Source organism: Sphingomonas sp. LC-1 (genome assembly GCF_025371035.1).
In the GTDB taxonomy this organism is placed as follows: Bacteria; Pseudomonadota; Alphaproteobacteria; order Sphingomonadales; family Sphingomonadaceae; genus Sphingomonas; species Sphingomonas sanguinis_E.
In genome coordinates this window covers 114,394-170,822 of record NZ_JANZXB010000003.1, presented here as the reverse complement: position 1 = coordinate 170,822, position 56,429 = coordinate 114,394, and the positions used below count along the sequence as shown (strand labels likewise).

52 protein-coding genes (2 of these 52 only partly in view) are annotated in these 56,429 nt (G+C 66.6%); 21 read left to right on the top strand and 31 right to left on the bottom strand.

What is annotated here, in order from left to right:
* The 5 genes from NZL82_RS05690 to NZL82_RS05670 all read left to right on the top strand — a co-directional run.
* On the top strand, positions 1–757 hold the 3' portion of the coding sequence (locus NZL82_RS05690; RefSeq protein ID WP_261268809.1) for a sulfurtransferase. The gene continues 89 nt to the left of window position 1, outside the view; 757 of the gene's 846 nt are visible here — the last part of the coding sequence; the start codon falls outside the window, past its left edge; its stop codon occupies positions 755–757.
* 5 nt (positions 758–762) lie between these two features.
* Positions 763–1,959, top strand: a complete 1,197-nt coding sequence (gene metC, locus NZL82_RS05685) for a cystathionine beta-lyase (RefSeq protein WP_261268808.1) — start codon at positions 763–765, stop codon at positions 1,957–1,959.
* Positions 1,956–3,248: a mechanosensitive ion channel family protein gene (locus NZL82_RS05680; protein ID WP_261268807.1), complete on the top strand. Its 1,293-nt coding sequence runs from the start codon at positions 1,956–1,958 to the stop codon at positions 3,246–3,248. Before metC ends, NZL82_RS05680 begins: the two co-directional genes overlap by 4 nt.
* 196 nt (positions 3,249–3,444) lie before the next feature.
* Positions 3,445–4,281: a TorF family putative porin gene (locus NZL82_RS05675; RefSeq protein WP_261268806.1), complete on the top strand. Its 837-nt coding sequence runs from the start codon at positions 3,445–3,447 to the stop codon at positions 4,279–4,281.
* A gap of 168 nt (positions 4,282–4,449) precedes the next feature.
* Positions 4,450–5,598: an energy transducer TonB gene (locus NZL82_RS05670; RefSeq protein WP_261268805.1), complete on the top strand. Its 1,149-nt coding sequence runs from the start codon at positions 4,450–4,452 to the stop codon at positions 5,596–5,598.
* A 60-nt stretch (positions 5,599–5,658) separates the two neighbouring features.
* Here the strand turns inward: NZL82_RS05670 and NZL82_RS05665 are convergent, their stop codons facing one another.
* The 7 genes from NZL82_RS05665 to NZL82_RS05635 form a co-directional block, all read right to left on the bottom strand.
* On the bottom strand, positions 5,659–6,072 hold the full coding sequence (locus NZL82_RS05665) for a DUF3035 domain-containing protein (RefSeq protein WP_261268804.1): 414 nt from the start codon (positions 6,070–6,072) through the stop codon (positions 5,659–5,661).
* A complete protein-coding gene (lspA, locus tag NZL82_RS05660) occupies positions 6,065–6,571 on the bottom strand; it encodes a signal peptidase II (RefSeq protein ID WP_261268803.1) in 507 nt (168 codons plus the stop codon). The genes NZL82_RS05665 and lspA overlap by 8 nt, the downstream gene beginning before the upstream one ends.
* Complete coding sequence (gene ileS / locus NZL82_RS05655) at positions 6,564–9,395, bottom strand: isoleucine--tRNA ligase (RefSeq protein ID WP_261268802.1); 2,832 nt, start codon at positions 9,393–9,395, stop codon at positions 6,564–6,566. The genes lspA and ileS overlap by 8 nt, the downstream gene beginning before the upstream one ends.
* Positions 9,396–9,430: 35 nt before the next feature.
* Complete coding sequence (locus NZL82_RS05650) at positions 9,431–10,381, bottom strand: bifunctional riboflavin kinase/FAD synthetase (RefSeq protein ID WP_261268801.1); 951 nt, start codon at positions 10,379–10,381, stop codon at positions 9,431–9,433.
* A 33-nt stretch (positions 10,382–10,414) separates the two neighbouring features.
* The gene (locus NZL82_RS05645; RefSeq protein ID WP_261268800.1) at positions 10,415–11,449 is read right to left on the bottom strand and encodes a GGDEF domain-containing protein; all 1,035 of its coding nucleotides are present in this window, start codon (positions 11,447–11,449) and stop codon (positions 10,415–10,417) included.
* A 153-nt stretch (positions 11,450–11,602) separates the two neighbouring features.
* Complete coding sequence (locus NZL82_RS05640; RefSeq protein WP_261268799.1) at positions 11,603–12,070, bottom strand: dihydrofolate reductase; 468 nt, start codon at positions 12,068–12,070, stop codon at positions 11,603–11,605.
* Positions 12,067–12,861 (bottom strand): thymidylate synthase, encoded by a 795-nt coding sequence (locus NZL82_RS05635; RefSeq protein WP_261268798.1) that lies wholly within the window; start codon positions 12,859–12,861, stop codon positions 12,067–12,069. The genes NZL82_RS05640 and NZL82_RS05635 overlap by 4 nt, the downstream gene beginning before the upstream one ends.
* 96 nt (positions 12,862–12,957) lie before the next feature.
* On the opposite strand from NZL82_RS05635, the gene NZL82_RS05630 reads away from it, so the two are divergent.
* Positions 12,958–13,350 (top strand): JAB domain-containing protein, encoded by a 393-nt coding sequence (locus NZL82_RS05630; protein WP_261268797.1) that lies wholly within the window; start codon positions 12,958–12,960, stop codon positions 13,348–13,350.
* A 31-nt stretch (positions 13,351–13,381) separates the two neighbouring features.
* On the opposite strand, the gene NZL82_RS05625 is transcribed toward NZL82_RS05630, so the two are convergent.
* The 7 genes from NZL82_RS05625 to NZL82_RS05595 all read right to left on the bottom strand — a co-directional run bounded on the left by NZL82_RS05625 (position 13,382) and on the right by NZL82_RS05595 (position 21,538).
* Entirely contained in the window at positions 13,382–14,122 is a 741-nt protein-coding gene (locus NZL82_RS05625; RefSeq protein ID WP_261268796.1) for a TorF family putative porin, read from the bottom strand.
* 8 nt (positions 14,123–14,130) lie between these two features.
* Complete coding sequence (locus NZL82_RS05620; protein ID WP_261268795.1) at positions 14,131–14,577, bottom strand: hypothetical protein; 447 nt, start codon at positions 14,575–14,577, stop codon at positions 14,131–14,133.
* A gap of 123 nt (positions 14,578–14,700) precedes the next feature.
* Positions 14,701–15,429 carry a class I SAM-dependent methyltransferase gene (locus tag NZL82_RS05615; protein WP_261268794.1) on the bottom strand — a complete coding sequence of 243 codons (729 nt, stop codon included), beginning with the start codon at positions 15,427–15,429 and terminating at the stop codon, positions 14,701–14,703.
* Positions 15,430–15,451: 22 nt separating this feature from the next.
* Positions 15,452–16,579, bottom strand: a complete 1,128-nt coding sequence (gene prfB, locus NZL82_RS05610) for a peptide chain release factor 2 (protein WP_261268793.1) — start codon at positions 16,577–16,579, stop codon at positions 15,452–15,454.
* A 64-nt stretch (positions 16,580–16,643) separates the two neighbouring features.
* A complete protein-coding gene (locus tag NZL82_RS05605; RefSeq protein WP_261268792.1) occupies positions 16,644–19,139 on the bottom strand; it encodes a penicillin-binding protein 1A in 2,496 nt (831 codons plus the stop codon).
* Positions 19,140–19,204: 65 nt separating this feature from the next.
* Positions 19,205–20,158: a rhodanese-related sulfurtransferase gene (locus tag NZL82_RS05600; RefSeq protein ID WP_261268791.1), complete on the bottom strand. Its 954-nt coding sequence runs from the start codon at positions 20,156–20,158 to the stop codon at positions 19,205–19,207.
* Between the two features lie 144 nt (positions 20,159–20,302).
* Entirely contained in the window at positions 20,303–21,538 is a 1,236-nt protein-coding gene (locus tag NZL82_RS05595; RefSeq protein WP_261268790.1) for an N-acetylmuramoyl-L-alanine amidase, read from the bottom strand.
* Between the two features lie 490 nt (positions 21,539–22,028).
* Between NZL82_RS05595 and NZL82_RS05590 the strand changes: the two genes are divergently transcribed.
* Entirely contained in the window at positions 22,029–24,704 is a 2,676-nt protein-coding gene (locus NZL82_RS05590) for a ribonuclease E/G (protein ID WP_261268789.1), read from the top strand.
* 103 nt (positions 24,705–24,807) lie between these two features.
* Here the strand turns inward: NZL82_RS05590 and NZL82_RS05585 are convergent, their stop codons facing one another.
* Positions 24,808–25,221 carry a hypothetical protein gene (locus NZL82_RS05585; protein ID WP_261268788.1) on the bottom strand — a complete coding sequence of 138 codons (414 nt, stop codon included), beginning with the start codon at positions 25,219–25,221 and terminating at the stop codon, positions 24,808–24,810.
* Between the two features lie 114 nt (positions 25,222–25,335).
* Between NZL82_RS05585 and NZL82_RS05580 the strand changes: the two genes are divergently transcribed.
* Genes NZL82_RS05580 through NZL82_RS05565 form a run of 4 tightly spaced genes read left to right on the top strand, consistent with a single transcriptional unit; the run spans position 25,336 to position 29,113 of the window.
* Positions 25,336–26,682: a M48 family metalloprotease gene (locus NZL82_RS05580; RefSeq protein WP_261268787.1), complete on the top strand. Its 1,347-nt coding sequence runs from the start codon at positions 25,336–25,338 to the stop codon at positions 26,680–26,682.
* Positions 26,682–27,389: a DsbA family protein gene (locus NZL82_RS05575; RefSeq protein WP_261268786.1), complete on the top strand. Its 708-nt coding sequence runs from the start codon at positions 26,682–26,684 to the stop codon at positions 27,387–27,389. The genes NZL82_RS05580 and NZL82_RS05575 overlap by 1 nt, the downstream gene beginning before the upstream one ends.
* A gap of 33 nt (positions 27,390–27,422) precedes the next feature.
* Entirely contained in the window at positions 27,423–28,355 is a 933-nt protein-coding gene (locus tag NZL82_RS05570) for an ABC transporter ATP-binding protein (protein WP_261268785.1), read from the top strand.
* Complete coding sequence (locus NZL82_RS05565) at positions 28,352–29,113, top strand: ABC transporter permease (protein ID WP_261268784.1); 762 nt, start codon at positions 28,352–28,354, stop codon at positions 29,111–29,113. The genes NZL82_RS05570 and NZL82_RS05565 overlap by 4 nt, the downstream gene beginning before the upstream one ends.
* 59 nt (positions 29,114–29,172) lie before the next feature.
* Here NZL82_RS05565 and NZL82_RS05560 read toward each other — a convergent pair whose 3' ends face one another.
* Positions 29,173–29,889: a CPBP family intramembrane glutamic endopeptidase gene (locus tag NZL82_RS05560; RefSeq protein ID WP_261268783.1), complete on the bottom strand. Its 717-nt coding sequence runs from the start codon at positions 29,887–29,889 to the stop codon at positions 29,173–29,175.
* The gene (gene glpX / locus NZL82_RS05555) at positions 29,886–30,860 is read right to left on the bottom strand and encodes a class II fructose-bisphosphatase (RefSeq protein WP_261268782.1); all 975 of its coding nucleotides are present in this window, start codon (positions 30,858–30,860) and stop codon (positions 29,886–29,888) included. The genes NZL82_RS05560 and glpX overlap by 4 nt, the downstream gene beginning before the upstream one ends.
* Before the next feature lie 153 nt (positions 30,861–31,013).
* On the opposite strand from glpX, the gene NZL82_RS05550 reads away from it, so the two are divergent.
* Positions 31,014–31,769: an ATP-binding cassette domain-containing protein gene (locus NZL82_RS05550; RefSeq protein WP_261268781.1), complete on the top strand. Its 756-nt coding sequence runs from the start codon at positions 31,014–31,016 to the stop codon at positions 31,767–31,769.
* Positions 31,766–33,307, top strand: coding sequence for a glycine betaine ABC transporter substrate-binding protein (locus NZL82_RS05545; RefSeq protein ID WP_261268780.1), 1,542 nt, complete (start codon positions 31,766–31,768; stop codon positions 33,305–33,307). Before NZL82_RS05550 ends, NZL82_RS05545 begins: the two co-directional genes overlap by 4 nt.
* A 256-nt stretch (positions 33,308–33,563) precedes the next feature.
* Here the strand turns inward: NZL82_RS05545 and dapD are convergent, their stop codons facing one another.
* Positions 33,564–34,391: a 2,3,4,5-tetrahydropyridine-2,6-dicarboxylate N-succinyltransferase gene (dapD, locus tag NZL82_RS05540; protein WP_261268779.1), complete on the bottom strand. Its 828-nt coding sequence runs from the start codon at positions 34,389–34,391 to the stop codon at positions 33,564–33,566.
* Positions 34,392–34,393: 2 nt separating this feature from the next.
* Complete coding sequence (locus NZL82_RS05535) at positions 34,394–35,056, bottom strand: pyrimidine 5'-nucleotidase (protein ID WP_261268778.1); 663 nt, start codon at positions 35,054–35,056, stop codon at positions 34,394–34,396.
* Positions 35,057–35,275: 219 nt separating this feature from the next.
* On the opposite strand from NZL82_RS05535, the gene NZL82_RS05530 reads away from it, so the two are divergent.
* Positions 35,276–37,522: a S8 family peptidase gene (locus NZL82_RS05530; RefSeq protein ID WP_261268777.1), complete on the top strand. Its 2,247-nt coding sequence runs from the start codon at positions 35,276–35,278 to the stop codon at positions 37,520–37,522.
* A gap of 49 nt (positions 37,523–37,571) precedes the next feature.
* Positions 37,572–38,573, top strand: coding sequence for an LLM class flavin-dependent oxidoreductase (locus tag NZL82_RS05525; RefSeq protein ID WP_261268776.1), 1,002 nt, complete (start codon positions 37,572–37,574; stop codon positions 38,571–38,573).
* A gap of 200 nt (positions 38,574–38,773) precedes the next feature.
* Here NZL82_RS05525 and NZL82_RS05520 read toward each other — a convergent pair whose 3' ends face one another.
* From NZL82_RS05520 to NZL82_RS05510, 3 genes are all read right to left on the bottom strand, one after another.
* Complete coding sequence (locus NZL82_RS05520) at positions 38,774–40,084, bottom strand: HAMP domain-containing sensor histidine kinase (protein WP_261269046.1); 1,311 nt, start codon at positions 40,082–40,084, stop codon at positions 38,774–38,776.
* Positions 40,085–40,154: 70 nt separating this feature from the next.
* Positions 40,155–40,844: a response regulator transcription factor gene (locus NZL82_RS05515; protein ID WP_261268775.1), complete on the bottom strand. Its 690-nt coding sequence runs from the start codon at positions 40,842–40,844 to the stop codon at positions 40,155–40,157.
* Between the two features lie 42 nt (positions 40,845–40,886).
* Positions 40,887–41,198 (bottom strand): hypothetical protein, encoded by a 312-nt coding sequence (locus NZL82_RS05510; RefSeq protein WP_314732872.1) that lies wholly within the window; start codon positions 41,196–41,198, stop codon positions 40,887–40,889.
* A gap of 119 nt (positions 41,199–41,317) precedes the next feature.
* On the opposite strand from NZL82_RS05510, the gene NZL82_RS05505 reads away from it, so the two are divergent.
* Positions 41,318–43,102 carry an ABC-F family ATP-binding cassette domain-containing protein gene (locus tag NZL82_RS05505; protein ID WP_261268773.1) on the top strand — a complete coding sequence of 595 codons (1,785 nt, stop codon included), beginning with the start codon at positions 41,318–41,320 and terminating at the stop codon, positions 43,100–43,102.
* Between the two features lie 18 nt (positions 43,103–43,120).
* On the opposite strand, the gene NZL82_RS05500 is transcribed toward NZL82_RS05505, so the two are convergent.
* The 4 genes from NZL82_RS05500 to NZL82_RS05485 form a co-directional block, all read right to left on the bottom strand.
* Positions 43,121–44,446 (bottom strand): TadE/TadG family type IV pilus assembly protein, encoded by a 1,326-nt coding sequence (locus NZL82_RS05500; RefSeq protein WP_261268772.1) that lies wholly within the window; start codon positions 44,444–44,446, stop codon positions 43,121–43,123.
* A gap of 2 nt (positions 44,447–44,448) precedes the next feature.
* Positions 44,449–44,997: a TadE/TadG family type IV pilus assembly protein gene (locus NZL82_RS05495; protein ID WP_261268771.1), complete on the bottom strand. Its 549-nt coding sequence runs from the start codon at positions 44,995–44,997 to the stop codon at positions 44,449–44,451.
* A complete protein-coding gene (locus NZL82_RS05490) occupies positions 44,994–45,575 on the bottom strand; it encodes a TadE/TadG family type IV pilus assembly protein (RefSeq protein ID WP_261268770.1) in 582 nt (193 codons plus the stop codon). The genes NZL82_RS05495 and NZL82_RS05490 overlap by 4 nt, the downstream gene beginning before the upstream one ends.
* A gap of 108 nt (positions 45,576–45,683) precedes the next feature.
* Positions 45,684–46,427 carry a dienelactone hydrolase family protein gene (locus tag NZL82_RS05485; protein WP_261268769.1) on the bottom strand — a complete coding sequence of 248 codons (744 nt, stop codon included), beginning with the start codon at positions 46,425–46,427 and terminating at the stop codon, positions 45,684–45,686.
* A 105-nt stretch (positions 46,428–46,532) separates the two neighbouring features.
* On the opposite strand from NZL82_RS05485, the gene NZL82_RS05480 reads away from it, so the two are divergent.
* The 3 genes from NZL82_RS05480 (at position 46,533) to NZL82_RS05470 (ending at position 49,367) form a co-directional block, all read left to right on the top strand.
* Complete coding sequence (locus tag NZL82_RS05480; RefSeq protein ID WP_261268768.1) at positions 46,533–47,165, top strand: DUF2238 domain-containing protein; 633 nt, start codon at positions 46,533–46,535, stop codon at positions 47,163–47,165.
* 139 nt (positions 47,166–47,304) lie between these two features.
* Positions 47,305–48,084, top strand: a complete 780-nt coding sequence (locus NZL82_RS05475; protein WP_261268767.1) for an SDR family oxidoreductase — start codon at positions 47,305–47,307, stop codon at positions 48,082–48,084.
* A 59-nt stretch (positions 48,085–48,143) separates the two neighbouring features.
* Positions 48,144–49,367 (top strand): threonine synthase, encoded by a 1,224-nt coding sequence (locus NZL82_RS05470; protein WP_261268766.1) that lies wholly within the window; start codon positions 48,144–48,146, stop codon positions 49,365–49,367.
* A gap of 38 nt (positions 49,368–49,405) precedes the next feature.
* On the opposite strand, the gene NZL82_RS05465 is transcribed toward NZL82_RS05470, so the two are convergent.
* A complete protein-coding gene (locus NZL82_RS05465; RefSeq protein WP_261269045.1) occupies positions 49,406–50,656 on the bottom strand; it encodes an arsenic transporter in 1,251 nt (416 codons plus the stop codon).
* A gap of 390 nt (positions 50,657–51,046) precedes the next feature.
* Positions 51,047–53,182 carry a TonB-dependent receptor gene (locus tag NZL82_RS05460; RefSeq protein WP_261268765.1) on the bottom strand — a complete coding sequence of 712 codons (2,136 nt, stop codon included), beginning with the start codon at positions 53,180–53,182 and terminating at the stop codon, positions 51,047–51,049.
* Positions 53,183–53,340: 158 nt separating this feature from the next.
* Between NZL82_RS05460 and NZL82_RS05455 the strand changes: the two genes are divergently transcribed.
* Positions 53,341–53,520, top strand: coding sequence for a hypothetical protein (locus NZL82_RS05455; protein ID WP_007403839.1), 180 nt, complete (start codon positions 53,341–53,343; stop codon positions 53,518–53,520).
* Positions 53,521–53,547: 27 nt separating this feature from the next.
* Here NZL82_RS05455 and NZL82_RS05450 read toward each other — a convergent pair whose 3' ends face one another.
* Positions 53,548–53,898, bottom strand: a complete 351-nt coding sequence (locus NZL82_RS05450) for a VOC family protein (protein ID WP_261268764.1) — start codon at positions 53,896–53,898, stop codon at positions 53,548–53,550.
* A 62-nt stretch (positions 53,899–53,960) separates the two neighbouring features.
* On the bottom strand, positions 53,961–54,815 hold the full coding sequence (locus NZL82_RS05445) for an MBL fold metallo-hydrolase (protein WP_261268763.1): 855 nt from the start codon (positions 54,813–54,815) through the stop codon (positions 53,961–53,963).
* A gap of 137 nt (positions 54,816–54,952) precedes the next feature.
* Here NZL82_RS05445 and NZL82_RS05440 point away from each other — a divergent pair, with 137 nt between their 5' ends.
* The gene (locus NZL82_RS05440) at positions 54,953–55,075 is read left to right on the top strand and encodes a hypothetical protein (RefSeq protein ID WP_261268762.1); all 123 of its coding nucleotides are present in this window, start codon (positions 54,953–54,955) and stop codon (positions 55,073–55,075) included.
* A gap of 36 nt (positions 55,076–55,111) precedes the next feature.
* On the opposite strand, the gene NZL82_RS05435 is transcribed toward NZL82_RS05440, so the two are convergent.
* Positions 55,112–56,429 carry the 3' portion of a PAS domain-containing protein gene (locus tag NZL82_RS05435; RefSeq protein ID WP_261268761.1) on the bottom strand. It continues 1,139 nt past the right edge of the window, so only the last 1,318 of its 2,457 coding nucleotides appear in the window; the start codon falls outside the window, past its right edge — the gene reads right to left on this strand; its stop codon occupies positions 55,112–55,114.

Genomic DNA, 56,429 nt, shown 5'->3' with positions numbered 1-56,429 from the left:
TCCCGGCGACGCGAAGGCACGGCGCGGGTTCGAGGACGGGCATATTCCCGGCGCGCGCTTCCTGGCGCTGGGGGGGCTGGCCGATCCCGACAGCGACCTGCCGATGACCCTGCCCATGGCCGAGCATTTCGCCCATGCGATGAGCGAGGCGGGCGTCGGCCATGCCGACCGGATCGTCCTCTACGACCGCTCCCCGCTGCACAGCGCGGCGCGGGCCTGGTGGATGCTGACGCTGTTCGGCGCGAAGTCGGTCGCCCTGCTCGATGGCGGGCTGGAGGCTTGGACCGCCGCGGGGCATCCGGTCATGACGGGCCCGGCAAGCGCGGTCGATACGCCCGGCCTGTTCGTCGCCCATGCCGATCTGGCCCGGCTGCGCACGCTCCGCGAAGTCCATGCCCATGTCGATGCCGGGGACGCCCAGATCGTCGATGCCCGCTCGCCCGGCCGCTTCGCCGGTGCCGAACCCGAACCCCGCCCCGGTGTCGAGCCGGGCCATATTCCGACCGCGCTGAACCTGCCCTATTCGCGCCTGTTCGAGGCGGATGGCCGGTGGAAGTCGCCTGACGCCATCGCGGCCGAATTCGCCGCCGTCGGGGTCGATCCGACCAGGCCGATGGTCGCCACCTGCGGCTCCGGCATCACCGCCTGCGTCCTCGCCTTCGGCGCCGAGCGGATCGGCGGGATGATGCCAGTCTATGACGGCAGCTGGACCGAATGGGGCTCCGACCCCAGCACCCCCAAAGCGAAAGACGCGTGACGCCGATGACCGACGACGACCTGCCCATCAAGCCCGCCACCCGTCTCGTCCAGGCGGGCCGCCGCGCGGAATGGACGAAGGGCGTGGTCAACGTCCCCGTCTGGCGCGGGTCGACCGTACTGTACGATAACGTCGCGCATATGCGCAGCGTGGGGGCGGGCAACCTGCATGAAAAGCTGTTCTATGGCCGCAAGGGCCTGCCCACCCAATGGTCGCTCGCCGATGCACTGACCAGCCTGGAGCCCGGCGCGGAGGCGACCTTCCTCTATCCCTCGGGTGTGGCGGCGATCGCGGCGGCGTTGCTGTCGGTCCTGTCGCCGGGCGACGAGCTGCTGCTGGTCGACAGCGCTTATGACCCGACGCGCGGGCTCGCCACCGGATTGCTGGCGCGGATGGGGATCACCACGCGCTTCTACGACCCGCTGGTCGGGGCGGGCATTGCCGAGCTGATCGGTCCGGCGACCCGCGCGATCTTCCTCGAAAGCCCCGGCTCGCTCAGCTTCGAGGTACAGGACATTCCCGCCATCGTCGCGGTCGCCAAGGAACGCGGGATCACCACGATCCTCGACAATACCTGGGCGACGCCGCTCTTCTTCCCGGCGATCGAAAAGGGCATTGACCTGACAGTGCTGGCCTGCACCAAATATGTCGTCGGCCATTCGGACGCGATGCTGGGCTCGGTGACGGCGGCCCCGTCGCACTGGACCGCACTTCGCGATGCCAGCTTCCAGCTGGGGCAGGTCGCCAGTCCCGACGACGCCTATCTGGGCAGCCGGGGCTTACGCACCATGGGGGTGCGGCTGGCGCAGCACCAGCAAAGCGCGCTGACCATCGCGAAATGGCTCGCCGAACAGCCGGGGGTCGCCCAGGTGCTGCACCCCGCGCTCCCCTCCTGCCCCGGCCATGGGATATTCGCGCGCGATTTCCTGGGGTCGAGCGGGCTGTTCGCCTTCGTCCTCGACGGCGGCAACGATGCGGCGCGCACCGCGATGCTCGACGGGCTGGCGCATTTCGGACTGGGGTTCAGCTGGGGCGGTTATGAAAGCCTGGCCATCCCCGCCGATCCGCACCGCTATCGCAGCGTCACCAAACGCGAATTCGCCGGGCCTTTGATCCGGTTGCAGATCGGGCTGGAGGACACCGACGACCTGATCGCCGACCTCGACCGGGGGCTGGCCCGCTTCCGGGCCGCACGCGGATGACGCTGATCGAATGGCTCCAGGCGAGCGGCATCGAACTGCCGACCCGCATGGAGGCCATGGAAGCCGGAATCGCCTCCGCCCTGACGCTGGCGATGCTGGCTGGCGGGGTGATTGCGGGACGCAGGATCGGCCCGCACGTCGCCGGGCTGGTCCAACGCTTTGCGGTCGCACATGGCGAGCCGTTGCACGCGCGCATCTGTGCGATCACCCGGCATCTGACTGCCGCGTTCCTGCTGATGACGCTGGGCGCGATCTGGCCCTGGGAATCGCTGGCGGGGGTTCCGATCGGTCTGGCGCTGGGCGCGTCGGTGGCGCGGGCGGGGTTCCAGTTGCTGCGCGGGCTGAACCTGCCGCGCTGGCTGGCCTGGGTCTTCGCGATCGTCTGTTTCGTGGCGCTGTTCAGTCGCGAGATCGGCGGGCTGGAGCCGGTCACCCGGCTGGCCGAACAGATCGGCTTCACCGTGGGCTCGCGGCGATTCTCGGTCATGCTGCTGGTGACGATGCTGGTCACCGTGGTCACGATCCTGGCCGTGACCCGCGCAGTCACCCGAATCACCGAGCAATGGATCGGCCATGCGCGCGGGCTCGACCCCACGCAGAAACTCCTGGCGCAGAAGCTCGCCAGCATCGCGATCGTCGTCATCGCCTTTTTCTTCGCGATGGATCTGCTGGAGATCGACCTGACCAGCTTGGCGCTCTTCTCGGGCGGGTTCGGTCTGGCGATCGGCTTCGGCTTGCAGAAGACGATCGGCAATCTGATCGCGGGGATCATCCTGTTGATGGATCGCTCGATCAAGCCGGGCGACGTCATCGCGCTGCAAAGCGAGATCGGCTGGGTCAACAAGATCGGCGTGCGCGCCGTTTCGATCATCACCCGCGACGGCAAGGAGCATCTGATTCCCAACGAGAATCTGATGACGCAGGAGGTGGAGAACTGGTCCTATTCCGACCGCAACGTCCGCGTCCGCATTCCCGTATCCATCGCCTATGACAATGACCTGAAGCTGGCCCAGGAACTGATGCTGCGCGCCGCCCGCGAATCACCGCGCGTGCTCAAAAGCCCCAAGCCGACCGTCTGGCTGATGAGCTTCGGCGACCATGCGCTCCAGCACGAGATATTGGCATGGATCAGCGACCCCGAGAGCGGCGTCGGCAATGTCCGTTCCGATGTGCTCAACCGCTTGTGGTTCCTGTTCAAGGAGCATGGCATCGGCCTGCCCTATCCGCAGCGGGACATCCATATCCGCTCGCTGCCGGGCGGGGTGCGGCATGAAAATTTAGGCGGATAACCTGTGTTATTCGCGCAACATCCCGTCACATGAAAGCCATTTGGCGTTAGATTATACTTGTGCGGCGCATCATGCCCTGCCAATCCTTCGGTCCTCGCAACGGATGACGGCTCGCCGGGCTCGCCCCGACATATAGAAGCCGCACCGACGCGGGGTTGCAGGTGAGAACATCGAATTTCCGTCTGAAAGGGAAACGATGCGCTTCTCCACGATCCTCCTTGGCGGCCTCTCGCTGGTCGCCGCGACGCCCGCCTTTGCGCAGGACAGCGGCACCGAAACCGCACCGCCCTCACCCATCACGGTCAGCGGCAGCGCCGCGATCCTGACCGATTATCGTCTGCGCGGCGTGTCGCAGACCAACAAGAACGCCGCCGTCCAGGCCGCGCTGACCATCGCGCATGAAAGCGGCTTCTACATCGGCACCTTCGCGTCGAACCTGGCCGGCTGGGGCACGTTCGGCGGCGCGAACATGGAGCTGGACGGCATTGCCGGGTACAAGCACACCTATGGCACCGCGACCGCTGATGTCGGCGTCACCTGGTACACCTATCCGGGCGGCGCGTCGGAAACCGATGTGGTCGAATTCTTCGGTCGCCTGTCGGGCACCGCCGGTCCCGCCACGCTGACTGCCGGCGCCTATTATGCGCCCAAGCAGACCTCGCTGGGTAACTTCTCCAACACCTCGTACAGCCGGGGCCAGCGTTGGGATAACATCTATCTGACCGGCGACGGCGCGGTCGGCATTCCCAGCACGCCGATCACCGCCAAGGCGCATATCGGCTATTCGAAGGGCAATCCGGGCCTGGGCCCGAACGGCACCAGCCTGTCGCCGACCGGCAGCTATTGGGACTGGTCGCTGGGCGCCGATGTTGCGGCGTACAAGAACCTGACCTTCAACGTGTCGTACATCGACACCGACATCACCAAGTCGAAGGCGGCCTATATCCAGCCGAACTTCTCGCAATATCAGACGCCGGGGGGCGCCTCGATCTCGGATGCGACGGTGGTGTTCTCGTTGACGGCCGCATTCTAAACGACATGGCTTTTCGGGGGTGAAGGGGCGGTGCCGGGAACGGCGCCGCCCTTTTCCATTTATGCCCTGGCTTCCGCGGGATGGCCTCCATAGACTGGCCGCGCCGATCCGGGTTCGGGCGTGCCGCAGGCGCGGATCGTGGATCGTCCATCGAGTGGAGCGTCCGTCATGCCGCGTGCCTTACGCCTGATCGCCTTTATCTCCCCCATCGTGGCCACCTTCGGCGCAGGGCTGTCGGCTTTTCCCGGCCAGGCATCGGTTCCGGCTCCACCCACCGATCGCTCGCTGGTCGGCTGGACGCCCGGTGCGGTCCGCTGCGGGACCAGCATCGTCCCGGGGCAGCCCATCCGACGCCCGTGGAACGCGCTGGCCTGGGGCACGCCGCCATCGTCGGACAGCATCACCTATCGCTTCGACATCGACGCCAGCGGACGCCCGGTGTCGATCACGCGCGAGGCCCCGCGATTCATTCCTTTTGCTGAGGATGTCGGCCCCGCCTTGGCCGTCAGCCGGTTCGCCCCCGGCGCGCCGCAGCAGGGCTGCACCGTGACCTTCACCAAATGGAGCAGCACGCTGGCGCAGGCGGACGTGATCGAACTCATGTCCTATACGGTCCATCCCGACGCGGGCGTGCTGCCCAAGCCGGGCTGGGATCGCATCCGCAGCGTGGCGGGCAGCTGTTTCGACACGCCCTATCCCCAGCCGCTGGTGCGCCGCTTTCCCGATTTTGCGGCGCTCCCCGCAACTCCGGGCGTGCCGAGCTGGTCGATGATCGCCTATGACCTGAATGCGGGCGGTAAGCCGTTGCGGCCCCGCGTTTTCGCTGGCACCGGCAATGCCGCGCTCGACAAGGCATCGCTTGCCGCGATCCGCGGGTCGCGCTTCACCAGAGGCGCACGGACGGGCTGTTTCTATCCCTTCCGCCGGGCCCCCGCCAAGCTCGAAGCCCCGGCCATGCCGCAGGCGACTCACGACGCAAAAGTGGAGGGCGGCACCTGTCCCGACGAGCATGGCTGGGCCAGCCCGCCGCAATTGCGCTTCTCCGAACCGTGGCGCCGCCGCTCGATCGAGGGCTGGGCGGTGATCAGCTATGACGTCGCCACCTGGGGCGAGTTGGGCAATATGAAGGTCATCGCCGCCCAACCATCCAGCGAATTCGGCGAGCAGGCGATGAACGTCCTGCGCACCGCCCGCTTCGCCCCCTCGGCGCAGGGCTATGTCGGTTGTGTCGACCGGGTGAAGTTCGTGATGGGGCCGGAGAATAAGTCCGCCATCAATGACGACGGCGAAGGCACACCGCTGCCGCCTGCCTATTGAGCATGGAAAAGGGGCCGGGAAGCATCCGCCTCCGGCCCCTTTTCACCACATCCATCGGGATCAGTTGGTGGCGGCGCGCGCGTCCTGACCGTCGCCTTCGGGTGCGGCGACGATGTCGCGGGTGGTCGCGCCCTTGTCGACCACATTGGTCGCCGGATCGCCGACCGACGAGCGGATGCCCGGATCGGCGCTGTCGGCCCCGGCATTCTGCACCAGACCATATTCCGACTGGCTGCGCGCCGCCTGACCACCGAACAGCGCGTCCAGCGTCTGCTGCTGGCCGCTGCGGGCCTGGACCGGCGCGGCGCCCGGCTGCGGCGGAACCAGCGCGAAATCGGGCGGGATGATCAGCGAGGGCTGACGCGCGACGGCGAATTCGTCGGGACGCGCCCGGTCGAGGCCGCGCCCGGCCCCACATCCCGTCAGCAACGCGGCGCAGGACAGACCTGCGATGACGGGCACCAACTTACGCATTGCTCTTCTCCACAGGAGCGGGCCGGTCGCGCACGAGAAGCGCGCGCGCCAGCAGAACCAGAACGCCTATCGTAATCGCCGCATCGGCGACATTGAAGACCAAAAAGGGGCGCCACTCGCCGAAGTGCAGATCGGCGAAGTCGACGACATAGCCGAGGCGCACCCGGTCGAGGATATTGCCCAGCGCCCCGCCCAGCACGCACCCCAGCGCGACCTGGTCGACCGGGTTGCGTTCGCGGGTCATCCAGAAGGCCACCGCCAGCGCGATCGCGCCGGTCATCGCGACCAGCGCCCAACGCGAGGCGTTGCTGTCGGCGGTCAGCAACCCCAGCGAAATGCCGAAATTGGGTACGAAGCGCAGGTTGAAGATCGGCGCGATCTCACGCACGTCGCCGAGCGACCGCAGGCCCATCGGCCCGGTGATCGCCCATTTGATGACCTGATCGAGCAGGAACAGCGCGACCGCCGTCACCAGCCCCAGCCGGGGGAACTTAGCCATGCGCGACCACCTCGGCGCAACGGCCGCACAGATCGCCATCGACCGCCACATCGGGCAGATGCCGCCAGCAGCGGCCGCATTTGTGCTTCGTGGTGCGTGTTACCGTCACCGCATCGGCCAGCGCCACATCGGCGACGATGAACGCCTCCGCCAGCGCCTGGGACTCGAGCGGCAGCGACGGCACCGTCACCTCGGCCTCATTGGACGACCGTACCGTCTTTTCGCGGCGCAGCGGTTCGATCGCCTCCGTCACCTGCGCGCGAAGCCCGCGAGTCTCGGTCCAGCGCGCTATCAACGCCTCGTCCTCGCCCAGTTCGGGCAGCACCGGCCATTCGAGCAGATGGACCGAACCATCTTCCGACGGGAAGCGCGACTGCCACACTTCCTCCGCGGTAAAGCACAGGATCGGCGCGGCATAGCGGACCAGCGCATGGAACAGGATGTCGAGCACGGTGCGATAGCTGCGCCGCTTCGGATCGGTCGCGGCATCGCAATAGAGCGAGTCCTTGCGGATATCGAAGAAGAAGGCCGACAGGTCCTCATTCGCGAAATCGGTCAGCGCGCGCAGATAGCGGTTGAACTCATAGGCGTCGGCCGCACGACGCAGCTCGATGTCGAGGGCGGTCAGGCGGGCGAGGACGTACCGCTCCAGCTCGGGCATCGCGTCGAACGAGATGCGCTCTTCTTCCGTGAATCCGTCGAGCGCGCCGAGCAGATAGCGGAAGGTGTTGCGCAGCTTGCGATAGCTGTCCGAGGCGGTGGCGAGCACCTCCTTGCCGATGCGCACATCCTCGAAATAATCGGTCGAGGCCGTCCAAATGCGCAGGATGTCGGCGCCCGACTCGCCGATGATCTTCAACGGATCGACGACATTGCCCAGCGACTTGGACATTTTACGGCCCTGCCCGTCGAGCGCGAAGCCGTGGGTCAGCACCGCGTCGTAAGGCGCACGACCGCGCGTTCCGCACGACTCGAGCAGCGACGACTGGAACCAGCCGCGATGCTGGTCCGAGCCCTCAAGATACAGGTTCGCGCGCGTACCCTCGCCATAGCGCGCCTCGATGACGAAGGCATGGGTCGAGCCGGAGTCGAACCACACGTCGAGAATGTCGTTGACGGGCTCGTAATCGGCCAGGGCGTAATCGGCCCCGAGCAGTGACTGATGGTCGGCGGTGAACCAGGCGTCCGCCCCGCCCTCGCGGAAGGCGGCGATGATGCGGGCGTTGACCGACTTGTCGTTCAGATATTCGCCGGTCTGGCGGTTCACATAAAGCGCGATCGGCACGCCCCAGGCACGCTGGCGGCTGATGACCCAGTCGGGACGCCCCTCCACCATCGACCGGATGCGGTTGCGGCTGCGCTCGGGCACCCAGCGGGTCCGCTCGATCGCGTCGAGCGCGGTTTCGCGCAGCGTCGCACCGTTGCTCGCCGGCAGGGTGAGGAGCGGCGTCACGCCCGAGATCGGATCGACATTCGCCATCGCCACCGTGGGATCGAACGTCGCCTCGGCCCGGTCCATCGGGATGAACCATTGCGGCGTCGCGCGGAAAATCACCTTGGCCTTGGAACGCCAGCTATGCGGATAGCTGTGCTGGAAATCGTCCGACGCCGACAGCAGCGCGCCGACTTCGCGCAGGTCCGAACAGATCGGCCCTTCGGCGGAGACGAACTTCTTGTTGATGACGCTGCCCTGGCCGCCCAGCCAGGCCCAGTCGGGGCGATAGGTGCCGTCGCCCTGCACGGCGAAGACCGGGTCGATGCCATGCGCCTTGCAAAGCAGGAAGTCGTCCTCGCCGTGATCGGGGGCCATGTGGACCAGGCCCGTACCTGCGTCGGTGGTGACGAACTCGCCCGCCAGGAACGGGCGGGGCTTGGCGAAGAAGCCGCCCAGCGCGTGCATCGGGTGCTTGGCCGTCGCGCCTTCCAGCACCGGCCCCTTCACCAGACCGATAAAGCCCTTCATCGTGATGCCGGTGCGCTTGATGAAGGCGGGCAGCAGCGGCTCGGCAACCAGATAGCGGCGGCCATCGCATTCGAAGTGCAGATAGTCGATCGCCTCGCCATAGCTCAGCGCCTGGTTGACCGGGATCGTCCAGGGGGTCGTCGTCCAGATGACCGCCAGCGCGCCGACCAGATCGGGATATTCGGGGCAGGATGCGACCTCGAACCCGACATCGATCTGGGTCGATACGATGTCTTCATATTCGACCTCGGCCTCGGCCAGCGCGGTCTTTTCGACCGGCGACCACATCACCGGCTTGGCGCCGCGATAGAGCTGGCCCGATTCGGCGAACTTCAACAGCTCGCCCGCGATCACCGCCTCGGCGTCATAGGTCATGGTCAGATAGGGGTTGGCCCAGTCGCCCATGATGCCCAGTCGCTCGAACTGCGCCTTTTGCGTGCCGACCCAACTGTCCGCATAGGCGCGGCACTCGGCGCGGAACTGCGCGACGGGCACCTCGTCCTTGTTCAGCTTCTTGGCGCGATACGCCTCTTCGACCTTCCACTCGATCGGCAGGCCGTGGCAGTCCCATCCGGGGACGTAAGGCGCGTCCTTGCCCATCAGGCTCTGCGAGCGGACGATGATGTCCTTCAGCACCTTGTTGAGCGCATGGCCCATGTGAATGTCGCCATTCGCATAGGGCGGACCGTCATGCAGGATGAACCGCTCGCGCCCCACCCGCTCGCGGCGAAGGCGGTCGTACAGCCCCATTCTGGCCCAGCGATCCAGAATCGCCGGTTCCTTGGCGGCAAGCCCCGCCTTCATGGGGAAATCGGTCTTCGGCAGGAAGACGGTGTCGCGATAATCGGGCGCGTCGGTCATAAGGGACACGCCCTTAGCGGGTTTAGGTTAACACGTCATGCCGGATTATGCGATGCCGGTATATGGGCCAACAGGGCGCGGGCCCGCGCGCAATCCGCGTCCATCTGCGCCACCAGGGCGTCCAGCGTATCGAACTTCGCCTCGGGCCGCAGATATTCGATCAACTCGACCGACAGCGCCTGGCCGTACAGACCCTCGGCAAAGTCGAAGAAATAGGGCTCCAGCAATTCCTTGGGCGGGTCGAAGCTGGGCCGGATGCCCAGATTGGCTGCGCCGTTCAGCACCCGTCCATCGGCCAGATGCCCGCGCACCGCATAGATGCCATAGGCGGGTCGCAGATATTGCCCCATGTCGAGATTGGCGGTCGGATAGCCGATCGTCCGGCCCAGCTTGTCGCCATGCTGTACCCTGCCCTCGATCGTGAAGGGCCGAGTCAGCAGCCGCGCCGCCGTGCGTGGATCGCCCGCAACTAACGCGGTGCGGATTCGACTCGAGGAGATCGTCTCGCCATCCAGCGACACCGGCGCGACCGCATCGGTGGAAAAGCCAAGCACCCGCCCCCATTCGCGCAAGGTGGCGATGTCACCGCTGCGTCCGCGACCGAAGGTGAAGTCTTCGCCCGTCACCACGCCGCCGACCCGCAACCGGCCGAGCAGGCGCTCCTCGACAAAGGCTCGTGCCGACAAGGCCGCCAGTTCGGCATCGAAGCGGAACACCAGCATCGCATCGGCCCCGGCCGCCGCGAACAGCCGCTCGCGCTGGTCGAGCGTGGTCAGCCGAAAGGGCGCGGCATCGGGTTTGAAATAGCGGATCGGATGCGGATCGAAGGTCGCGACCAGGGCGGGCCGTCCCTCCGCGCGGGCGCGCGCCACCGCGGCACCGACCACCGCCTGATGACCGAGATGGAATCCGTCGAAATTGCCCAGCGCGACGATACCGCCCGCCAGATGCGCCGGGATCGATTCCGCGCCGTCAACTCGCTGCATGGGCGCGCGCTATAGCAGGCCGGACCGAATTGGCTAGGCGCGCGACAGGACGCGGTTGCCGATCCCCTCGCCCGCCAGCATGCGCAGCCTTTCGGCACGGTCGAACGTCTCCTGCATCGGCACGCCGATCCCCACCGCGACCCCGGCGGACATGGTGACGACGCCGATCGGCTCGCCCGATCCGCGAAGCCGCAGCGTCCGGCGTTGCATCGCCGCGCGCGCCTCCTCCATCATCCCCGCCGCCATCGACAGGGGGCGACCACGCAGCACGAGGACGAACAAATTGCCCTGCCAGCGGATGATCTCCGCCCCTTCGCTCACCTGGCGCAGCGTGGCGACGAAGGCCCGCAGGACATTGTCGGCGACGGGACGACCATAGCGCTCGTTGATCCCCTCCAGATCGTCCAGGCTACAGGCCGCGATCACATAGCCATGCGGATCGGCCGCCAATCCCTCGATCAGCGCCCGCGCGCCCGTCCGGCTCATCACCCCGGTCAGCAGGTCGATGTCGTCACTGGGGGGCACCGATTCGATTCGGGTGCGCAGATGCGCGATGCTGCCCGACAATTCCTCCAGATCGCGCTCGGTCTTGGAAATGCGCGCGATCAACTGTTCCAGCAGCAGCGCGATCGCCGTCGAATCGGGGCCCAGATCATTGTCGCGGCGATGGGCGTGCGACAGGGCGGCGACGTCGCTGGTAAAATGGCCGGTGATCTGGCGCGCCTCGCTGGTCAGCGAGTCCAGCGCCTCGGCATGATCGCTGAGGTCCCGGTCGAGTTGCGCGCGGTCGGGCAACGGCTCGATCGCTTCATGCGCGCGGACCATCGGCATGAGCTTGCCGACATCCTCCTCGGTCAGACGGATACCGCCATCGGTACGGCGCGCGACCTCCTGTCCCAATGGGCCATAGGGATGGAGGACGGCCTGGAGCGCCAAGGCATAGCTGTTCGTCGTGCGGGCCAGTCGATGCTGATCGAGGAACAGCAACGCCTCGCGACTGGCGTCGAACAATCCCGGCGGATCGATGTTCAGCCCATTTCGGCCGTCGCCCTCCCAATCCATGATCATCATGCGGCATCCGCCCTAAAGATGATTGTCGGCCAAAGCCGCAATCTTTTCTCCTTATTCGATATTTACGATCGTTCAGGCCGCAATTGAAGACGGATGGCTAAAAAATTCAGGGAACGTCATTAACCGATCTTTACCATTGTCGGGGCCCCGTTACCTCGTCAGCGTCACAAAGGCATAGGCGGGACGGCCGTCCGAGGCAGGACAATGCTTTCTGTCAACTTCGCGCCAACCGATGAACGGGGGGACGACGGTATCCCCCTCCGCATCCATGTCGATCTCGGTCAGCTCGACCCGGTCGGCCTGCTCGCGAAACAGCGCAAAAATCTCCGCCCCGCCGATCACGGATATGGCGCCGTCCCCCGCCAGCGCCAGCGCGCCTGCGACATCATGTGCCACCTCTGCCCCCGGCGCGGACCAGCCACGGTCGCGGGTCAGGACGATGTGCCGCCGCCCCGGCAGCGGCGCGGGAAAGCTGTCAAAGGTCTTGCGGCCCATGATCATCGCCTGCCCCATGGTCAGCGCCTTGAAGTGTTTCAGATCGGCAGGCAGGTGCCAGGGCAATTGACCGTCGCGCCCGATCACGCCGTTGCGCGCGCGCGCCAGGACCAGCGTGATCATATCGCCACCGCCGCCTTGATATGGGGTTGCGCGACATAATCGTGCAGCACGAAATCCTCGGGCTCATACCCGTCGATCGCATCCGGGCGGCGCAGGATTTCCAGCCGTGGCAGTTCGCCTGGCTCTCGCGCCAACTGCGTCTGCGCCTGGTCCAGATGGTTCAGATAGAGGTGGCAATCGCCACCCGTCCAGATGAACTCGCCGACCTCCAGATCGCATTGCTGGGCCAGCATATGGGTCAGCAGGGCATAAGAGGCGATGTTGAATGGCACCCCCAGGAAGATATCCGCCGACCGCTGATAGAGTTGCAGCGACAGCCGGCCATTCGCGACATGGGTCTGGAACAGGCAGTGGCACGGTGCCAGCGCCATGGCATGGAGGTCGCCCGGGTTCCAGGCGGATACGATCTGGCGCCGCGACGCGGGTTGGGTACGGATTTGCTCTATCAGTTCAGCGATCTGGTCGATATGGCGACCGCCCGCCGTCGCCCAGTCGCGCCATTGTTTGCCATAAACCGGGCCGAGATTCCCCTGTTCATCCGCCCATTCATCCCAGATGCTGACCTTTCGCTCCTGCAACCAGCGGATATTGGTGTCCCCGCGCAGGAACCACAGCAGTTCGACGATGATCGAGCGCAGATGGAGTTTCTTGGTGGTCAGCACCGGGAAACCCCGGGCCAGGTCGAAACGCATTTGATGGCCGAAAACCGAAAGGGTGCCCGTACCGGTCCGGTCCATCTGCTGGACGCCGTGGGTCAGCACCCGGTCCATGAGGTCGAGATATTGCCGCATGACCTGGGCCTAGCGCCGTGCGGCGCGAACGCCAAGCCGCGCCGGAACGGAGCGGGACGAAGATGCCCGGACGCGCGGCGCGAGGCAGAGCGTGAAATGTCGCTTTCCCGCCCCAGCCCACGCCAGATCAAAACCCGCGATGACGCGTTTCGACTGTTCGCGGGGCTGGCACGCGGACGGCAAGAGGCGTTCGGCGTCGCCTTTTTAAGTCGGGAACGGACCATATTGGGATTGCGCCACGCCTGGGGGCGTGAGGATTCGGTGGTGGTCCCCCTCGTCCGGATCGCGCGGGACGCGCTGCTGCTCGCCGCGCGCGCGGTGCTGATCGCGCATAGCCACCCCGATGGCGACACCTGCCCCAGCGTCGCCGACCTGGCCTTGACCCGGCGGCTGTCGCAGGGGCTGGGCGCCCTCGACGTGGTGCTGCTCGATCACCTGATCGTGACCAGTGCCAAGATCGTCAGCCTGCGCGAACAGGGGCTGCTCTAGGGCGGCCCCTGACGGCCCTGGACGGGTCGCGTCAAAAGCCGAACCGCACCCGCCCGACGATCCGGTCCCCCGAATGCCGCGCATCGGCCAGCAGGAAGGCGGAGGCGTCCCGCTCCGACACGTCGGTCCCGACATAGTCCAGCCCCAGCGTCACCGGCCCGGTCACATGCTCCACGCCCAGCCGCCAGTCGCTATAGTCGCCGCCGGGACGAAGCCGGGCAGAACGAAAGGCGTTGTCGACCTGCCCCGAGGAATGGCCGACGCCCGCCGACAGGGTCCAGGGCGTGCCGGGAATGCCCGCCTGCGCCCCGGCATGAATATAGAGATTGTCGCCGCCGATCGCATCCTGCGACGGCGCATAGTCCGCGCCCGCATCGACCTGTACTGGGCCCAGCGTATAGGCCGCCAAGCCGCCCAGTTCGACATAATCGGCGTCGAAGGCCGCACCGCCGAACACATGGCCCGTCACCCGCCCCCGCACGGTGACGGAGCCCAGCCTGGTGCCCGCGCCCAGCGTCAGGTCGCCGACCACGCCCGCCCCGCCATGCCGATCCGATTCGCGCAAGGCGACGACACGCCCGCTCGCCTCGAACGGCCCGCTGGTCACGAAAATATCGGCGGAGGGCGATACCCGCCCCCCGCTCCAGCTCAGGCCACGGCGATTCTCGTCGCTATTCAGCTCCACCCCGATCACGGGGCCCTGCTGCGCGCCGGCAGGCATGGCGGCCAGCATCGGAGCCACCGTGACGATGGCGGCCCACATGGTCTTCATATTGATCTTCATCCAGCGCGCGTCTCGGCATGAAGGCGGTCCATCTCGGCGCGCAGCAAGCCATGGTCCTCCTGTGCGACCGCCTGTAGATGGTCGCGGACCGAGTCCTGCCGCCGGGCAACCTCCTGCGCAATCGCGGTGCGGTTGGCGCTGCACCAGCCGGGACGACTGCCCTCGATCACCCCGTCACGGCTCGCGCTTCGCAACAGGGTCGCGCCGGTGCCGGCTTTCGCCTCGCGATGGACGGTGACGTTGGCGCTCCACTGGCACCGCAGCGTCGAGGGCCGACCGCCGGTGGCCACTGCGCCGATCTGCTTGTGGGTTACGCCGACATCGGCGCTGTAACGGACCGCGACCGGGCCGGAATGATGGTCCATCTGCATCCGATGTTCCAACGCCCCATCGGACGCCGCCATCGATCCCAGCATCAGCCCGGCCACCAAAAGCATGTTCATCATCGTCTCCATCTGCGGGGCCCCGACCCATGCTGGTCGGTGGCCTGTCGGCACCGATCAGCGCCGATAGCGGACAATGTATGACAAAATTTTCATGATTCAATCTGTCGCCGCAGCGGTGACTTAGTTTTCCTTCGCTCGGCAGGGGCGGATGGCGGCCGGTTCGGGACGCGGCCGGGTCGCCCGGAACGCGGCCAGATACCCGCCGGCCGAGGGCATGTTCTCGAACGAGACCTGGGTGAAGCCCACCGCCTCGAACTCGCATTTCAGCAGCGCGGGGGGCGTACCATGGGCACGGATGCGGCGATTGGCGTCGACCACCACGACCAGCCCGTCGGGCTTCAACGCCGGATAGAGCCGCCAGAGGAACTCATAAGGCTGCTCGATCTCATGATACATATGCACCATCAGCACCCGGTCGAAACTGTTCGGCGGCAGCTTGGGATCGGCGGGCTCGCCCAGCCGGACGCTGACATTGTCCAGCCGCTCGCGCGAGACCCGCTCGGCCAGCCGGTCGCGCCAGGCGGCGACGATGTCCTCGGCCAGGACGCGGCCGGTCTTGCCGACCCGCTGCGCCAGGCGGACGGTGTAATAGCCTTCGCCCGCGCCGATGTCGGCGACGGTCATGCCGGGATCGATCCGCGCCCGGTCCATCACCTGATCCGCCTCGCGCAGCCGGTCGCGCGCATCCTCGCTCGACCAGCGTGACGAGACGACATCGGCGACCGGCCGGTCCGCCGCCGGAAAGGGGCCGACCTTGTCGTCATCGTCGTCGCGCTGCTGGATCAGCGGTTTCGAGCCGTCGCACCCCGCCACCGCGCCCCCCAGCGCGATGATTAGTGCCGCCGCCATGATGGGCCCCCGCCGCCCCATCTTAATCGACGTCTTCCACGGCGACAGCCTCGCCGGTCACCCGCTGCGACAGCGCCGCTGCCATGAACGGGTCGAGATCGCCGTCCAGCACGTCGCCCGGCGCGGTCGAGGTGATGCCGGTGCGCAGGTCCTTCACCAGCTGATAGGGCTGGAGGACATAGGAACGGATCTGGTGACCCCAGCCGATATCGGTCTTGGTCGCGTTCTGCGCATTCGCCGCCGCCTCGCGCTCGGCCAGTTCGCGCTCGTACAGGCGGGCGCGAAGCTGGTTATACGCCTCCGCCTTGTTCTTGTGCTGCGACCGCTGATTCTGGCACTGAACCACGATCCCGGTGGGCAAGTGCGTGATACGCACCGCCGAGTCGGTGGTGTTGATGTGCTGACCACCCGCACCCGATGCGCGATAGGTGTCGATGCGCAGCTCGCTCTCGTTGATCTCGACTTCGATATTGTCGTCGATCACCGGATAGACCCAGACCGACGAGAAGCTGGTGTGCCGCCGCGCCGAGGAGTCATAGGGGCTGATGCGGACCAGCCGGTGGACGCCCGACTCCGTCTTGGCATAGCCATAGGCGTTCTCGCCTTTGACCAGCAGGGTCGCCGACTTGATGCCCGCCTGTTCGCCCGCATGATAGTCGATCAGCTCGACCTTCATGCCGTGCCGCTCCGCCCAGCGCGTATACATGCGCTGGAGCATTTCGGCCCAGTCCTGGCTCTCGGTGCCGCCCGCGCCCGAGTTGATCTCGATATAGGTGTCGTTGGCGTCGGCTTCGCCGGCCAGCAGCGCCTTGACCTTGTCCGCCTCTGCCCGCTTGGCGAGTTCGGCCAGGCTGGCGACGGCTTCCTTCTCCAGCTCCTCGTCGCCCTCCATCTCGGCCAGTTCGATCAGCTCGACCGTGCCCGACAGCTCGTTCTCGATCGCGCGGGTGGCGGTGATGGCTTCGTCCAGACGGCGACGCTCGCGCATCACCTCCTGCGCCTGTTTGGGGTCGTTCCACAGCGCCTGGTCCTCGACGCGCGCGTTCAACTCGTCCAGGCGGCGCAACGCGCGGTCCCAGTCGAGGAAGCGGCGCAGCAGCTCCAAAGCGTCCTTGATCGTATCGACATGAGCCTGCGCTTCAGCGCGCATGAATATTCTCCGAATCGGTCGTGCGTCCGCCCGGCGGGCGAACATGATCTATATGGGAAGCGGGCTAGTAGATTCCGCCTTCCCTTTGCAAGAAATCGCTGTCGCGCGGCGGCGCGGGCGTCGCCGGGCCGGTGGGGGTCGGCGGCGTTTCGACGGTCGCCTGGGTCCGGCGGGCGCGACGGCGCGGTTCGCTTTCGGGCTTGAAGGCTTCCCATATGACCGCGGGCTTGGGATCGTCGCCGGTCGGGAAGGTGCCATAGACCAGCCGTCCGCTCGACCGGTCGATCCGCACCATGCGAATGCCCGGCGGCGCGCGGAAGGGCAGCTTGTCGAGTCCCTCATAGGCCTTTTCGGCGAACTGACGGAAGATCGGCACCGCGATCGTCCCGCCCTGCGCATAGCCGCCCAGCGAACGCGGGTGGTCGTAACCGAGATACAAGCCGCCGACGAATTGCGGCGTGCCGCCGACGAACCAGACATCGGTCGGTCCATTGTTGGTGCCCGTCTTGCCGAACATCGGGCGGCCCAGATCGCGCAAGCCCGTCGCGGTGCCGCGCTGGATCACGCCCTCGGTGATATGGACCATCTGATAGGCGGTCATCGCGTCCAGCACCTGACGCTGACGAGAAATCGGGCGCGGCATTGGCTTGCCGTCATAATCGGCGGCGTTGCACCGATCGCAGGCATGCCAATTTTCCGGCCAGATCACCTTGCCGTGCCGGTCCTGGACGAAGTCGATCAGCGAGGGATCGCCGCCGCGCCCGTTATTGGCGAGGATCGCATAGGCGTTGACCATCTGCCCCACCGTCGTCTCGCCCGCGCCCAGCGCATAGGCGAGATAGGGCGGGAAGTCGCCGATCCCCATCTGCTTGATCATCGCGACGACATTCTTCATGCCCACGGTCGCGGCCGTCCGAACGGTCATCAGGTTGCGCGACTGCTCGATGCCCCAACGCATGGTATGCGGCCCGGCCCCGGCCGAATTGCCAAAGTTGCGGAAGCATTTCGTACCGAGATTCGCCCCCTGATCGACGCAGAAGGGGCCGTCGACGATGATCGAGGCGGGCGTCATCCCATGGTCGAGCGCGGCGGAATAGACGATCGGCTTGATCGTCGAGCCCGGCTGGCGCTGCGCCTGGGTGGCGCGGTTGAACGCCTGGAGCCGCGCGTCGAAGCCGCCCTGCATCGCCAGCACCCGGCCGCTGGCAGGTTCCTCGACCACGAAGCCGCCCGAGATGCGCGGGATCGAGCGCAGGCCGAACACGCTGCTCTCCGGCGCGACCGCAACGATGTCGCCGACCTTCAGCGCGCTGAACGCGGTCGCCGCCGTGCCCCGGCGCGGCATCTGCGCTAGGCTGCGCGGCAGCGTGCCGGTGCGGCCATTGGCGAAACCGATCGTCGCCTGCCCCGAATCCTTGGCGGTGACGATCCCGGCCCGCCAGTCGCGATAATCGAGACCGATATTGGTGTTCAGCAGCACCTGCTGCCAGTTGCCGTCCTCCACCTCTTCGTGGCGGATCGGCCCGGGCCAGCCACGCCCGGCGTCGAACCGGACGAGTCCGTCGCGCAGCGCCTCGGCCGCCAGATCCTGAAGCCGCGTATCGAGCGAAGTGCGCACCCACAGCCCGCCGTCATAGACGCTGTTCGGCCCGCTTTCGGCCTTTTCGCCATAGCGCTTGATCAACTGTCGGCGGACTTCCTCGACGAAATAGCCGCCGACCTGCGCATATTTGGGGGTCCGGCGCAGCACCGTGCCCAACGGCTCATCCATCGCCGCCTGATACTGCGCACGGGTGATGAAGTCGTTGCGCAACATCTCGCCCAGCACATAGGCGCGGCGCTCCAGCGCGCGGTCGGGGTGGCGGACGGGATCGTAATTGGATGGCCCCTTGGGCAGCAGCGCCAGATAGGCCATCTGCCCCAGCGTCAGCTCATCCAGTTCCTTGTCGAAATAAGCATGCGCCGCCGCCTCGACGCCAAAGGCGTTCCGCCCCAGCGCGATCTGGTTCAGATAGAGTTCCAGGATCTGCTGCTTGGTCAGCGCATTCTCGATCTTATAGGCGAGGATCGCCTCGCGGATCTTGCGCGTCGGGGAATAGGCGTTGCCGATCAGCAGATTCTTGGCGACCTGCTGGGTGATGGTCGATCCGCCGCGCGCGCGCCGGCCGGTGCCGAACTTCTTGGCATAATCGAGCACCGCACCCGCCAGCCCCGGATAATCGACGCCGCCATGCTCGAAGAAGCTCTTGTCCTCCGCCGCCAGAAAGGCGCGGATCAGCAGCGGCGGATATTCGCGGAACGACAATTCGACCCGGCGCTCGCGCGCATAGGACTGGATCGGCGCGCCGTCGATGCCACGGACATGGGTGGGCAGCGGCGGCTCATAGGCCTTGAGCGCATCGACCGAGGGCAGGTCGCGCATAAACAGGAACCAGAACACCCCCGCCCCGATCGCCAGGAGCAGCGCGAGCGCGGCGAGCAGCCGAACCCACCACCGCTTCCACAGGGGACGACGCGACGTTTCAGGGGTTGCGGGCGGGGAAGAAGGTTCGACGGCCATGGCTTTGCGCGGGACCGTGTAGCAGGTTCGCCCCCGCTTGCCACCCGCTTGACTTTACTTGGGCATCAGCAGCCGGGCGGTTCGTCGCGCGGCTCGCCCGGATCGGGATAGCGCGCGCCGACATGCGCCTCGCCTCGCGCCGCCGCCAGCCGTTCCTGCCGATGCCGCTCGGCATAGGCGGCCAGCCGCTCCGCATCGCGCGTGCCGTGGCAGGCGGGGCAGCTCACCCCCTCGACATAAAGCGGCGAGGCGAGGTCCTCCGGCCCAACGGGCATCCGGCACCCATGGCACAGCACGTGGCTTCCCTGCGCCAGCCCATGTCCGACCGCCACCCTGGCATCGAACACGAAGCATTCGCCCTGCCAGCGGCTCTGCGCCTCGGGCATGGTCTCCAGATATTTCAGGATGCCGCCATCGAGGTGGAAGACGTCCTCCACCCCTTCCGCCTTCAGGAAGGCGGTCGCCTTTTCGCAGCGTATGCCGCCGGTGCAGAACATCGCGACCCTGGACTTGCCCGCCATCAGCTCGTCGCGATTCTCGCGGAACCAGCGGGGGAAGTCGCGAAAGCTCTTCGTGCCGGGATCGACCGCACCGTCGAACGTGCCGATCGCCACCTCGTAATCGTTGCGCGTATCGATCAGGACGATCTGCGGATCGGCGATCAGCGCGTTCCACTCCTCGCCCGCGACATAGGTGCCGACCTCGCGCGTCGGGTCGATACCCTCGACACCCATCGACACGATCTCACGCTTCAACCGCACCTTCATCCGGTGGAACGGCATGGTCTCGGCGGTCGAGTCCTTATAATCCAGATCGGCACAGCCGGGCAGCGTGCAGATATGCGCAAGCAGCGCCTCGATGGCGTCGTGGGTGCCCGCGACAGTCCCGTTGATCCCCTCGTTCGCGAGCAGCAGCGTACCGCGAATCCCGTTGGCCTCGGCGACGGCGAGCAACGGTGCGCGCAGCGCGGCGGGGTCGGGGAAGCTGGCAAAACGATACAGGGCACAGACGCGGATCATGGCAGGGCCCTTACGCCGATCCGACGAGCGCGGCCAGATGCCTGCCCGGTGGGCCGTCATGAGACGAGGCCCTCTTTACCCGGCTTTACTCAGAATATCACCGGTCGAAGAGGCGGCTGGCGGCGTCGACTACAATGTCGCCCCCTACCGCGCCGCCATCCGCCGCGCGAAGTGAACCTCCACCGCCTGCAACACCGCCTGCGCGATCCGCTCCCGGCCATCCTTGCTGTCGAGAAAGGCCGCGTCCTGCATGTTGGAGATATAGCCCGTCTCGAACAGGATCGACGGCATGTCCGGCGCCTTGAGCACCATCAGCGAGGCCATGCGGTGGAAGGTCGGCTTGACCGGGATCAGCGGCTGCGCCTCGCGGCCCAGCAGGCGTGCGAAGCTGGCCGAGGCATTCATCGTCTCGCGCTGGGTCAGGTCGATCAGGATCGAGGAGACGTCGCTGTTCCCGCCCAGATCAACCCCCGCGATCACGTCCGCCTTGTTCTCGCGCGCCGCCAGCCGTGCGGCTTCCTTGTCCGAGGCGACGTCGGACAGGGTATAGGCGGTCGCGCCGCGCGCCTCGCCCGCGCCCGCACTGTCGCAGTGGATCGAGATGAACAGATCGGCATGCAGCCGCCGCGCAATGCCATAGCGCTCGCGGTGGAGGATATAACGGTCGTCCTCCCGCGTCAGGGCCGCGCGCACCCGCCCCGACGCGACCAGCGTATCGCGAATCGCCTTGGCGATGGCGAGCGTCACGTCCTTTTCGCGAAGCCCCGTCTGCGGATTGATCGCACCGGGATCGACCCCGCCATGGCCCGCATCGATCACCACCAGCGGGCGATTGTCCGCCCCCCGAACGCGCGGCAGGGGCAGTGTGCGCGAGGGGCTCGGCACGGGGACGGTCAGGGTGTAGTTCGGCTTGCGCTGAAAATGGAACGGGAAGAAGTCGAGCGCACCGGCAAAGCTCGCCTGGGTGTAGCCCTTGTTCACTGGCTTGAGGGTCAGCGACAATTGCCGCGCTTCGTCATCGAACCCGCCGTCGAAGATCGCCGCGTCCTGGGCCAGGGCGAAGGTCAGCCGGGTGACGCCCGGCCTGACCAAACTCTGAGTTAGCCCGCGTACCGCGCCCTCGCTGGCCGGAATCCTGCCCGGCGAAGCCCCGGTCACGTCGATCGCCACCCGGCGCGGCTCGTTCAGCATGACGCTGCGCGCACGCTTGACCGGCGAATCGAACCGGATAAGCAACTGCGCCCCCCGCACCACGACCTTCTGCACCGTGGCCGCGAACGCGCTGACGGGCGTGAGCAGCCCGAACAGAAAAGCAAACAGCATCAACACGACCCGGCAACCATGCCGCGCCCGCCCGCCGCTGGTCCAGCGAAAAGCCATTACCGCACACCCTTTTTGGCGACCTCATAGGTCGACAGTCGGGCATAATGGACCGTGGCTGACGCGGGACTTTCCACAATTGGTTAACCGGCAATTCGGCATTTTGGTCGCGGCAAAAACGGCAGATTCCCGCCTGTTGCGCAAACGTTCCGATGATGCTAGCAATCCGGTGGACCCCGGCCTCGATCACCTCTCCCAAACGATCGGGACGGGGCCATCTCCAAAAAGGACCGGGACGGCGATCCGATTCGCGCCCGGACCAATCAGGTTGACGCTCGCATGACGCATATGATCCACCCCGCTGACCGACCGGCCTTTGCCGGCGGGATCGCGGTGTCGTGGGTCCGCACCGGCCCCGTTGCCGGCGCTGTGGCTGCGGCCGACACGCATTCCGTTTTTTCCAGCGGACCGGCGCCCCGCGCCGCCGCCCACCTTATTTACCGCGCGCGACGGCTGCCACTGGGCCCGACGCGCGCGTGGAGACTTCATAATGACCACGCGTATGCTGATCGACGCACGCCACCGGGAAGAAACCCGCGTGGCCGTCGTCAAGGGTAACCGGATCGAGGAATTCGACTTCGAATCGGCCGAGCGCAAGCAGCTCAAGGGCAATATCTACCTCGCCAAGGTGACCCGCGTCGAACCGTCGCTGCAGGCGGCGTTCGTCGATTACGGCGGCAACCGTCACGGCTTCCTGGCCTTTTCGGAAATCCACCCCGACTATTACCAGATCCCCAAGGAAGATCGCGAAGCCCTGCTCCGCGAAGAGGCCGAGCATGCCGCCGAAGAGGCCGCGCTGCGCGCCGAACTCGACGCCGAGGATGAGGAGGATCTGGACGGCGAAGGCGAGGACGATCACGCCGACGACCATCACGACGACGAGGATGGTGACGCCGCCCCGCGCCCCAAAAAGTCGACCGTCAACGACGATCAGGTCGAGGCGCTGCGCCAGCGTCGCCAGAATCTGCGCCGCCGCTACAAGATCCAGGACGTCATCCATCGCCGCCAGGTGCTGCTGGTCCAGATCGTCAAGGAAGAGCGCGGCAACAAGGGCGCGGCGCTGACCACCTATCTGTCGCTGGCGGGCCGTTACTGCGTGCTGATGCCCAACACGTCGCATGGCGGCGGGATCAGCCGCAAGATTTCGAACGCGGCCGATCGCAAGCGGCTGAAGTCGATCATGGCGGACATGGCGCTGCCCTCGACCATGGGCTGCATCGTCCGCACCGCCGGGCTCCAGCGCACCAAGACCGAGATCAAGCGCGACTTCGACTATCTGGCGCGGCTGTGGGACGGCATCCGCGAAAAGACGCTGCATTCGTCGGCGCCCGCGCTGATCTATGGCGACAGCGACCTGATCAAGCGCGCGATCCGCGACATCTACAACCGCGAGATCGAGGAAGTGATCGTCGAGGGCGAGGAAGGCTATCGCCAGGCGAAGGACTTCATGCGCCTGCTGATGCCCGCCCATGCCCGCCGGGTGAAGCAATATGCCGACGCCGTGCCGCTGTTCCAGCGCGCGCATGTCGAGGATCAGCTCGCCGCGATGTACAATCCGGTCGTGCAGCTGAAATCGGGCGGCTATCTGGTCATCAACCCGACCGAGGCGCTGGTCTCGATCGACATCAACTCCGGCCGTTCGACCCGCGAACATAATATCGAGCAGACCGCAACCGCGACCAACCTGGAAGCCGCGCAGGAAATCGCGCGCCAGTTGCGTCTGCGAGACATGGCGGGCCTCGTCGTCATCGACTTCATCGACATGGACAACAACTCCAATGTCCGGAAGGTCGAGAAGGCGATGAAGGAGGCGCTGAAGAATGATCGCGCCCGTATCCAGGTCGGCCGCATCTCGTCGTTCGGCCTGATGGAGATGAGTCGCCAGCGGCTGCGCACCGGCGTGCTGGAAGCCTCGACCCGCCCCTGCCCGCATTGCGAGGGCACTGGCCTGGTCCGCACCGCGTCGTCGTCGGGTCTGTCGGCGCTGCGCCTGATCGAGGACGAGGCCGCACGCGGCCGCGGCTCGATCCTGACGCTGCGCGCCAGCCAGGAAGCCGCCGTCTATGTGCTGAACCGCAAGCGCGCGGACATCGCCGAGATCGAGGATCGCTACGGCGTGACCGTCGAGATCATCCCCGACCGCGAGGAAGAGGGCGCGCGCATGACGGTCGAGGCATCGGGCCCGCCGCCGGCCTATGCGCCCAAGATCGACATGCTCCTGCCCGTCGAGGAGGATGAGGACGATCTGATCGACGAGATCGAGGAGGAAGAAGAGGAAGAGGTCGAGGAAGAAGCGACCGAAGCCCCTGCGCCTCGCGAATCGCGTGAGGACGGTGAAGGCGGTGGCCGCAAGCGCCGTCGCCGTCGTCGCGGACGTCGCAATCGCGGCGGGGCGGAAGACGCCGTGCAGGGCGAAGAGGCCGATAATGGCGAGCACACCGAACTCGAAGAAACCGACGAGGTCGAGGACGAGACGGTCGAGGCGAACGACGTCGAGGCTGGTGAGGCCGAGACTGGCGAGACCGAAGCGGGCGAAGCGCGCGAAGGTGGCCGCCGCCGCCGGGGTCGTCGCGGTCGTCGCGGTGGCCGTCGCCAGGACAATGGCGCGACGGAGGCCGGTGAGGCTTCGACCGAAACCGCTGGCGAAAACGACGTCGCCGAAGCGCCGCTGTCCGTCGAAGAGCCGATCGAGGCGGGCGATGCCGCACCGGTGACGACGCCGCTCGCGGTGGCCGAGGCGGAGGCGACTGAAGCCCCCAAGACCCGCCGTCGCCCGCGCGCTCGCAAGGCCGCTCCGGCGGTGACCGAGACGGTCGAGACGCCGGTGGCGGAAGCCCCGATCGCCGAGCCGGTCGTCGAGGAAGCTCCTGCGGTCGCAGCGGAGGCGGAAGCCCCCGCCAAGCCCAAGCGCGTCCGCAAGAAGGCTGCCCCCAAGGTCGCCGCCGAGCCGGTCGTTGAAGAGGCCCCCGCCCCCGAAGCGGAAGTCCCCGCCAAGCCCAAGCGCGTCCGCAAGAAGGCCGCTCCGAAGGTCGCCGCCGAGCCGGTGGCCGAGGAAGCGCCTGCGGTCGAAGCCGAACCCGCTCCGGCGGCCGAACCGGCGGAAGCCGATGCGACCTCGTCCGAGACGCCGCGTCGCGGCTGGTGGCAGCGCACCTTCGGCGCCTGATCCCCGCCACTCTCAAACGCGAAACGCCCTCCTTCCCCGCGGAAGGGGGGCGTTTTGTTTGGGGAGGCCGCTCCTCGCGCCAATCGATCCGGCCCGAAGCCTATCACCGCTCCCCGATCGCCCGCGACGCGGTGCATAGCTTCGCCCGGCCTCCAAGCGGCATCGGCACCGGCGCGCTTGCCCCATGCGGGCCATCGCGAAACGCCAGCAGGCGAAAGACATGCGCGATGCCGCCCTGCTCGACCCAGACCAGCCACAGGTCGCGCACGCGATAGGCGCGCAGGAATCGCGTTCGCGGCGGTGAGCCGGGCGACACGATGTCGGATCCGTTGAACGGCGAACCCGCCTCTGCGACGGGGTCCCCTATCGCATGACGCAGAGCCTGCCGGACCGAAGGGGGAAGGTCGGCCATCCGCCGCATCTCGGGTCCCGCCCCCTTGATCGGGCAGCCTGGCAGGTCGGGCATGGGCGCGACCCATGGCCTGACCGGTCGATCGGCGATCATCGCCATCATCATCGTGCCACCCCTTTCGTTCGCCGGGCGTTCAGTCGCCCGATGCCAAGGCTGACCGGTCCCGCCCCAATTGCAAAGCCGGTTGTGTCCGCAGGCCGACCCGCCGATAGAGGAAGCATGAAGCGTCTGATCGCCGCCTTCGCCGCCACGATCCTGCTCTGGGCGCAACCCGCCGCCGCGCAGTCCATCTTGCGCGATGCCGAAACCGAATCGCTGTTCGCCGACATGTCCGCGCCGATGATCAAGGCGGCCGGGCTGTCCCCGCGTGACGTGAAGATCGTCCTGATCAACGACGATTCGATCAACGCCTTCGTCGCGGGCGGGCAGATCGTCTATGTCCATTCCGGCCTGCTCCAGGCGGCGGACAATGTGAACGAGGTCCAGGGCGTCGTCGCGCACGAGCTGGGCCATATCGCCGACGGCCATGTCATCCTCAGCGAGCAGGCGATGAAGCCCGCCATGAAGATGCAATTGCTGTCGATGGTGCTGGGCCTCGCCACCATCGCCATGGGCGGCGGTGCGGCGGGCATGGGCGTGCTCGCGGCGGGGCAGCAGGCGGCGATGGGCCAGGTACTGGCCTTCACCCGCAATCAGGAATCGGCCGCCGACGCGGCGGGCGCGCGCTACCTGACGACCGCGGGTGTGACCGGCAAGGGAATGCTGAGCTTCTTCAAGAAGTTGCAGAACCAGCAATATCGCTATGGCTATGTCAATATCGATCCGTTCGCCCAGACCCACCCGCTTTCTTCGACGCGTATCCAGGCGCTGACCGCCGATCTTCAGGCCTCACCCGCCTGGAACAAGCCGATCGACCCCAAATTGCAGGAACGCTTTCTGCGGGTGAAGGCCAAGCTGTACGGCTATATCTCGCCGCCCGAGACGACGTTGCAGAAATTCCCCGACAGCGACCAGTCGGTCTATGCGCATTATGCCCGCGCCTATGCCTATCACAAGGCCGCCTATCCCGACAAAGCCGATGCCGAGGCGAGCGCGCTGATCGCCAAGGATCCCAACGATCCCTATTTCCAGGAAATCCAGGGCCAGATCCTGCTGGAGGCGGGCAAGCCGCAGGACGCGCTGGCCCCCTTGCGCGCCGCGACCATGGGATCGGGCCAGAATGCGCTGATCGCCACCACCTTCGGCCATGCGCTGATCGCGACCGAGGACAAGCGCAACCTGCCCGAAGCGGTGAAGGTGCTGAAGGTCGCGGTCCAGCGGGACGAGGACAATCCGTTCGCCTGGGTCCAGCTCGGCACCGCCTATGAGCAGCTGGGCGACACGCCGCGCGCCGCGCTGGCCACCGCCGAGCGGGCCAGCATGATGGGCGACACGCGCACCGCCATCCAGAGCGCACGCTACGCGCTCGCCAACCTCACCCCCAACACGTCCGAATGGATTCGGGCGCAGGATATTGCCATGACCTCTGCCGACGCCGCCGCCAGTTCGAAGAAGAAGCGCCGCTAATGGGCGTGAAGACATTGGCCGCGGTGGCGGTCGTCGGTGGCCTGGTCGGCGGCGGCACCGCACTGGCGCTGGCCCCGCTGGTCGCGCCCGGCGGCGCATCGGGCGACAGCGTGCGCGCCTATCTGCTGGACCATCCCGAAATCATTCCGGAAGCGATGCAGCGGCTTCAGGATCGCGAACAGAGCAAGGCGGTGGCCGCCATCGGTGGCGACCTGACCAAGCCCTTCGGCAGCGCCTATACCGGCAATCCCAAGGGCGATGTGACGCTGGTCGAGTTCTACGACTATAATTGCGGCTATTGCCGGGCCAGCCTGCCGCTGCTCAAGCAATTGACGGACGCTGATCCCAAGCTCCGCATCGTCTATCGCGAATTGCCGATCCTCGCGCCGTCGAGCAAGGCCGCGGCGCGCGCCAGCCTGCTCGCCGCGGCGCAAGGCAAGTTCGCCGCATTCCATGACGCGCTCTACGCCGGGGGGCCGGTCAGCGACGCGACCATCGCGGCGGCGGCGGCCAAGGCGGGCGTCGACATGAGCAAGATGGCCGCCTTCCAGCCCCAGGCCGATGCCGAAATCCGGCGCAATCTCGAGGCTGCGGGACGATTGGGTCTGACCGGCACGCCGAGCTGGATCGTCGGCAACCGCATCCTGTCGGGTGCGCTGCCGCTCGAGGAATTGCAAAAGGCCATCGCCGCCGCGCGAAACGGTTGATAAAGCGGCGATCTTCCAACGGGGGACTGCCGCATGACCGACCCGATCCTGTCCGTCGAGGGCGTGACCAAGACCTATAAGAGCGGGGTGACCGCGCTCCAGCCGGTCGACCTGACCATCCGGCGCGGCGAGATTTTCGCGCTGCTCGGCCCCAATGGCGCGGGCAAGACGACGCTGATCTCGATCGTGTGCGGCATCGTCACCCCCTCTGCGGGCGCGATCCGCGTCGACGGGCATGACGCCCTGCGCGATTATAAGGGTGCGCGGCGGAAAATCGGGCTGGTGCCGCAGGAACTGTCGGTCGACATGTTCGAGCGGGTCATCGACACGGTCAATTTCAGCCGGGGCCTGTTCGGCAGGGCACCCAACCCCGCTTATGTCGAGCAGGTGCTGCGCGACCTGTCGCTGTGGGACAAGCGCCATGCCAAGCTGATGGAGTTGTCCGGCGGTATGAAGCGCCGGGTGCTGATCGCCAAGGCGCTGTCGCACGAACCCGACCTGCTGTTCCTCGACGAACCCACCGCGGGCGTCGATGTCGAGCTGCGCCGCGACATGTGGAAGCTGGTCCACCGTCTGCGCGAGCGCGGCGTCACCATCATCCTGACCACCCATTATATCGAGGAGGCCGAGGAAATGGCCGACCGGGTGGGCGTGATCGCCAAGGGCCGCCTGCTCCTGGTCGAGGAAAAGGCCGAGATGATGAAGAAGCTCGGCAAGCGCGAAATGGTGCTGACGCTGGCCGAGCCGATGGCGGCGATCCCGCCCGCGCTGGCCGAATGGCACCTGGCGCTGGAGGATGACGGCAAGCGGCTTCGCTACATCTTCGATGCGCGGGCCGAGCATACGGGCATCCCCTCGCTGTTGCGGATGCTGGGCGAACTGGGAATCGGGTTCGTCGATCTGGAAACCTACAAATCCTCGCTGGAGGATATTTTCGTCGATCTGGTCGAGGGGACGCGCGCATGAACCTGCATGGCATATGGGCGATCTATCGCTTCGAGATGGCGCGGTTCCGGCGGACCGTGTGGACCAGCCTGATGGTGCCGGTCATCACCACGACGCTGTACTTCGTGGTGTTCGGCACCGCGATCGGATCGGCAATGAACCAGGTGTCGGGCGTTCCTTATGGCGCGTTCATCGTGCCGGGGCTGATGCTGCTCTCCATCTTCTCGGAAAGCATCCTGAATGCGAGCCTGGGCATCTACATGCCCAAATTCACCGGTACCATGTACGAGATATTGTCCGCGCCGCTGTCACCGATCGAAACGGTGCTGGGCTATGTCGGCGCGGCGGCGAGCAAGTCGATGGTGATCGGGCTGGTCATCCTCGCCACCGCCTATCTGTTCGTCGACCTGTCGATCCTCCACCCGATCGCGATGATCTTCTATCTTCTGCTGGTGGCAGTGACCTTTTCGCTGTTCGGCTTCGCGATCGGCATCTGGGCGCGCGGGTTCGAGCAGTTGCAGGTCATTCCGCTGCTGATCGTCACGCCGCTGACCTTTCTGGGCGGTGCCTTCTACTCGGTGACGATCCTGCCCGAGCCATGGCGGACGGTGACGCTGTTCAACCCGGTCGTCTATCTGATCAACGGCTTCCGCTGGACCTTCTTCGGCACGTCGGACGTGACGCCGGGGGTCAGCCTGGGCGTGACGGGGCTGTTTCTGCTGGCATGTCTGGCGTGGATCGGCTGGATCTTCCGCACCGGCTGGCGGCTGAAGAACTGATCCTCTCGAACGTCGCCCCAGCGCAGGCTGGGGCCTCTGGCAAGCACACCGTTCCGCCTTCAACGGCGTAGCGTCCCGCTCAGCAATGGCGTGACGACGAGGCCGTTCAGGTCCACCAACACATGGACCAGCATCACCACCCACAAGGCCCCGGTCATCAGGTACAGCCCGGTCATCACCGCCCCCAGGGCGGTGGTGGCGATGATCCCGGCCCACCCCTGATAGCGATGCATCGCCCCGAACAGCAGGAGCGACGCCAGGAAACCGACCCCCGCCTGCCCCGTCACCATTGCGATCAACAGCGGTAGATAGAGGCGGAAAAACGCCTCTTCCGTCACGCCCGCCATCACGCTGAGCGCCGCGCCATATTTCAGTTCGCGCCGTTCGCGGGGAAGAAGGGCCGACACATCGCCCAGCGGCTTGCGCTTGCGCAGGCGTGCCAGCACCGCCGCCGCCACCAACCCGCCGACCGCACCGCCGATCAGCATCGGCCGTATCGCATCGTCGTCGTGGAAGATCGACGGCATCGCACCCGCCAGCCCGCCAAACTCGCCCGGCATGACCGCCATCGCATCCAGCCGCCCGAGCAGGAGCAGTCCGACCAGCACCGGCGCCAGAAAGGCGAGCGCCGAACGAGCCAGCCACAGCCGGAACCGCATCCGGCGCGAATGACCATCGTTCAGCGCCTTGAATCGCCGATACTCGCCCAGATCGCCCTTCTGAAACCACCATATCCCCGCCAGCGAGGCGAAGAGGAGGACGGCGGCGAGGATCATAGGCGATGCTGCCCCTTCACCCAGCGGACCGTGCCGGACGAGGCGCGCATCACGACGCTCTCGGTCGTCATCACTTTGGCGTGCCGCTTCACACCCGCCAGCAGCGAGCCATCGGTCACGCCGGTCGCCGCGAAGATGCAGTCGCCCTGCGCCAGTTCGGTCAGGTCATATTGCTTGTCGAGATCGGTCACGCCCCATTTATGCGCACGAGACCGCTCGGCGTCATTACGGAACAGCAGCCGCCCCTTGAACTGCCCCCCGACGCAGCGCAGCGCGGCGCAGGCCAGCACTCCCTCCGGCGCGCCGCCCGACCCCATATAGACGTCGATCGTCGTTTCCGGGTCGGTGGTCGCAATCACGCCCGCCACATCGCCATCACCGATCAGCACCACGCCGCAACCCAGCGACCGCAACTCGGCGAACAGCCCTTCGTGACGCGGACGGTCGAGCACGCAGACCACGATATCGCCGGGCTTCACCCCCTTGGCCTCGGCAATGGCGCGAATATTGTCGCTGGGGCTGCGATCCAGGTCGATGACGCCCGCCGGATAGCCGGGGCCGACCGCGATCTTGTCCATATAGACGTCGGGCGCGTTGAGCAGATGCCCCTTCTCCGCGATCGCCAGCACCGCCAGGCTGTTCGGCCCCGCCTTGGCGCAGATGGTCGTGCCCTCCAGCGGATCGAGCGCGATGTCGATCTCCGGCCCCTGACCGGTGCCGACCTTTTCGCCGATGAACAGCATCGGCGCCTCGTCGCGCTCGCCCTCACCGATGACGACGGTGCCGTCCATGTCGAGTTCGTTGAGCGCGGCGCGCATCGCCTCGACCGCAGCCGCATCGGCCGCCTTTTCGTCGCCCCGACCGACCAGCGTGGACGCGGCGATCGCCGCCGCCTCGGTCACCCGCACCATTTCTAAGACGAGGACCCGGTCGAGGACGTCGCTGGCGGTCTGATGGTCGATCTGGCTCATAACTCTCCTGACGCCAAGGCGTTTGTTGAACATGTTTTACATGCCTTATCGCGCCGAATGGACGAGGAACAGTCCGAAAGCTTCGACGCCTGCGGCGGAAAGGGTGATCGGGGCGTTTGACCGATCCATGTTGCATCCTCATGATCGCCCACCATGCCCGACCCGATGATCGTGCTCGACCATCTGTGCCGCCGCTATGGCGCGGTGACGGCGGTCGATCATGTGTCGTTGACGATCGCGCGCGGTACGTTCGTCGCGCTGGTCGGTGCGTCGGGATCGGGCAAATCGACTTTGCTGCGGACGATCAATCGGCTGGAAACACCCGATAGCGGTCGCGTCCTCATCGACGGACGCGACGTCATGGCGGAGCCGCCCCACGCCCTGCGCCGCCGAATCGGCTATGTCTTTCAACAGCATGGCCTGTTCCCCCACATGACGGTGGCGGGCAATATCGCGATCGGCTTCCGCCTGACCGGACGCACGACAGGCGGACGGGTGGAGGAGATGCTCGATCTGGTCGACCTGCCCCGCGATGTGGCGAACCGCATGCCCGATGCCCTGTCCGGCGGTCAGCGCCAGCGGGTCGCGATCGCCCGCGCCCTGGCGACCGAACCGCCGATCCTGTTGCTCGACGAAGCGCTGGGCGCGCTCGACCCGGTGACCCGCGATGCGGTGGCGGGGCGGTTGGTGGCGCTTCATGAAAGACTGGGGCTGACGACGCTGCTCGTCACCCATGACATGGCGGAGGCGCTGCTGACGGCGGACCGGGTGCTGGTGATGGAGCGCGGGCGGATCGTCGCCGACGCCACGCCCGCGCAACTGGTCGCGGGCGAAGGCGGCGCGGCGGCGCAAGCGCTGATGGCGGTGCCCCGGCACCAGGCCGAGCGGCTGGCGGCGCTGCGGGCATGAGCGGTTTCCTCGACGCCCTGTCGCGCATACCCCCGCTCCTCGCCCAGCATGTGCTGGTCAGCATGGCCGCGCTGCTGCTCGGCATCGTCATTGCGGTGCCGCTGGCCTTTGCCTGTGCGCGGCGACCGGGCCTGTCGCGGGTCGCGCTGGGCCTGGCAAGTCTGGTGCAGACCATTCCGGCGCTGGCCCTGCTTGCGCTCTTCTATCCCGTGCTGCTCAGCCTGTCGGGGTTGGTCGGCGGCGGGATACCGGCGCTGGGTTTCCTGCCGTCCTTGCTGGCGCTGACGCTGTATGCGCTGTTGCCGATCCTGCGAAACGGGGTGACGGGGCTGCTCGGGCTCGATCCGGCGGTGTTGCAGGCCGCCGACGCCGTGGGGATGACACGGGGCCAGAAGCTGCGTCTGGTCGAGGCCCCCCTGGTCGCGCCGGTGCTGGCGGCCGGTATCCGGACGGCGGCGGTGTGGACGATCGGCGCGGCCACGCTGTCCACCACGGTCGGGCAGCCGTCGCTCGGCGATATGATCTTTGCCGGGCTGCAGACCCAGGCCTGGACATTGGTGCTGGCCGGATGCGTGGCGGCGGCGGCGCTGGCGCTGGCAGTCGATGCGCTGATCGGGCTGATCGAGCGGGGTCTGGCACGTCGCAAGCGGGGCCTGTGGATCGGCGGGCTGGTCGCGCTGGCGCTCGGCTGCGGGCTGGCGACGCAACCGCTCTGGCCGCATCGGGGCGAGCCGCGCCGCGAGGTGGTGATCGGCGCCAAGAACTTTTCGGAGCAATATATCCTCGCCCGGCTGATCGGCGACCGTCTGACCCGTGCCGGCTATTCGGTCAGCTATCGCGACGGGCTGGGTTCGGCGGTGGCGTTCGAGGCGACGGCGGCGGGCCGGGTGGACGTCTATGTCGATTATGCGGGGACGCTGTGGACCACCGCGATGCACCGGCATGATTCCCCGGCTCGAAACGCGATGCTGGCGGCCCTCGAACAATGGACGGCGACCCGCGATGTCACGATGCTGGGGCCGCTGGGGTTCGAAAATGCCTATGCCTTTGCGATGAAGACGCCGCTGGCGAACCGGCTGGGCGTGCGCTCGCTGAGCGATCTGGCGGGGGTCGCGCCGCGCCTGAAACTGGGCAGCGATCTGGAATTTCTCGACCGGCCCGAATGGGCGGCGGTGCGCGATGCCTATGCGCTGCATTTCGCCGGCATGACGCCGTACAGCCCAACCTTCATGTACCGCGCGCTGGATAGCGGGCGGGCGGATGTCATCTCCGCCTTTTCCTCGGACGGGCGGATCGCGGCGGATCGACTGACGGTGCTGAGCGATCCGAAGCGGGCGATCCCCGGCTATGACGCGGTGTTGCTGGTGGCGAAGGATCGCGCCGGCGACTCGAAATTCGTGGAGGCGCTGCGCCCGATGCTGAACCGCATTCCGGTCGAGGCGATGCGCGAGGCGAACTACCGGGTCGACCGGAATGACGCGGCCAAGGAAAGCCCGGAAGCGGCGGCGCGGTGGCTGGCCAAGCGGGTGGGATTGTAATTTGGTTCACGCGAAGCCGCGAAGACGCGAAGCAGAAAAGATTTTGGTTCGCGCGGAGGCGCGGAGACGCGGAGGAGGGTCGCGCTGGGCGATCGTTCTGTTTTTTTCACAGGCAAATTAGGCAGGATGAAGGCTGTCGCCGTGCCCAACACCTCTGCGTTCTCCGCGCCTCCGCGCGAAACTCATTCTTCTTCGCGACTTCGCGGCTTCGCGTGAACCTTAAGCCCCTCCCGCAGGCGGGAGGGGCTTGCTAGAATCAGTCGCGCAGCAGGTCGTTGATGCTGGTCTTCGAGCGGGTCTGTGCATCGACGCGCTTGACGATCACCGCGCAGTACAGGCCCGGCTTGCCATCCACCGAAGGCGTCGTGCCGGGCACCACCACCGAATAAGGCGGCACATGGCCGCGGAAGACTTCGCCCGTCTCGCGATCGATGATCTTGGTCGAAGCGCCCAGATAGACGCCCATCGACAGCACCGCGCCCTCACCGACGCGAACGCCCTCGGCGACTTCGGCCCGCGCGCCGATGAACGCGCCGTCCTCGATGATGACCGGCCCCGCCTGCAGCGGCTCCAGCACGCCGCCGATGCCCGCGCCGCCCGACAGATGGACGTTCTTGCCGATCTGTGCGCAGCTGCCCACGGTCGCCCAAGTGTCGACCATCGTACCCTCACCGACATAGGCGCCGATATTGACGAAGCTGGGCATCAGAATCGCGCCCTTGGCGACATGCGCGCCGCGCCGCACGACCGAGCCGGGCACCGCGCGGAAGCCGGCAGCGCGGAATTCGGCTTCCGACCAGCCGCTGAACTTCGACGGCACCTTGTCGAACCAGTGGCCCGCACCGGGCCCGTTATCGATCAGGACATTGTCGTTGAGGCGGAACGACAGCAGCACCGCCTTTTTCAGCCACTGGTTGACCGTCCAGCCGCCATTGCCATCGGGCTCGGCGACGCGCGCCTCGCCCCGGTCGAGCAGTGCCAGCGCGCGGTCGACGGCGATCCGCGCCTCGCCCTGGGTGGCGAAATCCAGCTCGGCCCGGTTTTCCCAGGCAGCATCGATGGTGGCGGCCAGTTCGTGAGCCATCGTCAGTCCTCCAAAATGCTCGTCAGCCACGGCGTCAGCGCGTGGACGGTGTAGTCGATATGGTCGCGGGCGGCCTCGGGCCCCTGTTCGGAGCCGTTGTCGACCCACACGGTCGTCATCCCGATCGCCTTGGCGGGGATCAGGTTGCGCGCCATGTCCTCAAAGAAGATGGCACGGGTCGGATCGATGTCGAACGCCGCGCACAGCCCCGCATAGGCGGATGGCTGCGGCTTGGGGACGAGACCCATGGCGGTGATGTCGTGCACCGCCTCGAAATGGCTGCCCAGCCCCAGCCGGTCGAGCACCTTCAGCGCATAGGGCTTGTCGCCATTGGTGAAGACCAGCTTGCGCCCCGGCAGCTTGGCCAGCGCGGCGGCGAGCGGCGCGTCCTGTTCCAGCACGTCCATCTCGATATCGTGGACATAGGCCAGGAAAGCGGCGGGATCGACATCATGCTCGGCCATCAGCCCGGCCAGCGTCGTGCCGTGCGCATGGAAATATTCCTTCTGCACGCGGAACGCTTCGTCAGGCTCCAGCCCCAGCAGCTCGCCGACGAACGCGGTCATTCGCCGGTCGATATGCGCGAACAGATTGGCGCTCGCGGGATAGAGCGTATTGTCCAGATCGAAGATCCAGGCGTCGATATGGGCAAGGGCGGGCAGCATCGCGGCCAGCGTTTAGGCGCGCGGCCGAAGCGTCGCAAGCCGTGCATCGCGGATCGGGCCATCATCCGGGCCCGATCGTCCCGACTTGTCCTTTCCCCCCTCTCGCGCCCCCTTCGCACCGGGTCCAACCCGCTCTATGACAATCCGACAAGCCAAGGGCGCGGGGCGAAGGGTAAAATGGCGGGGATCGGTTCGGCGCGCGGAATGGCGATGGGGGGCATGGCCTGTGCCATGACGGCGATGCTGTCGGCCTGTGGCGGGGGTGGCGGCGTCCAGTCGACCCCGACACCCCCGACCGTCACGCCGACACCGACTCCATCCCCTACGCCGACGCCCACCCCGACACCGGCACCGACGCAGAATTACGACACGGCGGGCTACCGCGCGACGAGCGGCGCAGTGTCGATGAACGCGCTGGCCGCCTATCAGCGCGGGGCGACCGGCGCGGGCGTGACGCTAGGCGTGATCGATTCGGGGCTCGATACGCGGACCGGGCTGTTCACCGGACGAATTGCCAGCGCCTCGACCGATCTTGCGGGCACGCGGGGCACCGGGGACGAGGACGGGCATGGCACCGCCGTCACCTTCACCGCCGCGGGCGGACGCGGCGGCAACCGCGCCCAGGGCGTGGCGTTCGATTCGACCATCCTGGTCCTGCGCGCCGACGAGCCGGGCAGTTGCGGGACGAGCAGCGGCACCGATGGCGGGCTGGGCGGCAAATGCTCCTTCTCCTCCACCTCGATCGCGCGCGGGCTGGACGTCGCGCGGCAGGCGGGGGCCCGGGTGGTCAACATCTCGCTCGGCTCCAACGACACCCCGCCCTCCGCGCTGCTGGCCGCGATCAACCGGGCCACCGCCGCCGGAATGGTGATCGTCATCTCCGCCGGGAATGACGGCGAGTCCGATCCGACCTTGCTGGCGCAGATCGCGAACAATGATTCGGTGGCGCGCGGACAGGTCATCATCGCCGGATCGATCGGACAGAGCGGCACCATCTCTTCCTTCAGCAACCGGGCGGGTCAGTCCGCCGCCCATTATCTGACCGCGCTGGGCGAGCGGGTGGAGGCCCCGGATGCCAGCGGTACGCGGCTGCTCTGGTCGGGTACCTCCTTTGCCGCGCCGCAGATCACCGGCGCGGCCGCGCTGCTGGCCCAGGCCTTTCCCAACCTGACCGGGGCGCAGATCGCCGACCTGCTGCTTCGCACCGCGCGCGAGGCGGGGACCGGCGGTACCGACAGCGTCTATGGCCGGGGCACGCTGGACCTGACCGCCGCCTTCCAGCCGGTCGGCGCGATGAGTGTCGCGGGCGGCACCGCCGCGGTGTCGATGACGGTCAATGCGCGGCTTTCCCCCGCCATGGGCGATGCGCGGGTGCAGGGGCTGAACCTCGTCGCGCTGGACGGCTATGCCCGCGCCTATCAGGTCGATCTGTCCGCCACCGTGGCGCAGGCGAGCCCCCGTGCATTGCTCGCCCCCGCGCTGCTCGGCCGGATCGAGGGCGCAGCGGTCCGCGACGGCACCCGCACGGTTGCGCTGACCAGTGCGGTGCAGATGCCCGGCGAAGCCCGGCTGCGTGCCATCGTCCCCGCCGATGCGTCCGGCGCAACCCGCCGGATCGTCGCGGGCAGCGTGACCCAAATGCTCAGCCCGGACACGATGGTCGGGTTCGGCTTCGCCAGCGCCGGGGACGCGCTGATCTCCGGCTGGACGGGGCAGTCGGGCGCGGCCTTTCTGCTCGCGGATCCCGGCTTCGGCGTCGACCGAGCGCCCCGCGCCTCGGCCGCGCTGCATCACCGGCTGGGCGGACTGGGGGTGAGCATGATGGCCGAGAATGGCCGTTTCGCCGCCCCCGCCCCGGGGATGGTCCCGCCGACCTATGACCAGGCCAGCCTGGCAGTCGACCGCCCGCTGGGGCCGGTGGCGTTGATGATGGGCGTCACGCGACTGGCCGAGCGATCGACCGTGCTGGGCGGCTGGTTCGGCGGCGCGCTGGGACAGGCGCGGGGGACGAGCTGGTTCGCCGACACCTCCGCCCGGTGGAGCGATGCGGGCGGCGGCTGGGCGCTGGCGATGCGCTGGCGCAGCGGATGGACCCGCGCGGATGGCGGACTGGGCGGCGGGATGCTGGCCAGCCGGTCCTGGTCGGTCGAGGCGGGCAAGCGTGGCCTGTTCGGCGGCGACCAGCTCGACCTTCGCCTGTCCCAACCCTTGCGGGTGATGACCGGTGGGCTTGACCTGCGCCTGCCGTCGCATTGGGACTATGCCGGGGGACAGGTCGATGGCTGGACCACCAACCGCCTGTCGCTCGCCCCGACGGGCCGCGAGTTGTTGGCGGAGCTGCGCCATGCGGTGCCGCTGGGCGCCGGGCAATTGTCGACCCATATCTTCTGGCGGCGCGATTCCGGCCATATCGCCGCCCTGCCGCCCGAGCGCGGGATGGCGATGAAGTATGGCTTGACCTTCTGATACGCGGTCTTGGCTGGCGGGGGCGGCCGCGCATCCCCATCTAGCTGTCATGACACGCTATTCCTTGCTCGATCTGGTGCCCGTCATCGAAGGCGGCACCGTGGCGCAGGCGTTGGCCAACGCCGCCGACCTCGCCGCCCATGCGGAGGCAAGCGGCTTCCACCGATATTGGACCGCCGAGCATCACGGCATGACGGGCATTGCATCGGCCGCAACGGCCGTGGTGCTAGCGCATGTCGGTGCGGCGACCAGGACGATCCGGATCGGTGCGGGCGGCATCATGCTGCCCAATCACGCACCGCTGACCATCGCCGAGCAGTTCGGGACGCTCGATGCGCTGTTCCCCGGCCGGATCGACCTGGGGCTGGGCCGCGCGCCCGGATCGGACCAGCGCGTCGCCCGCGCGCTGCGCCGGACGCTGGACAGCGATCCCAACGCCTTCCCGCGCGACGTGATGGAGCTGCAAAGCTATTTCGCCGATGACGGCCAGACCGGCATCGTCGCGACGCCGGGCGCGGGGGCAAAGCCCCAAATGTGGATATTGGGGTCGAGCCTGTACGGCGCGCAACTCGCCGCCGCGCTGGGGCTTCCCTACGCCTTCGCCTCGCATTTCGCGCCCGACGCGCTGGACGATGCGCTGGCCATCTATCGGCGGGATTTCCGGCCCTCGGCGGTGCTGGACAAGCCCTATGCGATGGCGGGGTTCAACGTCTTCGCCGCCGATACCGATGAGGAAGCGGAATTGCTGGCGAGTTCGCAGCAACAAGCCTTCGTCGCCCTGCGCACCGGTCGCCCCGGCAAACTCCCCCCGCCCGTCCCCGGCTATCGCGATAGTCTCGGCGTACAAGGCGCGGCGATTCTCGGATCCGTCCTGTCCTGCTCGGCAATCGGCTCGCGGGAGACGGTAGAGCGTCAGCTTGCCGCCTTTGTCGAGCGGACCAAGGTCGATGAGGTGATGGTGGTGAGTGCGATCTTTGACCATGAGGCGCGCAAGCGCTCGATCGGCATTGCGGCGCGGGCGATGGATGCCCTGGAGACGGTGACGGCCTGATCCTGGAATTTCGCGCGGAGGCATGACGGCGCGAAGGAAATTTTGTTCGCGCGGAGGCGCGGAGAACGCGGAGGTGTCGTACCTGGCGGCACCGCCCGTCCTTCACCCCCACCGGCTCGTGAGGAAGTATCGAGCGTGCCGCTCGGCACACCCCCTCCGCGTTCTCCGCGCCTCCGCGCGAACCGGAAAGTCGGAAGGTGCTACCCCACCGCTGCCGGAAGGCGGAGCCGGACCAGCAGCCCGCCCAGATCCTCGCTTTCCTCCAGCGACACCGTGCCGCCGTAAATCTCCGCCACGTCGCGCACGATGGCGAGGCCCAGGCCGGTGCCGGGCTTGCCCGTGTCGAGCCGGACGCCGCGGTCGAAGATGCGGACGCGTTCGTTCTCGGGAATGCCGGTGCCGTCGTCCTCGACCAATATCTCGACGAACCCGGCCTGGGCTCCCACCGTCACGAAGACGCTGCCGCCGCCATATTTGGCCGCGTTCTCGACCAGATTGCCCAGCATCTCGTCTAGATCCTGCCGCTCGACATGGACCGCCAGGTCCTTGGGCCCGTCAATGTCGATACGGACATGGCGATAGAGGCGGCCCACGGCGCGCTCGACCGATTCCAGGCTGGGCCAGACATCCGCCCGGCTATGCGCGGAGCCGCGCCGCCCGACCGCACGGGCGCGGGCGAGATGGTGGTCCACCTGTCGCCGCATCGTCCGCGCCTCACGGATCACGGTCTCGGACAGATCTTCGGACTTGGCGGTCGCGGCGTTCATGATGACGGTCAGCGGCGTCTTGAGCGCATGGGCGAGATTGCCGGCATGACGCCGCGCTTCCTCGGCCTGCTTCTCGTTATGCTCGATCAGCGCGTTGAGTTCCTCGACCATCGGCGCCACTTCGTTGGGCATCGCATCGGAAATGCGATTGGCCCGCCCGGCGCGCATCTCGGCAATCTCCTCACGCACCCGGCGAAGCGGATAGAGGCCGTAAAAGGTCTGCATTGCGGCCATCAGCAACAGGCCGACTCCGAGCAGCGCGAAGCTGCGCACCAGGGTCCGGCGAAGCGCCCCGATCTGCGCATCGAGCCCCGTCGTGCGCTGCGCCACCTGGAACCGCCAGCGCACGTCCGATCCGGGCAGTTTCACATCGCGTTCGACGATGCGCAGCCGTTCATCGGGAAATTGGTTGCTGGTATAGACGTGGATCGTATCGTCATTGTGCGGCGTGCCATAGGCCAGATGCCGATCCCACAGCGACCGGGACGGAAAGGGATCATGCCCCTTGCCCGACACCTGCCAATAGACGCCCGATCCGGGTTCCAGAAAACCCTGATCGGCGGGTTCGCGATTGAACCAGACCTCGCCCTGCGAATCCACCGCGGCGGATACGAGCAGGGATTGCAGCACATAGGCCTGGCGATCGTCGAAATTCTGCGTGACCGCCGTCACCAGCACCCGGTCGAGTGCGAAACCGCCGCCGGTCAGCAGGACCAATATCCACGCCGCCGCGATCAGGATCATGCGACGCGACAGCGATCCCGTCCGCAGGGTCGGGCGCGAGGTGTGTCCGTCCTTCACGAGGAACTGGCCTTCAGGCCACCGCCCCTGCCGCGCCGCCCGCCGCCGGATCGTCCAGGCTGTATCCTAGGCCCCGGATGGTCGTGATCACATCCTGGCCCAGCTTCTTGCGGATACGCGTCACGAACACCTCGATCGTGTTCGAATCGCGGTCGAAATCCTGGTCATAGATATGCTCGATCAGCTCGGTACGGCTGACCACCTTGCCCTTGTGATGGAGCAGATAGGAGAGCAGCTTATATTCCTGCGCGGTCAGCTTCACCGGCTCGCCCGCGCGGGTGACCTTGCCCGAACGCGTGTCGAGGCGGACATCGCCTGCCGTCAGCTCGGACGAGGCATTGCCGCTGGCGCGGCGGATCAGCGCGCGGAGGCGGGCGATCAGTTCCTCGGTCTGGAACGGCTTGGCGACATAATCGTCGGCCCCAGCATCCAGCCCGGCGACCTTGTCCGACCAGCTGTCGCGCGCGGTCAGGACGAGGACCGGCGTGGTCTTGCCCTCCTTGCGCCACCGGTCGAGCACGGTCAGCCCGTCGATTTCGGGCAGACCCAGGTCGAGGACGATCGCATCGTAACTCTCGGTCGAGCCCAGGAAATGCCCCTCCTCGCCATCGGTGGCAAGGTCGATGGCATAGCCCGCCCCCTCCAGGGTGGACTTCAACTGCTGGCCGAGATTGGGCTCGTCCTCGACGATCAGAACGCGCATCGCAAAACTCCTATCATTCCCCTTTGGCGGAAGCGGCGGCGGTCAGCCGTCGGTCCGGCCGATGACCTTGCCGGTACGCCCGTCCACTTCCACCCAGATGACCGTTCCATTGCGCAGGAATTTGAGCGTGTAAATCTGTGCGCTCGCATCATAGTCGAAACCGATATATTGCGAATCGCGCATAGTGGGCACGACCCGCTGTTCGATTTCACGTAACGACAAATTGCCTTCCCGGCGCGCCTGGAACGCGCGCATCTGGTCACCGCGACGCTGATCGGGGGCCATTCCCATCAAAGGCTCAACCATCGGCGGCGAACCCATTGGTGCGGCAAGCAGAGCCAAAAGGACGGTCATCGACATGAAACTGGCATAGCGGGCAACCGTTGAACAGCCTCTGAATGGATCATACAGCGGCGCGACAGCGCGCGAGGCGCTTGCCCGGTTCCCCCCGCGCCCCTAACTGCAATGCCATCATGGCAGCACCCGTTCTTTCCTACGAAGACCTGGGCCTTGTTCAAGGCTCGGGCTGGCTCTTCCGGCATCTCGACATCCATATCGGTCCGCGCGACCGGCTGGCGCTGATCGGGCGTAACGGGGCGGGCAAATCGACGCTCCTGAAGCTGATCGCGGGGATCATCGATTCGGACGAGGGGCGGCGTATGATCGTGCCCGGCACCCATGTCGTTTATCTCGAGCAAGACCCCGACCTGACCGGCTGCGCCACGCTGATGGACTATGTCCTGTCGGGCGAAGGCGCGCCGGAAAGCTATGAGGCGGAGGCGATCGCCGGACAGCTCGGCATCGACCTTACCCGCGATGCCTCGACCGCCAGCGGCGGCGAGAAGCGGCGCGCGGCGATCGTGCGCGCGCTGGCGATGAATCCCGACGTGCTGCTGCTCGACGAGCCGACCAACCATCTCGACCTCGCAGCGATCGAATGGCTGGAGGACTGGCTGAAGCGCTTCACCGGCGCGTTCGTCGTCATCAGCCATGACCGCACCTTCCTGACCCGCCTCACCAAGTCGACGCTGTGGCTCGACCGCGGCCAGATGCGGCGCAACGAGGTGGGTTTCGGCGGCTTCGACGCCTGGACCGAACAGGTCTATGCCGAGGAACAGCGCGCCGCCGAGAAGCTCGACGCCAAGCTCAAGATCGAAGAGCATTGGCTCCACCGGGGCGTCACCGCGCGGCGCAAGCGCAACCAGGGCCGTCTGGAAAAGCTGCACCAGATGCGCGCCACCCGCGCCGCGATGATCGGGCCGCAGGGCGCGGCGAAGCTGGGCATCGCGTCGGACGATGTGAAGACCAAGGAGGTCATCAAGGCCGAGCATGTCACCAAGCGCTATGGCGACCGCACGATCATCAAGGACCTGAGCCTGAAGGTGACGCGCGGCGACCGGATCGGCCTGGTCGGCGCAAACGGCGCGGGCAAGACGACGCTGCTCAAGCTGCTGACCGGCGAGATCGAGCCGGACGAAGGCACGGTCTTCCTCGCCAAGACGCTGGACGGCGTCATCATCGACCAGCAGCGCAAGCTGATGGCCCCGGAAAAGCGGGTGCGCGAGGTGCTGGCGGACGGCGGCGACTGGATCGACGTGCGCGGGGTCCGCAAGCATATCCACGGCTATCTCAAGGAGTTCCTGTTCGACCCCTCGCTGGCCGAGGCGAAGATCGGGACACTGTCGGGCGGCGAGCGGTCGCGTCTGCTGCTCGCCCGCGAATTCGCCCGCGAATCCAATCTGCTGGTGCTCGACGAGCCGACCAACGATCTCGACCTGGAGACGCTCGACCTGCTTCAGGAGGTGATCGGCGACTATGACGGCACCGTCCTGATCGTCAGCCACGACCGCGACTTCCTCGACCGCACGGTGACGGTGACGCTGGGGCTCGACGGGTCGGGCACGGTCGATGTGGTGGCTGGCGGCTATGCCGATTGGGTCGCCAAGCGCAAACAGCCGACGGAAGCGAAGAAGGCCCCGGCCAAGGCCGCCCCCTCCCCCGCCGCCCCCGCACAGGCCAAGACCAAGCTGAGCTACAAGGACCAGCGCGACTACGAACTGCTGCCCAAGCGGGTCGAGGAACTGGAGTCGGGAATTGCACGCGACGAGGCGAAGCTCGCCGACCCCGACCTTTATGCCAAGGACCCCGCCCAGTTCGACCGGTTGATGAAGGCGATCGAAAAAGCGCGCGAGGAAAAGGACGCGGCCGAGATGCGTTGGCTGGAACTGGCCGAACAGGCGGAGGCGCTGGCGGGGTGACCCCCCGCCCCGCGCGCGTCAGTTGGTGATGCGCGCGGTCGCCACCGCATTCTGGAACAGCGCGTCGAGGGCGCTGTATATGTCCTGGTCGGTCGTGACCTTGGTATAGAGGCCGGCCGAGGCACAGGCCTTCAGCGCCGGTTCGACCTTGTAGAGATAGGGCGCGACCGCCGATTGCCCGAACCGGTTACCGGTCAGCGATTCCGGCAGATATTCCGTATAGAGCACCGCGATACGAACGCCGCGCGCCTTGATCATGTCGCATTTGGCGGTGTCGATCACGACCTCCGGCTGGTTGTTGGTCCGGCGTTCGTCGCGCACCCCGTCGGTGACGATGAACATCACCGCCTGCGGCGCATTTCTGTTGATCCCGGTGCCGGGGTCGGTGATCAACTGGCTGTTCATCTGTTCCATGGCGTCGCTGACCGCCGTGTCATTGTCCCCATAACCCGGATCGGTCGTCTTGCAGGCCGAGGTGGGGCACCCGTTCTTGTAGAATTGATAGGGGACCAGGTCCTGCGTGGTCTGCGCCGCATCGGCCATTCTGTCGGTTCGCCGCTGAAGAATGGAGAACGCACCCTGTCCGCGGAAGGTCGCGATCGCGATCCGATAGTCGGCGCCATTCTTGCTCGACGTGCTGGTGGCGTTCGCGGCGAGCTTGGACACCGCGCGTCCCTCCTCATCGATACGCAGGGGCAGGCCATAGGATTTGGCGACGCCGTACAGGTCCGTCATATTGCCGTTCCTGTCCCGCCCCATCGGCGTGCCGGTGACCGTATGACAGGCGAATTGGCAACCGCTCGAATTGCTGGCCGCGACCTTGGCCAATCCGGCGGTGGTGGTGGGCAGCGCCATCGAGTTGGACACGTCGAGCAGCATGTAGAAGTCGATATCCGGCGCGGTCGCGTTGGTCGTCGCCGACTTGCCCGAAATGGTCAGGTTGTTCAGCCCCATGACGCGGGCAAAGACGTTGCTCGATGTCGCGCGATAGCTGACCGTCGCGGTCCGGCGGCCACTGGCGTCGGTGGGGGCCTGGATCGTCAGGTTGGACAGCGTGATCCCGCTCGACTTTATCAGGGACGCCGATTGCAGCACGAAGAACTGCCGGGCGACATAGGCCGCATAGCCGTCATCCGCCTGCATCGCGCTCTTGCTGACCGCCAGCAGGGCGGCGGCGTCGGCAATGGCATTCAGCTTGGTCTGCGACTTCATGGCGCGGGCGTAATCGACCCCCATGCCGATCGAGCATGTCAGCGGCGCCAGTGCCAGCGCGAACATCATCATGACGTTGCCACGACGCTGGCGGAGCATGGTACGGAGCGAAAAGCTCCGGGTAAGGGCCATGGTCACAGACAGTCCGGACAATTGATCTGGTCGGTGTTGCGGGGGATCATGTAAAGCGAATCCTTGAGCGCCAGCGGCCCGATCGCCCCGAAGGAATTGGGCGGGCGGTAGGCATAAGTGACTTCGGCAAACAGGAAATAGGTGCCGTTCAGTCGCATTTCGGGCGGGATGGTGATCGCACTGCCGCGGACATAGGGCGCGATGTTCAGGCCCCGGCTCCACATCACGCTCGTCCGGCCGTCGACCGTCCCGACCTGGGTGACGCGGACCGTCGCCCCGCTCGCGGCATAGGGCAGCAGCACCTGCGTCGCGAGTTTCAGATTGTCGTCGACCTCGCGCGCGGAAATCTGGCTGGTGGTGTTCTGCGAGATCAGGTCGCTGGCCGCACGGGTGGCGATCGTCACCTTGCGGTTGCAGGCGATCCCGTCCTGAAGCTGAACTCCGCCCAGATACAGAACCAGCATCACCGGCAGGGTCAGCGCGAACTCGACCATCGCGACCCCGCGCCGGTCGCGCATGGCCGCGACGCGGCGCGACAGGCCCCGGATCACGTATAGGCCTCGGACTTGGAGACCGAGGTCGCCATCAGGACGGTCTGCCCACTGCCCTTGCCGGTCAGGTCGGCGTTCGGCGCGACCCGCATCGGCCAGAGATAGATGAAGCGGACCATGACCAGCGCCCCTTGCTCGCCCAGATCATAGGAAAAGCTGTTGGTCGGCTTTCCATTCGCATCGAAGGTCAGCGACATGGCATTGCTGCCCAGCGCGGTACCGGTCGCAGCACTCTTCACATCGACGTAAAGCCGCGCGCAGGACATGAACGAGGGCAGCGCGGCGCAGCCGTTCCGACGGAAGCGCTCGGCGAGTTGGGCCTGGGTCATGCCGGTGCCGCTGCCCTGTATGTCGCCGGCCTGGGCCTGGCCGGTGATGACGCTGCGCGCCGCGACCTCGACCGCGCTCTCCAGCGCCTCCTGCGCCAGATAGGCCAGGCTGGCCTGCATGATCGCGAGCAGCAGCGCGATGAACGGCGTCGCGACAAGCGCGAACTCGACGATCGTCGCCCCACGCGCATCGAAAAGGATCGAACGCGAAGGGCCGGAGCGACGGCGCGGGAGGGAGGGGAATGGCATGTCTGGGCAGGTCTCTTGCCTGCCCATATCGGTCACAACTCGTTAAAACTTCCGCAAGCGATCGCGGACCCGAAACGATTTTTTCGTTACGGACCCGATATTTCCGCCCTATCGAAGCGCACGGGCATAGAGCGCCAGCGTCCAGCCCATGGCCTGGAGAAACAGGGCCGGATCGTAACGCGGCCCCTCGTCGCGCAGGAAGGCGTGCTGCCCCGCCACCTCATGCCATTCGTACGAAGCGCCGACCTCTTCCAGCCGCGCACGGATCGTCTCACGCCCGGCATAGGGGACGTGCGGATCCTGCCGCCCCCAGACGAACATCGTCTCCGCCTTCAATTCGGCCATCCGCGCCAGGCTGTCGTCCGAACGCCCTTCGCCCAGCGTGCCCGAATGGATGTCGGTCGCATAGAAACAGGCCGCTGCCGACACGCGCGGGTCGAGCGCAGCGCGATAGGCCAGATGCCCGCCCAGGCACACGCCGAACGTCCCGAGCCGCCCATTGCAGGCCGGATGCGCCGCCAGCGCACCCAGCCCCGCCGCCGCATCCGCGTCATAGGCCGCAACCGGCTTGGTAAATTTCAGGTCGTTGCCGCGATCCGTGCCCGGCTTGTCATAGGCCAGCACCGTGCCCGCCGGTTCATATTCATGATAGACCTCGGGCACCGCCACGACATAGCCCTGTCCCGCCAGCATCGCCGCCAGCCGCCGGATCGGCGCGGTCACCTGATAGATTTCGGAAAACAGCATGACGCCGGGAAAGCGCCCCTCGATCGCGGGGCGGAAGATATGCATCCGCATCGGGCCCGATCCGGGCACCTCGACATCCTGGAACTCGTCGCTGCGTATGATCATGGCGGGCCTTCCTTTGCTGGGCGTCGTCCTTCGCATCCTGGCGCGGCGGCGGCAATCGGCCTAGTTGCGCTTGCGGGGCGACGTCACGCCATTATCGTGCCGGTGATGGAGCGGCGAACGAGACGACTGGCGTTGTTGAGCGCGGCCTGGGCGATCGGGCTGATCGCATCGGGATGGCACCCCTTCGACCGGGCGACATGGTGGATGGAGATCGCGCCCGTGCTGATCGCACTGCCTCTGCTCTGGGCATGGCGGCGGCACTTTCCGCTGACCGAGCTGGCAATGCTGCTGATCGGGGTGCATGGGCTGATCCTGATGCTCGGCGGCGCGTACAGCTATGCGCGGGTTCCCGCCGGAGGCTGGGTGCAGGACTGGCTGCATCTGGCGCGCAATCCCTATGATCGGCTCGGCCATTTCGCGCAGGGCTTCGTACCCGCGATCGTGTTTCGCGAATGGCTGGTCCGGCGCGGCGGCTTGACGAAGGGCGGGATGCTGACCCTCTTGGTCCTCGCCTGCTGCCTGGCGGTTAGCGCGACCTATGAATTGATCGAGTTCGGGGCGGCCATGGCACTGGGTCAGGGAGCGGATGAGTTTCTGGGGACGCAGGGTGATCCCTGGGATACGCAATGGGATATGCTGATGTGCCTTATCGGCGCGGTAACGGCGGTGGTGACGCTGTCACGCGTCCATGATCGGCAGATGGCGGGCATGGTGAGGGGACAGGCACGGGGGGGATGATTCCATGCCCCATCGGTGGTAGAAGCACCGTACCCGAAACCCGGAGTTCTCGACATGGTCCAGCGGCACCGCTGACGCGGCACAGGTCATCACGGCGGTACGAACCGCCTTCCCTGCCCCCAATGTTTTCGAGAAACTTATGCCACGTTTGCAGAACAAGACTTGCGTCGTCACCGGCGCAGGCCGCGGGATCGGCCATGCCATCGCCCGCCGCTTTCACGAGGAGGGCGCGACCGTCATTTTGACCGACCGCGACAGCGAAACGGGATCGCACGCCGCAGCGGCGATGGGATGCCGGTTCGAACCGCTCGACGTCGCCGAGGAAGCGGACTGGACCCGGCTGGCCAGGTTCATACCCGTCGCCGATGTCGTCGTGAACAATGCCGGGATCACCGGGTTCGAGCATGGCCCCGTCGCCCACGACCCGGAACATGCGAGCCTGGAGGATTGGCGCGCGGTGCACCGGGTCAATCTGGACGGCACCTTTCTGGGATGCCGCTATGCGATCGGCGCGATGAAGGCGAAGGGAACGGGCGCGATCATCAATATCTCGTCGCGCTCGGGCCTGGTCGGTATTCCGGGGGCAGCGGCCTATGCCTCGTCCAAGGCGGCGATCCGCAACCATAGCAAGACGGTCGCGCTTTACTGTGCGCAACAGGGATGGACGATTCGCTGCAACTCGATTCACCCGGCCGCCATATTGACGCCGATCTGGGAGCCGATGCTGGGTGAAGGCGCGGAACGCGATGCGCGGATGGCGACCCTGGTCGCCGACACCCCGCTCAAGCGCTTCGGCGACGCGGATGAGGTCGCGGCGATCGCGGTCATGCTTGCCTCGGACGAAGCGACCTATGTGACCGGTGCGGAGTTCAACATCGATGGCGGCCTGCTGGCCGGGTCGGCGGCGGCGCCCGGTTGATTTTCGGCCGCGATCGCAAGGTTATGGCGTCCGGCGATCGCGGCCGATAGGCTGGCCCCATGAATCGCAACCTTATCGAAGACCGCCCGACCTTCGTCACCCATCTGGAATGCTCGCTGACCGGCGAACGCTATGAGGCGGACCGGCTTCACGGCCTGTCGCGTGCGGGACGACCGCTGCTGGTACGGTACGATCTGGAGGCGCTGGGCCGGGCCGTCTCCCGCGACGCGATCGCCGCGCGTCAGACCGATTTGTGGCGGTGGCGCGAACTGCTCCCCGTGCGGCGAACCGAAAGCATCGTGTCGCTGGGCGAGATCGAGACGCCGTTGGTCCCCATCCCCCGTTCGGGCGGCGCATCGGTGCTGGTCAAGGATGAGGGGCGGCTGCCGACCGGATCGTTCAAGGCGCGCGGACTGGTCATGGCGGTGGCGATGGCGCGCGAACTGGGCGTGACCCGGATCGCCATGCCGACCAACGGCAATGCGGGCGCGGCGCTGGCCGCCTATGCCGTGCGGTGCGGAATCGAGACCGTCATCCTCTGTCCCGAGGAAACGCCCGAGGTGAATGTCCGCGAAATCGCCGCGCAGGGCGCCCGCGTGTGGCGGGTCAATGGCCAGATCGACGAATGCGGCGCGATCGTCGGGCGCGGCGCGGCCGAGGGGCGCTGGTTCGACTTCTCGACGCTGAAAGAGCCCTATCGGATCGAGGGCAAGAAGACGATGGGCCTGGAACTGGCCGCGCAGATGGGCTGGGAATTGCCCGATGCGATCTTCTACCCCACCGGCGGCGGCACCGGCCTGATCGGCATGTGGAAGGCGTTCGACGAGATGGAGCGGCTGGGCTGGATCGGCTCGAAACGCCCGCGCATGTATGCGGTGCAGGCGAGCGGCTGTGCGCCTATCGTCCGCGCCTATGAAGCGGGCGAGGAGCATGCCGAGCGCTGGGAGGATGCCGCGACCGTGGCGGCGGGCATCCGCGTGCCCAAGGCGGTGGGCGACTTCCTGATCCTGCGGGCGGTGCGCGAGTCGGGCGGGACCGCGCTGGCGGTCGGCGACCCGGCGATCCTGAAGGCGGTGGAGGATTGCGCCCGGCGCGACGGATTGCTGCTGTGTCCCGAGGGGGGCGCGACGCTGGCCGCTTATCATCAGGCGGTACGCGACAATCTGGTCGATGAGGATGAGCGGGTGGTACTGTTCAATTGCGCCACCGGGTTGAAATACCCGTTGCCGCCTGCGGGGCAGTGGCTGGACAAGAACGGGCCGATCGATCTGGACGCGCTGTAAGCCCAACCTCCGTTCCCATGGGGCGAGGTACGGGCGTGTTATCCGATCGCCAACCGGATCCCCAACGCCGCCAGCAGCGCCAACGGCATCGCCACCGCCCCAACCTTGAGGAAGGCGAGGAAACTCACATCCTCTCCTTCGCGCCGGATCGCCTGAAGCCACAATATCGTCGCCAGCGACCCCGTGACGGACAGGTTGGGGCCAAGGTCCACGCCGATCAGCAACGCGTCGGTGACGATCTGGGGCGGCTGCGCCTGCGCGATGGCGCTGCTGGCGACCAGACCTGCGGGCAGGTTGTTCATCGCATTGCTGACAAAGGCGAGGATCGTGCCCGACACCGCCGCCGCACGCGTCGGATCGGTCAGCATGGTGCGAAGCCCCCGCGCGACCCAGGCGATCACGCCCGTCCGGTCCAGCGCCTCGACCAGTATGAACAACCCGGCGACCAGCGGCAGCACGCCCCAGGACACCGACTTGGCCAGCGTCACAGGCGATCGCCCCGCGAGCAGCGAGACGATCACAGCCGTCGCAATCCCTGCCAGCGCGGTGGGCAGGCCCAGTTCCACGTCCAGCGCCGACATGGTCAGGAGCAGCAACGCGGTCAGCACGATTCCCGTCATCGCCAGCTTGCCCCCGGTCGACAGGGCGTCGCGCACCACATCGGCCTCGCAATTCCCCGCGATCCGGGCACGCTGCGTCCAGCGCAGCACCGCATAGGTGACCGCGATCGACGCGATCGACGGCAGCGCGAAGGCCTTCATCCACGCCCCCAGCGGCGGCATGTGCCCGCCATAGAGGACAAGATTGGCGGGGTTGGAGATGGGCAATACGAAGCTGGCGGCATTGGCGATCAGCGCGCAGGCGAACAGCAGGGGCAGCGGATCGGCCTTGGCCTTCTTCGCCGCGACGAAGACGGCGGGCGTCAGGACAACGGCGGTGGCGTCGTTGGACATGAAGGTCGTGACGACGACGCCGGTCGCATAGACCAAGGCGAACAGCCTGGCCCGTGACCGCCCCGCCATGTTGACCGCCGTCGCCGCGATCCAGTCGAACGCGCCATGTTCGCGCGCGGTCTCGCTGAGCAGCATCATGCCGATCAGGAAGAGATAGACGTCGAGCCCCTTGGCAACCGCCTGCCCCGCCGCGTCCCATGGCATCAGGCCGAGCAGGACCAGCAACGCCGCCCCCGCCACCGCCCAGATCCATTCGGGCCAGCGCATCGGCCGCGCGATCACGCCCGCGGTCGACAGTCCCGCAATCGCCCAGGTCGTGCCCGTTGCCAGCGTCACCATCGGCTTCATCCCCCTGCGGGCCGGGCTGGCCCCTTTCGACATCGCGCGCGATAGGCGAGAGGCGGAAGCCGTGGCAATGCCCGCCGCCCGTCATCGCCCATCGACGACCGCGCTCCCAACCCGATAGCGAAACAAACGATCCGATCCGGCCGGGACCCGGCCCGGGATTTCACCGATTTCAGCCAGACGTCATGCTGGCGCTGCCACCCTGCCGCGCGAGTATGCCGGAACGGATGAAGAAGTTCGGGATCGGGTAAGACACTCTGCCTATCCCTCCCGAGGGTCCGTGGCGAAGGACGACCCCACCACCCCGGCAATGGCCGGGGACGGTGTGACGGGTTTCGCCATCCTCCTCCCCCGGAAAGGAGGAGAAGGAGGATGACCCGATCAGAACGACTTGGATACGCCGACGAAGAAGCCGCGACGCGGACCATATTGCGGTGCGCCGACGCCCACGCCGCTTCCGTCGCGGATTTCATAGTCATGGTCGAACAGGTTGATGACATCGAAGCGTATGTCGATGTTCGGCCCCGCAAGATGCTGGCTCGCGGTCAGGTTGAACTGCGCATAGGGTGACAGCTTGGCCCCGTTGGGGATGGAGTGGACGTCGTCGTCCCGCCGCAGCCCCGAGCCATAGATCATGCTGCCGCCCAGCTTGGTCCCCTGACCAAAGGCATAGGACAGACCCGCCGAACCGGTGAACGTCTGGTCGTGATCCAGATAGATGTAATGCCGCGCGATATAGTCCAGATCGTCCTGGCCGAAGCTGAACTGGCTGGAGACGATATTGCGCCCCTTGGCCTTGGCCGCCGCGAAATTGGCATAGGCGAGGAGGCCACCGCGCGCATAGCTCATATTCGCCTCGATCCCGCCGATACGTCCTTGACGATAGTTGAACGGGGTCAGGATGATGGGCGCGCCGAACTGCCCCTCGTCGATCAGGTTCCTCGAGATGCGGTAATAGGCGTCGATGCCATAGGTGAAATAGCGGCTGAGCCGGGCCTGGAACCCGGCGTCGAAATAATCCTGCCGCTCGGCATAGGGCACGTCATTGGCCGTGACGGACGGATAGGCGCTGGTCCCGATGAACTTACCGATGCTGGTATTGCCGACCAGTTCGAAGGGCGGCGGCACGAAATAGCGCGAATAGCCCGCATGCAGCGTATAGACCCCGTCCGGCTGCCACACCAGATTGACGCGCGGCGACAACTGCCCTTCGCGCCGATAGCCGTTATAGAGGTCGTAGCGCCCGCCATAGTTGAGGGTCAGCTTGGGCAGTAGCTTCCATTCGTCCTGAAGATAGGCGCTGAAGCTGGTCGCGGTCTTGCCGCTATTGTCGACGATCGCGATGGGCTCGCCCGCCTGGTTGCCGCCTGCATCGACCGGAAAGACGTTGGTCGTCGTATCGCTGGTCGAACGGTCGCGCGTCACCAGCAACCCGCCGCGCAGCGTGTGCGCATCGCCCAGATGATAGACGGCATCGACCTGTCCGCCAATCGCGAAGTCCTGCTTATAGGCCTGCTGTGCCTGCCCATTATAGAGCAACTCGCCGAGCATATCGGGTCGATAGCGGAGCGAGGAATAGCGCGCGAACAGCGACGCCTGCACGGTGAAGGGCTCGGCATCGTGCAGGAACGCGACCTGGCCGAAACCGGTCTTCTCCAGCTGCGTCTCGTTCAGCTTTTCGCTGGGGAAAGTGCTCTGCCCGCCCACGGTCCACGTCCCGCTCGGCTGTTGGCCCACAGGGTTGGGAATCTGGAACCACTGATTGGAATAACCGCCGACGAACGACACCCGGTTCTGATCATCGAGGATATGATCGACATAGGCAAAGCCCTGATACTGATCGGTATCGTCATGGACCGGGTTGGACCGGCCATCGACGCTCTCGATGCCCAGCCCGCTATGCCGATAATCGCCCGAGACGAAATAGTTGGTGCTGCCCGAGGAGCCGCCATAGGTCAGGCTCGGCTGGATGGTGTTGTGGCTGCCGCCATAAATGGAGGCGGTGCCGCCATTGTCGAACAGCCCGCTCTTGGTGGTGATGTCGATCACGCCCGCGGTGCGCAGGCCATATTGCGCAGGCAACGCGCCGGTCAGGATGTTGACCTTGTCGACCAGGCGCGGCGACAGGGTCTGGCCGAACACCGCCAGCCCCTCGGGCAGGATGGTGCCGTTGATGCGATATTGCAGGCCGTTATGGTCGTCGCGGACGTGGAACTGGCCGAACCCGTCCTGTACGACGCCGGGGGCCTGGAGCAGGATCTGGTTGAACTGCTGGTTCTCGCCGCCGGGCAGCGCCTTGATCGTGTCGCTGGTGATCTCGTAATTCGACGCGCCCAGGCTCGGCTGGATATGCGCGCGCGCGGTGTCGAGCCGCTTGGCGGTTACTACGATGTCGCTGGCGTCGTCGCTCGCCTTGGTCTGGTCCGTATCGGGCGTGGGAACGCCACGCGTCTGGGCCAGCGCCGGAAAGGCTATTGCGGACGACGCGACACAGCACAGCAGGGCATAAAGACGCATAGACATACTCGCATGATATATAGTCTCCCGGTGATGCCTGCTTCGCTGCGCCGCAATGCGAAGGCAAGCGGAGTCGCGCTCCATGACGCATTTGTAAGCGAGCCATCATGCGTCCGGCCGCCATGGTCAGGGCCGCCGAACCCCGCTATGCTACGGATATGGCCGAACGTTTCGAGAGACACCGCCAGCCCTGGCGGCCCGACGAGATTCAGAAACTCCACACGCTTGCCAAAAAGGGCATGGCGCTGAAGGCGATCGCCAAGGCGCTGACCCGCAGCGAGGAATCGGTCAAGGCCCGCGCCAAGGAAGACGGACTGTCGATCGCCAAGCTCCACTAGGGGCCGATCGACCTGGGGCAAGTGCCCCTATCGAATGATCCGTCCGATCCTTACCAACACCCCGCTGGGATCGCTCACCGCGAATTCATAGGTGCCCCAGGGCTTGGCGTGCGGCGCGTCGGGCTCGATGATCCGGTCGCGCACCCGGTCGGCGACCGCATCGACATCCTCGACATAGAGATACAGGCCAAGGGGATTGTCCTCCACTTGCGCAGGCCAGCCGGGCATATGGTTCAGATGCAGGTGCCAGCCGCGTCCGTCCTCCAGGATGCGATACGCGCCGAAGTCCGCCGCGACCTCGAAACCGAGCAGCCGGTAGAAGGCGGTGCTGGCATCCATATCGCTGGTGGGGACGATGGCGACGCAATGGTGGTTCATGGCCCTACCCTTTCGACGGGACGATGCGACACCCTGCCGCGCCGTGCCCGCCAAGGCCAGTGCTAGAGCGGATCGCCGTCTCGACAGCGTTCCCATTCGACCGGATCATGGGCGCAGGTGATCGCCACTTCGTCCCGCCGCTCGATCGACAGCGCGCGCAGCCGCCTCTGATTGGACAGGCGGGCGGTCGCATCGACCTCCATCAATCGCTGATAGGCGCGCAGGCCCGGCGTGCAGCGGCGCTTCGCCGTGCGCATCTCGCCCCGGTAGAAATAGGCATCCCCCGCATGAAGCAACCAGCGGCCGCCGGCCTGCCGGATCGCGACGCCCGCATGGCCCCAGGTGTGACCCGGTAGCGGAACCAGCAGGATTTCCGGTGGCAGGCCGGCCAAGTCGCGCACCGCGTCGAACCCGAACCAGCCTTGCCCTCCCGCGCTGTGCAATTGCCACCGCGCGACCTCGTCCCATTGCGGTGCGCGCCAGCGATTGCGCGCGACGACCCCGGCATGGGGGCCCGCCGCATCGTCGAATTCGCGGCGCATCACATGCACCGTCGCATTCGGGAAATCCTCCAGCCCGCCGGCATGGTCGAAGTCGAGATGGGTCAGGACGATATGGCGCACATCGTCGCGCCGATATCCCATCGCCTCGATCTGGCGGACCGCCGTCTCCTCCTCGCGCAGGCGAATATTGAGCATCGCGCGCCATGGCACGGGAATACGCGGATCGGGGCGGCGATGCGGATGGGCGACGTCGCGCAGGCCATAGCCGGTATCGACCAGCACCAGTCCGCTCGCCTCGGTCTCGATCAACAGGCAGTGGCAGACGAGATGGCCGAGCAATCCCCGGCTGCGCCCGTCGAACAACGCACCGCCCAGCGGGCAGTCCGTACCGCAATTGAGATGGTGAATCCGCATCCCATCCCAACCCGACCCCGTAACCCCGGTTCCTATAATCCTTTTCTTACAATCGCTTGAACACACTGACCTGGATCATGAGCGGCGAACGCCCCCCGCCCGACACACTGATGGAGCAAGGTCATGGGAGGCTTTTCATGTCGGTCAGACTCTTCGCCATGCTGTTGGGCCTCGTCTTGCTGGTCGCCGGGGCGGCGATCGTCACGGGCTATTTCGGTTTCGTCCACCACGAGCCGGTGCGGGCATCGACGCTGCGCTGAGGCCAGAGCCCCCCGCCATCCCCCCATGTTAAGACATCAGACCGTGATCAGGCTCTCTGCCGCTGCGGTAACCTGCGCCAGCCGTTCGGCCAGTTCGCGCTTCCGGAACGGCTTGGTCAGGCGGGCCAGCGACGGCGCGACGCCGTCCGTCTCGGCATAGCCCGACACCAGCAGGATCGCCACGCCCGGTCGTCGCGCCTGGACCAGACGGGCGAGTTCGGTGCCCGACAGACCGGGCATCAGATGGTCGGTCACCAGCAGGTCGAACGCCACCCCTTCATCGAGCAGCGCGATCGCCTCCTCACCCGACGCCGCCTCGACCACGTCATAGCCGAGATCGGCGAGCATGTCGGCGGTGGTATGGCGCACCAGTTCCTCGTCATCGACCAGAAGCGCACGCCCGCTACGCCGGGTCGGCCCCGCACAGGGGATGTCCGCCACGCCCTCATGCCGCGCCAATCCGCTGACCGGCAGGAACAGCGCCACTTCGGTCCCCTGCCCCGGCTCGCTATCGATGGCGAGCGCGCCGCCCAGTTGCAGCGCCAGGCCATGCACCATCGACAGGCCCAGCCCGGTTCCCTTGCCAACCCCCTTGGTCGAAAAGAACGGCTCCACCGCGCGGGCCAGCGTGGCCGCGTCCATGCCGGCACCCGTATCGGTGACCGACAGGCGGATATAGTCGCCCTCCGCCACCGGCAGGCCCAGTTCCGCCCCCACCCGCTGCTGGCGAAGCGCGATGCGCAGCCGACCGCCCTCCGCCATCGCATCGCGCGCATTCACCGCCAGGTTGAGCAGCGCCATTTCGAGCTGGTTGGGATCCGCATCGGCGGGCGGCAGGCCGGGTTCGACATCGACCTCGACCGCGATCTGCGGGCCGGTGGTGCTGGCGACAAGCTCGCCCATACCGGCGACCAGCTCCGCCAGATCGACCGCGATCAGTTGCAGCGGCTGGCGACGGGCAAAGGCGAGCAGCCGCTGGACCAGCAACCGCGCCCGCTCCGCCGACTGGGCCGCCCCCGCGATCAGCCGCTGTTCGCGCTCCCCGCCCAGCCCCTTGTGCTGCAACAGGTCGAGCGTGCCGACGATCGGGGTCAGCAGATTGTTGAAGTCATGGGCGACGCCACCGGTCAGCTGGCCCATCGCCTCCATCTTCTGTGCCTGACGCAAGGCGGCCTGCGCTTCGGCCAGTTGCGCCTCGCCGCGCAACCGCTCGGTGACGTCGGCGACGAATTGATAGACGCCGACCTGCCTGCCCTCCTCGTCGAACAGGGGATGGAAGCTGATTGAATAGGAGCGACGGGTACGGTCCGGGTCGCCGAATTCGTCGACGAAGCTGACATGCTCCCCCTGCATC

Bases quoted from the DNA above. Each gene is read 5' to 3' on its own strand.
- metC (WP_261268808.1), top strand. From the start codon at position 763: ATGACCGACGACGACCTGCCCATCAAGCCCGCCACCCGTCTCGTCCAG.
- NZL82_RS05680 (WP_261268807.1), top strand. From the start codon at position 1,956: ATGACGCTGATCGAATGGCTCCAGGCGAGCGGCATCGAACTGCCGACC.
- NZL82_RS05675 (WP_261268806.1), top strand. From the start codon at position 3,445: ATGCGCTTCTCCACGATCCTCCTTGGCGGCCTCTCGCTGGTCGCCGCG.
- NZL82_RS05670 (WP_261268805.1), top strand. From the start codon at position 4,450: ATGCCGCGTGCCTTACGCCTGATCGCCTTTATCTCCCCCATCGTGGCC.
- NZL82_RS05665 (WP_261268804.1), bottom strand. From the start codon at position 6,072: ATGCGTAAGTTGGTGCCCGTCATCGCAGGTCTGTCCTGCGCCGCGTTG.
- lspA (WP_261268803.1), bottom strand. From the start codon at position 6,571: ATGGCTAAGTTCCCCCGGCTGGGGCTGGTGACGGCGGTCGCGCTGTTC.
- ileS (WP_261268802.1), bottom strand. From the start codon at position 9,395: ATGACCGACGCGCCCGATTATCGCGACACCGTCTTCCTGCCGAAGACC.
- NZL82_RS05650 (WP_261268801.1), bottom strand. From the start codon at position 10,381: ATGCAGCGAGTTGACGGCGCGGAATCGATCCCGGCGCATCTGGCGGGC.
- NZL82_RS05645 (WP_261268800.1), bottom strand. From the start codon at position 11,449: ATGATCATGGATTGGGAGGGCGACGGCCGAAATGGGCTGAACATCGAT.
- NZL82_RS05640 (WP_261268799.1), bottom strand. From the start codon at position 12,070: ATGATCACGCTGGTCCTGGCGCGCGCGCGCAACGGCGTGATCGGGCGC.
- NZL82_RS05635 (WP_261268798.1), bottom strand. From the start codon at position 12,861: ATGCGGCAATATCTCGACCTCATGGACCGGGTGCTGACCCACGGCGTC.
- NZL82_RS05630 (WP_261268797.1), top strand. From the start codon at position 12,958: ATGTCGCTTTCCCGCCCCAGCCCACGCCAGATCAAAACCCGCGATGAC.
- NZL82_RS05625 (WP_261268796.1), bottom strand. From the start codon at position 14,122: ATGAAGACCATGTGGGCCGCCATCGTCACGGTGGCTCCGATGCTGGCC.
- NZL82_RS05620 (WP_261268795.1), bottom strand. From the start codon at position 14,577: ATGAACATGCTTTTGGTGGCCGGGCTGATGCTGGGATCGATGGCGGCG.
- NZL82_RS05615 (WP_261268794.1), bottom strand. From the start codon at position 15,429: ATGGCGGCGGCACTAATCATCGCGCTGGGGGGCGCGGTGGCGGGGTGC.
- prfB (WP_261268793.1), bottom strand. From the start codon at position 16,579: ATGCGCGCTGAAGCGCAGGCTCATGTCGATACGATCAAGGACGCTTTG.
- NZL82_RS05605 (WP_261268792.1), bottom strand. From the start codon at position 19,139: ATGGCCGTCGAACCTTCTTCCCCGCCCGCAACCCCTGAAACGTCGCGT.
- NZL82_RS05600 (WP_261268791.1), bottom strand. From the start codon at position 20,158: ATGATCCGCGTCTGTGCCCTGTATCGTTTTGCCAGCTTCCCCGACCCC.
- NZL82_RS05595 (WP_261268790.1), bottom strand. From the start codon at position 21,538: ATGGCTTTTCGCTGGACCAGCGGCGGGCGGGCGCGGCATGGTTGCCGG.
- NZL82_RS05590 (WP_261268789.1), top strand. From the start codon at position 22,029: ATGACCACGCGTATGCTGATCGACGCACGCCACCGGGAAGAAACCCGC.
- NZL82_RS05585 (WP_261268788.1), bottom strand. From the start codon at position 25,221: ATGATGATGGCGATGATCGCCGATCGACCGGTCAGGCCATGGGTCGCG.
- NZL82_RS05580 (WP_261268787.1), top strand. From the start codon at position 25,336: ATGAAGCGTCTGATCGCCGCCTTCGCCGCCACGATCCTGCTCTGGGCG.
- NZL82_RS05575 (WP_261268786.1), top strand. From the start codon at position 26,682: ATGGGCGTGAAGACATTGGCCGCGGTGGCGGTCGTCGGTGGCCTGGTC.
- NZL82_RS05570 (WP_261268785.1), top strand. From the start codon at position 27,423: ATGACCGACCCGATCCTGTCCGTCGAGGGCGTGACCAAGACCTATAAG.
- NZL82_RS05565 (WP_261268784.1), top strand. From the start codon at position 28,352: ATGAACCTGCATGGCATATGGGCGATCTATCGCTTCGAGATGGCGCGG.
- NZL82_RS05560 (WP_261268783.1), bottom strand. From the start codon at position 29,889: ATGATCCTCGCCGCCGTCCTCCTCTTCGCCTCGCTGGCGGGGATATGG.
- glpX (WP_261268782.1), bottom strand. From the start codon at position 30,860: ATGAGCCAGATCGACCATCAGACCGCCAGCGACGTCCTCGACCGGGTC.
- NZL82_RS05550 (WP_261268781.1), top strand. From the start codon at position 31,014: ATGCCCGACCCGATGATCGTGCTCGACCATCTGTGCCGCCGCTATGGC.
- NZL82_RS05545 (WP_261268780.1), top strand. From the start codon at position 31,766: ATGAGCGGTTTCCTCGACGCCCTGTCGCGCATACCCCCGCTCCTCGCC.
- dapD (WP_261268779.1), bottom strand. From the start codon at position 34,391: ATGGCTCACGAACTGGCCGCCACCATCGATGCTGCCTGGGAAAACCGG.
- NZL82_RS05535 (WP_261268778.1), bottom strand. From the start codon at position 35,056: ATGCTGCCCGCCCTTGCCCATATCGACGCCTGGATCTTCGATCTGGAC.
- NZL82_RS05530 (WP_261268777.1), top strand. From the start codon at position 35,276: ATGGCCTGTGCCATGACGGCGATGCTGTCGGCCTGTGGCGGGGGTGGC.
- NZL82_RS05525 (WP_261268776.1), top strand. From the start codon at position 37,572: ATGACACGCTATTCCTTGCTCGATCTGGTGCCCGTCATCGAAGGCGGC.
- NZL82_RS05520 (WP_261269046.1), bottom strand. From the start codon at position 40,084: ATGATCCTGATCGCGGCGGCGTGGATATTGGTCCTGCTGACCGGCGGC.
- NZL82_RS05515 (WP_261268775.1), bottom strand. From the start codon at position 40,844: ATGCGCGTTCTGATCGTCGAGGACGAGCCCAATCTCGGCCAGCAGTTG.
- NZL82_RS05510 (WP_314732872.1), bottom strand. From the start codon at position 41,198: ATGACCGTCCTTTTGGCTCTGCTTGCCGCACCAATGGGTTCGCCGCCG.
- NZL82_RS05505 (WP_261268773.1), top strand. From the start codon at position 41,318: ATGGCAGCACCCGTTCTTTCCTACGAAGACCTGGGCCTTGTTCAAGGC.
- NZL82_RS05500 (WP_261268772.1), bottom strand. From the start codon at position 44,446: ATGGCCCTTACCCGGAGCTTTTCGCTCCGTACCATGCTCCGCCAGCGT.
- NZL82_RS05490 (WP_261268770.1), bottom strand. From the start codon at position 45,575: ATGCCATTCCCCTCCCTCCCGCGCCGTCGCTCCGGCCCTTCGCGTTCG.
- NZL82_RS05485 (WP_261268769.1), bottom strand. From the start codon at position 46,427: ATGATCATACGCAGCGACGAGTTCCAGGATGTCGAGGTGCCCGGATCG.
- NZL82_RS05480 (WP_261268768.1), top strand. From the start codon at position 46,533: ATGGAGCGGCGAACGAGACGACTGGCGTTGTTGAGCGCGGCCTGGGCG.
- NZL82_RS05475 (WP_261268767.1), top strand. From the start codon at position 47,305: ATGCCACGTTTGCAGAACAAGACTTGCGTCGTCACCGGCGCAGGCCGC.
- NZL82_RS05470 (WP_261268766.1), top strand. From the start codon at position 48,144: ATGAATCGCAACCTTATCGAAGACCGCCCGACCTTCGTCACCCATCTG.
- NZL82_RS05460 (WP_261268765.1), bottom strand. From the start codon at position 53,182: ATGCGTCTTTATGCCCTGCTGTGCTGTGTCGCGTCGTCCGCAATAGCC.
- NZL82_RS05455 (WP_007403839.1), top strand. From the start codon at position 53,341: ATGGCCGAACGTTTCGAGAGACACCGCCAGCCCTGGCGGCCCGACGAG.
- NZL82_RS05450 (WP_261268764.1), bottom strand. From the start codon at position 53,898: ATGAACCACCATTGCGTCGCCATCGTCCCCACCAGCGATATGGATGCC.
- NZL82_RS05445 (WP_261268763.1), bottom strand. From the start codon at position 54,815: ATGCGGATTCACCATCTCAATTGCGGTACGGACTGCCCGCTGGGCGGT.
- NZL82_RS05440 (WP_261268762.1), top strand. From the start codon at position 54,953: ATGTCGGTCAGACTCTTCGCCATGCTGTTGGGCCTCGTCTTGCTGGTC.